This is a genomic window from Planomicrobium sp. MB-3u-38 (assembly GCF_002836425.1).
GTDB classification, from domain to species: Bacteria; Bacillota; Bacilli; order Bacillales_A; family Planococcaceae; genus Planococcus; species Planococcus okeanokoites.
In genome coordinates, this window is the sequence record NZ_PJBO01000059.1 from 115,343 (window position 1) to 156,412 (window position 41,070).

General features: G+C 45.1%; 42 protein-coding genes and 1 pseudogene. 30 read left to right on the plus strand and 13 right to left on the minus strand.

The genetic code is table 11. The features are described 5' to 3' along the window. Positions 1-39 precede the first annotated feature (39 nt). Entirely contained in the window at positions 40-798 is a 759-nt protein-coding gene (locus CXF70_RS10855) for an NRDE family protein (RefSeq protein WP_101802684.1), read from the minus strand. Between the two features lie 265 nt (positions 799-1,063). On the opposite strand from CXF70_RS10855, the gene CXF70_RS10860 reads away from it, so the two are divergent. The 17 genes from CXF70_RS10860 (at position 1,064) to CXF70_RS10940 (ending at position 20,880) form a co-directional block, all read left to right on the plus strand. Then, complete coding sequence (locus CXF70_RS10860; RefSeq protein WP_101802685.1) at positions 1,064-3,091, plus strand: EAL domain-containing protein; 2,028 nt, start codon at positions 1,064-1,066, stop codon at positions 3,089-3,091. Positions 3,092-3,202: 111 nt separating this feature from the next. After that, entirely contained in the window at positions 3,203-4,870 is a 1,668-nt protein-coding gene (locus CXF70_RS10865) for a diguanylate cyclase domain-containing protein (RefSeq protein ID WP_101802686.1), read from the plus strand. A 295-nt stretch (positions 4,871-5,165) separates the two neighbouring features. Next, positions 5,166-8,471 carry an ATP-binding protein gene (locus CXF70_RS10870; RefSeq protein WP_101802687.1) on the plus strand — a complete coding sequence of 1,102 codons (3,306 nt, stop codon included), beginning with the start codon at positions 5,166-5,168 and terminating at the stop codon, positions 8,469-8,471. 21 nt (positions 8,472-8,492) lie between these two features. Further along, the gene (locus CXF70_RS10875; protein ID WP_084244561.1) at positions 8,493-9,188 is read left to right on the plus strand and encodes a response regulator transcription factor; all 696 of its coding nucleotides are present in this window, start codon (positions 8,493-8,495) and stop codon (positions 9,186-9,188) included. A gap of 203 nt (positions 9,189-9,391) precedes the next feature. Beyond that, positions 9,392-9,814, plus strand: coding sequence for a DUF4870 domain-containing protein (locus CXF70_RS10880; protein WP_233208613.1), 423 nt, complete (start codon positions 9,392-9,394; stop codon positions 9,812-9,814). A gap of 47 nt (positions 9,815-9,861) precedes the next feature. Then, positions 9,862-10,650, plus strand: coding sequence for a YveK family protein (locus CXF70_RS10885; RefSeq protein ID WP_101802688.1), 789 nt, complete (start codon positions 9,862-9,864; stop codon positions 10,648-10,650). Beyond that, positions 10,592-11,287 carry a CpsD/CapB family tyrosine-protein kinase gene (locus CXF70_RS10890; protein WP_101802689.1) on the plus strand — a complete coding sequence of 232 codons (696 nt, stop codon included), beginning with the start codon at positions 10,592-10,594 and terminating at the stop codon, positions 11,285-11,287. The genes CXF70_RS10885 and CXF70_RS10890 overlap by 59 nt, the downstream gene beginning before the upstream one ends. Before the next feature lie 35 nt (positions 11,288-11,322). Beyond that, positions 11,323-13,185 (plus strand): polysaccharide biosynthesis protein, encoded by a 1,863-nt coding sequence (locus tag CXF70_RS10895; RefSeq protein WP_101802690.1) that lies wholly within the window; start codon positions 11,323-11,325, stop codon positions 13,183-13,185. A gap of 51 nt (positions 13,186-13,236) precedes the next feature. Beyond that, positions 13,237-14,487, plus strand: a complete 1,251-nt coding sequence (locus tag CXF70_RS10900; protein WP_101802691.1) for a phenylacetate--CoA ligase family protein — start codon at positions 13,237-13,239, stop codon at positions 14,485-14,487. Between the two features lie 123 nt (positions 14,488-14,610). After that, a complete protein-coding gene (locus tag CXF70_RS10905) occupies positions 14,611-15,810 on the plus strand; it encodes a DegT/DnrJ/EryC1/StrS family aminotransferase (protein WP_101802725.1) in 1,200 nt (399 codons plus the stop codon). A 164-nt stretch (positions 15,811-15,974) separates the two neighbouring features. Beyond that, positions 15,975-17,126: a YeiH family protein gene (locus tag CXF70_RS10910; protein WP_233208614.1), complete on the plus strand. Its 1,152-nt coding sequence runs from the start codon at positions 15,975-15,977 to the stop codon at positions 17,124-17,126. A 63-nt stretch (positions 17,127-17,189) separates the two neighbouring features. Continuing rightward, positions 17,190-17,519, plus strand: coding sequence for a hypothetical protein (locus CXF70_RS10915; protein ID WP_084244571.1), 330 nt, complete (start codon positions 17,190-17,192; stop codon positions 17,517-17,519). A gap of 138 nt (positions 17,520-17,657) precedes the next feature. After that, the gene (locus CXF70_RS10920) at positions 17,658-17,963 is read left to right on the plus strand and encodes an antibiotic biosynthesis monooxygenase family protein (RefSeq protein WP_084244573.1); all 306 of its coding nucleotides are present in this window, start codon (positions 17,658-17,660) and stop codon (positions 17,961-17,963) included. Continuing rightward, a complete protein-coding gene (locus tag CXF70_RS10925) occupies positions 17,960-18,313 on the plus strand; it encodes a hypothetical protein (protein ID WP_101802692.1) in 354 nt (117 codons plus the stop codon). Before CXF70_RS10920 ends, CXF70_RS10925 begins: the two co-directional genes overlap by 4 nt. A gap of 16 nt (positions 18,314-18,329) precedes the next feature. Continuing rightward, positions 18,330-18,986: a cobalamin B12-binding domain-containing protein gene (locus CXF70_RS10930; RefSeq protein ID WP_101802693.1), complete on the plus strand. Its 657-nt coding sequence runs from the start codon at positions 18,330-18,332 to the stop codon at positions 18,984-18,986. Next, positions 18,964-19,731, plus strand: coding sequence for an STAS domain-containing protein (locus CXF70_RS10935; RefSeq protein ID WP_101802694.1), 768 nt, complete (start codon positions 18,964-18,966; stop codon positions 19,729-19,731). Before CXF70_RS10930 ends, CXF70_RS10935 begins: the two co-directional genes overlap by 23 nt. 141 nt (positions 19,732-19,872) lie before the next feature. Beyond that, positions 19,873-20,880, plus strand: coding sequence for an LLM class flavin-dependent oxidoreductase (locus tag CXF70_RS10940; protein WP_101802695.1), 1,008 nt, complete (start codon positions 19,873-19,875; stop codon positions 20,878-20,880). An 83-nt stretch (positions 20,881-20,963) separates the two neighbouring features. On the opposite strand, the gene CXF70_RS18370 is transcribed toward CXF70_RS10940, so the two are convergent. After that, entirely contained in the window at positions 20,964-21,137 is a 174-nt protein-coding gene (locus CXF70_RS18370) for a hypothetical protein (protein WP_179135758.1), read from the minus strand. A gap of 155 nt (positions 21,138-21,292) precedes the next feature. On the opposite strand from CXF70_RS18370, the gene CXF70_RS10945 reads away from it, so the two are divergent. Further along, entirely contained in the window at positions 21,293-22,099 is an 807-nt protein-coding gene (locus CXF70_RS10945; RefSeq protein WP_101802696.1) for a serine hydrolase, read from the plus strand. A 17-nt stretch (positions 22,100-22,116) separates the two neighbouring features. Here CXF70_RS10945 and CXF70_RS10950 read toward each other — a convergent pair whose 3' ends face one another. The 4 genes from CXF70_RS10950 to CXF70_RS10965 all read right to left on the minus strand — a co-directional run bounded on the left by CXF70_RS10950 (position 22,117) and on the right by CXF70_RS10965 (position 25,389). Next, positions 22,117-23,001 carry a hypothetical protein gene (locus CXF70_RS10950; RefSeq protein WP_199172820.1) on the minus strand — a complete coding sequence of 295 codons (885 nt, stop codon included), beginning with the start codon at positions 22,999-23,001 and terminating at the stop codon, positions 22,117-22,119. A gap of 162 nt (positions 23,002-23,163) precedes the next feature. Beyond that, positions 23,164-23,886, minus strand: coding sequence for an amino acid ABC transporter ATP-binding protein (locus CXF70_RS10955; RefSeq protein ID WP_101802697.1), 723 nt, complete (start codon positions 23,884-23,886; stop codon positions 23,164-23,166). Then, positions 23,879-24,538, minus strand: a complete 660-nt coding sequence (locus tag CXF70_RS10960) for an amino acid ABC transporter permease (protein ID WP_101802698.1) — start codon at positions 24,536-24,538, stop codon at positions 23,879-23,881. Before CXF70_RS10960 ends, CXF70_RS10955 begins: the two co-directional genes overlap by 8 nt. 80 nt (positions 24,539-24,618) lie before the next feature. Then, a complete protein-coding gene (locus CXF70_RS10965) occupies positions 24,619-25,389 on the minus strand; it encodes an ABC transporter substrate-binding protein (protein WP_101802699.1) in 771 nt (256 codons plus the stop codon). Between the two features lie 167 nt (positions 25,390-25,556). Here CXF70_RS10965 and CXF70_RS10970 point away from each other — a divergent pair, with 167 nt between their 5' ends. Next, positions 25,557-26,204, plus strand: a complete 648-nt coding sequence (locus CXF70_RS10970; protein WP_101802700.1) for a pyroglutamyl-peptidase I — start codon at positions 25,557-25,559, stop codon at positions 26,202-26,204. 25 nt (positions 26,205-26,229) lie between these two features. Beyond that, the gene (locus tag CXF70_RS10975; RefSeq protein ID WP_101802701.1) at positions 26,230-26,439 is read left to right on the plus strand and encodes a hypothetical protein; all 210 of its coding nucleotides are present in this window, start codon (positions 26,230-26,232) and stop codon (positions 26,437-26,439) included. Between the two features lie 44 nt (positions 26,440-26,483). Here CXF70_RS10975 and CXF70_RS10980 read toward each other — a convergent pair whose 3' ends face one another. After that, complete coding sequence (locus tag CXF70_RS10980) at positions 26,484-27,146, minus strand: HAD family hydrolase (protein WP_101802702.1); 663 nt, start codon at positions 27,144-27,146, stop codon at positions 26,484-26,486. A gap of 144 nt (positions 27,147-27,290) precedes the next feature. Here CXF70_RS10980 and CXF70_RS10985 point away from each other — a divergent pair, with 144 nt between their 5' ends. Together CXF70_RS10985 and CXF70_RS10990 are read left to right on the plus strand one after the other, a co-directional pair. Continuing rightward, complete coding sequence (locus CXF70_RS10985) at positions 27,291-27,581, plus strand: hypothetical protein (RefSeq protein ID WP_101802703.1); 291 nt, start codon at positions 27,291-27,293, stop codon at positions 27,579-27,581. A gap of 151 nt (positions 27,582-27,732) precedes the next feature. Then, positions 27,733-29,406 (plus strand): acyl-CoA dehydrogenase family protein, encoded by a 1,674-nt coding sequence (locus tag CXF70_RS10990; protein WP_101802704.1) that lies wholly within the window; start codon positions 27,733-27,735, stop codon positions 29,404-29,406. 560 nt (positions 29,407-29,966) lie between these two features. On the opposite strand, the gene yhfH is transcribed toward CXF70_RS10990, so the two are convergent. Genes yhfH through aceA form a run of 3 tightly spaced genes read right to left on the minus strand, consistent with a single transcriptional unit; the run spans position 29,967 to position 33,006 of the window. Further along, positions 29,967-30,098, minus strand: coding sequence for a protein YhfH (gene yhfH, locus CXF70_RS10995; RefSeq protein WP_084244603.1), 132 nt, complete (start codon positions 30,096-30,098; stop codon positions 29,967-29,969). A gap of 19 nt (positions 30,099-30,117) precedes the next feature. Next, the gene (aceB, locus tag CXF70_RS11000) at positions 30,118-31,710 is read right to left on the minus strand and encodes a malate synthase A (protein WP_101802705.1); all 1,593 of its coding nucleotides are present in this window, start codon (positions 31,708-31,710) and stop codon (positions 30,118-30,120) included. A gap of 6 nt (positions 31,711-31,716) precedes the next feature. Beyond that, the gene (gene aceA, locus CXF70_RS11005; RefSeq protein ID WP_101802706.1) at positions 31,717-33,006 is read right to left on the minus strand and encodes an isocitrate lyase; all 1,290 of its coding nucleotides are present in this window, start codon (positions 33,004-33,006) and stop codon (positions 31,717-31,719) included. Positions 33,007-33,177: 171 nt separating this feature from the next. On the opposite strand from aceA, the gene CXF70_RS11010 reads away from it, so the two are divergent. Together CXF70_RS11010 and CXF70_RS11015 are read left to right on the plus strand one after the other, a co-directional pair. Further along, on the plus strand, positions 33,178-33,828 hold the full coding sequence (locus tag CXF70_RS11010) for a LytTR family DNA-binding domain-containing protein (protein ID WP_101802707.1): 651 nt from the start codon (positions 33,178-33,180) through the stop codon (positions 33,826-33,828). Between the two features lie 70 nt (positions 33,829-33,898). After that, positions 33,899-34,393: a cupin domain-containing protein gene (locus CXF70_RS11015; RefSeq protein ID WP_101802708.1), complete on the plus strand. Its 495-nt coding sequence runs from the start codon at positions 33,899-33,901 to the stop codon at positions 34,391-34,393. A 76-nt stretch (positions 34,394-34,469) separates the two neighbouring features. On the opposite strand, the gene CXF70_RS11020 is transcribed toward CXF70_RS11015, so the two are convergent. Continuing rightward, entirely contained in the window at positions 34,470-35,894 is a 1,425-nt protein-coding gene (locus tag CXF70_RS11020) for an NAD-dependent succinate-semialdehyde dehydrogenase (RefSeq protein ID WP_101802709.1), read from the minus strand. A 242-nt stretch (positions 35,895-36,136) separates the two neighbouring features. Between CXF70_RS11020 and CXF70_RS11025 the strand changes: the two genes are divergently transcribed. The 6 genes from CXF70_RS11025 (at position 36,137) to CXF70_RS11050 (ending at position 40,253) form a co-directional block, all read left to right on the plus strand. Further along, positions 36,137-36,433 (plus strand): replication/maintenance protein RepL, encoded by a 297-nt coding sequence (locus CXF70_RS11025; protein ID WP_101802710.1) that lies wholly within the window; start codon positions 36,137-36,139, stop codon positions 36,431-36,433. Between the two features lie 389 nt (positions 36,434-36,822). Next, a complete protein-coding gene (locus tag CXF70_RS11030; RefSeq protein WP_158241192.1) occupies positions 36,823-37,488 on the plus strand; it encodes a YveK family protein in 666 nt (221 codons plus the stop codon). A gap of 27 nt (positions 37,489-37,515) precedes the next feature. Next, the gene (locus CXF70_RS11035; protein ID WP_101802712.1) at positions 37,516-38,517 is read left to right on the plus strand and encodes a GNAT family N-acetyltransferase; all 1,002 of its coding nucleotides are present in this window, start codon (positions 37,516-37,518) and stop codon (positions 38,515-38,517) included. 58 nt (positions 38,518-38,575) lie between these two features. Continuing rightward, complete coding sequence (locus tag CXF70_RS18375; protein WP_199172821.1) at positions 38,576-39,043, plus strand: hypothetical protein; 468 nt, start codon at positions 38,576-38,578, stop codon at positions 39,041-39,043. A gap of 35 nt (positions 39,044-39,078) precedes the next feature. Continuing rightward, positions 39,079-39,390 (plus strand): MGMT family protein, encoded by a 312-nt coding sequence (locus CXF70_RS11045; protein ID WP_101802713.1) that lies wholly within the window; start codon positions 39,079-39,081, stop codon positions 39,388-39,390. 128 nt (positions 39,391-39,518) lie between these two features. After that, positions 39,519-40,253 carry a gamma-glutamyl-gamma-aminobutyrate hydrolase family protein gene (locus tag CXF70_RS11050; protein ID WP_101802714.1) on the plus strand — a complete coding sequence of 245 codons (735 nt, stop codon included), beginning with the start codon at positions 39,519-39,521 and terminating at the stop codon, positions 40,251-40,253. Between the two features lie 63 nt (positions 40,254-40,316). On the opposite strand, the gene CXF70_RS11055 is transcribed toward CXF70_RS11050, so the two are convergent. Together CXF70_RS11055 and CXF70_RS18205 are read right to left on the minus strand one after the other, a co-directional pair. Continuing rightward, positions 40,317-40,640, minus strand: coding sequence for a hypothetical protein (locus CXF70_RS11055; RefSeq protein WP_101802715.1), 324 nt, complete (start codon positions 40,638-40,640; stop codon positions 40,317-40,319). A gap of 4 nt (positions 40,641-40,644) precedes the next feature. Next, positions 40,645-41,070: pseudogene (locus CXF70_RS18205) on the minus strand (helix-turn-helix domain-containing protein); the annotation flags it as partial.

Below are 41,070 nucleotides of genomic sequence, written 5' to 3' on the forward strand. Positions count from 1 at the left end.
TTATTCTTTTAACGTTCAAAAGTATCCGGTAACCAAAAGTTATACAGCGCTGAAATCAAATACCTGCTGGCTGGCGAATTCGCCTTTTTCATAGACCCGTTCAGCGAATGTGAAATTATTATCATGATCTACAAGCAGGACAGTTGCTGAACGAGTTCCATAATCAGGCGTCCGGATGAATATTGGGGACAGTATACGTTCAAATTCCAGACCGACTCCCGTTACAGGCAAATGAGGATCCGCCGCTTGTTCTGCATCCCGCAGTATTTCAAACAAATCGTCCGGGTCTGCTTCCGTTCTGCCATTCAAGTAATTTGCCAGGCGTGATTTGCCTTTCTCGACTTTTGGCCAGGGTGTATTCAGAAAATGGTTGCTCAAGCCGTGTGTTCCGGCCGTTACTTCGATTATTTGCTGTTCAAGATTATTATAATAGAACAGTTTTTCCGTATCGCCCAGAAGTACATTGAAACCGGTGTACGCATCCGGTTTCAGCGTCTTTAAAAAAGCTTGAGGTGCCAGATCGGAAGCAAGAAAATCCTTGACCAACGCTCCCCGGGAGATTTTCCCCTTTTCAGGGAGAGATGGATCACGGAAATTGGTCAAGGCGGCAAAACGTCCGGACTTTGTTACACCAAGCCAAGTCCCCATTTGCAATAGATCGCGTCCAGCCAGGATATCGGGTTGATCTTCCCAAAAATGGGCCTCTTGGGCTGGCCGCCCATAAAATTCATCGCGATTCGCGGCAACGACCAATTTGTACTTAGGATGCTGTTTATATTGAAAGTTGATCAGGCACATTGAGCCCGCCTCCTTTTTATTTACATTATATAGAAATGGTGAAAAAGATGACAGTTGGGAAACTCCCGTAGAATCATTGCTGGAAAATCATTAACCGCAATTTAATTGAATATAATAAATTATACAGATTAATAGGTAAAACTAACCGTTCATTTTATTTATTTAAGGTATATAATTACTATTCACGTTATATTTTACAGATTTATCTACTTTCAAAAATCTATCGATAATAGAATTCCTGCCAAGGATATGGGAGTGTGCAAAAGTGGAGAGCAAAACGGATGAAATCCAAGAATGGTTTGATAAAATCGATGATTTACTGGTCGTCATAGATAATAAAGGCGAAATCGTCAGAGTCAACCAGGGATGGATTGATTATTGCGCGAATAATAATTTGGATCAGAAGATAATTCAAGGTGCTGAGGATTATCTGGAATTACTGAATCAGAGCAGCAATGCCGAAGCGGCTGACACGATTAAAGAAATCCTGGAGCTGGAAATTCCTGAATACAGCACACATTTTCATTATATGGATAAAGATGGCGACAAGTTATGGTTCGAAGTGAAAATCAAGACGGTAAAGCTGGATTCAAATGAGCCTGCGGGTGCTGTAATTTTCCACACCCCCCTAAAAGGAAGCGGCATTCAATCGATCACTGTTGAAACTGTTCTGGAAAGTATGACAGATGGCTTTTACTTGTTGGACGACCAATTAAGATTCAATTATATAAATGAAGTTGCCGAAAAAATCATTGGACGAAAACGCGATGAGATTCTTGGGCTTACGGCTCATGAAGTGTTTCCGAAGTTAAAAGGAAGCAATCTGGAGCACCAATTGCTGACCGCTTTACGGACAAAGGAACATATGGAATTTGATGAGAACTTCAGCAATTACGATGGCTGGTCCCACATAAAACTCATACCGCTTAAAAACGGTGGATTGGCGATATATTTCCAGAATATTGAGCAGCAGAAAAAACTGGAAGAAAAACTGACTGAGTTTGCTTATTACGATTTTTTGACGGGTCTGCCAAACCGCAGAAAGATGACAGAAATCGCGTTTTCCTTAAAAGAAAGGAAAAAGAAGTTTTCTTTCTTCTATATCAACCTCGATAATCTGAAATTCATCAATGCCCTCTATAATTATGCATCCGGCGATAAAGTGGTGGTCAGTGTGGCAGAGAGGCTTCAATCCTTGTCAGATCACCGTTGCCACGTAGGCAGGCTGGAAGGCGACGAGTTTATTGTCATCCGCGAATCCGCTCCTGGTGAAAGACTCGAGATATTCGCGGAAAAATTAATGGACCTTTTCAAAGATCCTTTTATGCTGGCAGATTTTCAGTCGGCTTATGTTACAGCGAGTATCGGCATCGCCTGTATCCCTTTTGATACCGAACGGCTGCGTGATCTTGTGGCTTTCGCCGAAACGGCCATGTACGAAGCGAAGAAAGAAAAGGGTTCTTCGTATTCCTTCTATCGCCCGAAGATGCGGTCGCAGCGGGAGCGGAGGGTTTTGATCGAAAAAAGTCTGATGGGATGCCTCGAGGATTCGGGGTTCTATTTTACAGTGCAGCCCCAAATATCAGGCGGCGGCATCAACCTGTCCGGCATTGAAGTGCTTGCCAGATGGAAGCACCCGGTGCTTGGGGAATTATCGCCTCTCGAATTCATAGAAGTCGCTGAACAGTCGGGCACGATCGCACATTTGACTACGCATCTGCTGCACGAAGTTTTAAAAGTGATCAAAGACTGGGAGCAGCTATACGGCTGGAACATTAAAACGGCGATCAACATGACGCCTTCACTGCTCGCCAATACGGTATTTTTTGAAGAGTTTTTCAATCTCCTTGAGCATTATGGGGTATGCCCATCCCTGCTTGAAGTCGAACTGACTGAACATGCCGAAATGGCCTATTCGGAAACGACTATGAGAAACCTTGAACTGTGCAGGGAAAAAGGGATTTCCATTGCCATCGATGATTTCGGCACAGGTTTTTCGATGATTTCTTATCTGACCCAATTTCCAATCAATAAAATCAAGATTGACAGGTATTTCATCCGCCAAATCGGAGAGGACGCCAAATCAGAGGCGGTGCTGAAATCACTTATCCATTTGGCTCAAAGTATTGAATGTGAATTATTGGCAGAAGGGGTAGAAAGACCTGAGGAAGTTTTGTTCCTAAAAGAAAATTCCTGTACTGTATTTCAAGGGTATTATTACGATAAACCCTTACAGGTCAAAGATTTTGAACGAAAATACCTCTCTGACCTCTCTTTTTCTTCTCAAAAATAAATGTTTTTTTAATGGGTCTAAAGATTTATTTCATAAAGAAATCTGTTAAACTGTTAGTAGAGATAGAGACAGTGAATTTGAACACATCAGCAGGGGTATGGGGGTAGTTACATGATTCAGGATGCATCGAAGTTATCATTAGAAAAAGCCTTGATGGACGGGGTCCAGGAAATGGTTTTCATTGTCCGCATTGACGAGGGGAAAATGATTTACGAGTTTGTAAATCAGTCGGCAATGAAGAAAACCGAATTGGATGAATCTGCTGTTGGAAAAACCTTCCACGAAACACAGTCTCACGAATTGGCTGAACGCGTGTATTTACAATATAAGAATGTGCTGGAAAGCGGATGTGAAACCATCTATGAAGACAGTTACGTGGATCCGGAAGGACAATTGCGGTTTTCGAAGACCCGGCTCACTCCCATGTTCGGTGAAGATGGCGTCTGCAGCCATATTGTTAGTGTCGTCCAGGACATCACGAATGAAGTGGAAGCCAAGCAGGAAAGCGTCGAAGCATGGAAAAGCCTTGAAGAAAGCCGGTCCTACTATCATTCACTCTTTGAACATAACGCAGATGCTATCCTGACATTGGATTTGAAAGGGCATATCAAAGGAGCCAATCCGGTTGTCCAGAATCTCAGTAAGCTGCCATTGGATGAGTTGAATGGACGGCGGGTGCTGGATTTTGTCGTGCCTGAAGACCGCAGGAAAACATTAAAGAATTTCCGGAAAGCGAAAAAAGGAATTTACACGAATTTCCGGGTAACGATTAATCAAAAAGATAATAATCGTCTCGGTGCATTGGTCAAATTCATTCCCATCAAGATTCAGGAAGTGACTACCGGCTTCTATGTGATCCTGAAGGATATGCGTGAACTTGACCAGATGGTCGAGCTCTATATGGAAAGTGAAAAGAACTTCCGGATTATCGCAGAGAATGCGAACGATGTCATCATTCTCATCAACCATCGGAAAGAATATCTGTATATTTCTCCTTCCCTTGAAGATATTTTTGGATATTCTCCTGAAGAATATGAAGACAAAGAGCCGTTTCACAATGTACATCCCGAAGACCTTGAAAAATTATACGGCACTTTAAGTGCTGCGATCAGAAGCGGTGATATATGCAAAATGCGTGTCCGTGTCGGTCATAGGGATGGGCACTGGATCTGGTCTGAATTGCACGGCACGCCTGTATTTGAAAATGACGGAAATTATAGCCATATGGTGATGATTGTCCGTGATGTATCCATACAAAAGGATTATGAAACAAAATTGGAGTTTTACGCTTACCACGATCCGTTGACAGGGTTGCCGAATCGCCGCTATTTCCAGGAATCGCTTGAAAAGGCATTGGCCGACTATCACGCTGGCGGCGATAATTTCGCGGTGCTTCTACTTGATATCGACAAATTCAAAGGCATCAACGATAAATGGGGACATGAAACTGGAGATGCGGTCATACGTGAATTTGGAAACAGGCTGAAAGCAGGCATCTATAAAGATGATTTGGCTGCCCGGCTCGGCGGCGATGAGTTCATCGTCTTGTTGCCAGGCGTTGACTCTGTAAGATCCGGAGAGCTCGTCATGAATAAAATCAGGCAGGCAATGATGCGTGAATGGCAACTGGATGATACCGTTCTATCAGTTTCCACAAGCATAGGCATGACAATGCCGGATGAACATTCGACTTTATCGTCCATACTTAAAGAAGCAGATAAGGCGATGTACGAAGAAAAGAATTTAAAAAAGCAAAAAATGAACATAGACCGTCTCTAGGCATGATGCCTTGGGACGGTTTATTTTTTTGGAAAAAAATGAAAAAATAGATAGGATTAAAGTATTATTAGAATTTTCTGATTAAAAAATATTCACAATACATGAGCTTAATGGTATGATAATCATAATTATAATGCCTACTAAATTACCATAAAATGTATCTAATAATTTATAAATATTTCCGTTAAAGTATCCGAAAACCAGTAATACAGGGCATGAAAGGCACTAGATAAAATTAACTGGAAATTACTGTATTGAATTATTTGAATTTTTAGATAGTTGAGGTGTTTAGTATATGGAAAGATTTTATACAAAATATCCAATTGCGATAAAAATATTTCTGGCGATGCTGCTTTTATTGCTTTTAGCAGAGCCCGGAAAGGAAAGAGCGCAGCCCGCGACGGTGGATGGGGCAATTGTTTTGACCGATTCACTTGATAAAGTGCATATCGATCAGTCCATTTTCACTATAAAAGATCCTCAAAATGCCTACACTATAGAAGAAGTGGCTGTTCCTCCGATTCAATGGAGTTTTATGCCTAATGATAGTGGCATATTCAATAAGGGATTTACGGATTCTTCCTATTGGATTCAGTTCAATATTGTGAATCGGTTGTCCAATAGTAATTGGCTGCTCGAGTTGCCGGTTCCTATGCTGGAGCAGGCAACCCTGTATTCACCTTCAGAGGATGGCTCTTTTGCTGTCAATGAAATAGGCAGAGGGGTTCCGATGGATGAGAGGGAGTATTATCATCGGAATCTGGTTTTCAATCTGGATTTTGCGGAACAGGAGGAATCCACTTTCTTTTTGAAGGTCGTATCAGACGGGCCTTTGCAGCTTCCCCTTACAATCTGGGAAAGGGAAGCCTTCCAAGCGCAGACGCGGTCGATGACTGCATTGACAGGATTGCTGGCAGGTATGGGCATCGTGCTTTCAATCTACTATTTAAGCCAATTCGTAAGACATCGGCAGCGGGTCTATCTCTATTTTCTTCTTTTCGCTGTTTCAGTGTCGTATGGCCTTTCTGCTATGTCAGGATTGACTTTATCCTATATTTGGCCGGAACATTCCTGGCTGGATGGAGCCCTTGTCTATGCAAGCATCGGCATCACGAGTATTTTTGCATTGTTGTATACAGAGAGTTTCCTGGATACCAGACGACATTTTCCTGCATCAAGAAATCTTATCAAAATTCTGGTGTGGTTTAATGTGGCACTGATCGCACTCCTGTTCTTTTCTTTTGATGTCATTCGAATGATCTTGCCGCTGTCAGTGGTCGCCAGCGGCATACTAATGCTTGCAGTGTCGGCCGCCAGCTGGAATAAAGGGATTAAATATGCCCGTTATTATACAGCGGGTTCGATTTTGTTCCTGTTGGGGGCTGGCACAGCGATTTTCCAATTATTCGGTGTTGCCGCGCTGAATATGGAAGCGAAAAATTCGGTCTACCTATCGATAGGAGCATCTGTTTTCCTGTCGGCGCTTTCCCTGTCAGATAAAGAAGCCGCCAGAGTAAACGACAAGCTCAAAAGAGAAAAGAAAGCGATTGAACGGCAGCGTTTGGCGATGGAGTCACTGAAACACGCCAACGAGCGGAAAGATGAATTGCTGGCCATCACTTCACATGGCCTTCGGACTCCTTTATACGGCATGATCGGTATCGCTGAAACGCTCCAGGAAAATAACGCTGGAAGAATTTCGCCCGCTATGAACCATCAATTAGGAACGATTGCGGAAAATGGCAAAAAGCTTGCCCATATGATCAATTCGATTCTGGATTTCTCAAAACTGAAGCAGAATTCATTGGATATTCACGTTGAACCGGTGAAAATCCATAAACTGACTGAGAATGTATTGGAAATTTGCAGGCCGCTCGTAAAAAATGATGCCGTTCGCCTGTACGAAACTGTACCGCATAATCTGCCTGAAGCGATTGCGGATCCGGATCGATTTCAGCAGATTCTTTATAATCTTGTTGAAAATGCAATCAATTATACAGATACAGGGGAAATTGTCATTTCAGCAAAAAAATCCGGTAAACAGATATTGGTGTCTGTACGTGATACCGGAAAAGGAATCGAACAGGAAAAATTGCCGACTCTCTTTGAAGCGTTCCATAAATCAGAGGAAGAAAAGAAAGGCCACAAAAGAGGGACCGGCATTGGTTTGAATATCACGAAACGATTAGTGGAGCTTCATGGAGGCTGGCTGAAAGTCGAATCGTCTGCCGGGACAGGATCCACTTTCAGCTTTACATTGCCTGTGTATTCTCCGAAAGAAACTGAAGCCGCCTCACAGCCGGAAATACAGGCTGTGGAAGAACTGAGTGCATCGGAAATCACTGAGACTGTGACTGCCCGGCGTAAAAGGGGAAGCCAGATACGTGCGCTGGTAGTAGAGCATGAAGAAGTCAACAGGCAAATGCTGATTTATCAATTGGAACAGGAAGGTTATTCCGTTTACGGCGCCAGCGGAGGGATAGAAGCCATCCGCTTATTGGAACAGCAGCCGATTGATCTGGTGATCCTGGACTGGTCGCTCGAAGATATGAGCGGAGATGAATTATGCAGACATATAAGAAAAGATTATACATTAACAGAACTGCCGATCCTGATGCTTTCACAAAGAGAAGGATTGAGGGAAAAGACGGAAGCATTTACAGCCGGAGCCAATGATTACCTTTTGAAGCCATGTGATAAAGAAGAATTTTTACTGCGGGTGGATACGCTGGCGAATCTGCGGACGTTGACACAGGAAATCACCAGTCTGAATTATTTCCTGGAGCGGAACGTCAAAGAACGGACAATGGCACTTGAAATTACGAATATGAACCTGGTTACTGTAAACGACGAAATCCAGGAAATCGAAAAATCCCGCAATGAAATGCTGTCGACGATATCGCATGAACTGGGTACACCTATTACACTCATTCACAGTTACATCCAGGCGGTCAAAGAAAGCATCATCGATGAAAAAAATCCGAAATACCTGGATATGATACACAATAAATTATTGATGCTGGAACGGCTGACGGAAGATTTGGTGGAGCTTGCAAAATATAAGTCAGGCAACATGACATTGCGCTTTGAGAGTGTCCGCATTGAAGATTGGCTGGAGAGGCTGATCCAAGGCATGGAGGCGGATGTAACGCAAAGCGGCCGGATATTCGAATATGTCGAAACCGGAAGGGAAGAATGGCAGGAAAATTATATTTTATCGATAGACGTGAATCGGGTGGATCAGGTATTTTCTAATATTCTTTGGAATGCCGTTAAGCATACTTCATCGATTGACGGGAAAATTTCCATCAGCACCGAGATTATCAGGCGCGGAAAAGAAGGTGCTGTCCTTGAACAAGAGGACTTCGACGGTGAAGTGATCATCAAAGTATCCGATACGGGAAACGGTATACCCGAAGATGTACTGCCGCATGTTTTTGACAGATTCTTTAAAATGGATGTTCCCAATAAGCAGCAGGGAAGCGGTTTGGGTCTCGCAATCGCTAAAGAAATCATTCTTTCGCATAAAGGTGAAATATGGGCTGAAAGTGAAATGGGGAAAGGGAGCACATTCTTTATTGCATTGCCTTTGACGATTTAAAAGACTTACAGGAGGGATAACATGAGCGAAGCCACTGTATTGATAGTTGAGGACGAAGAAGGCATCCGTGAATTGATCCGCTTATTTCTGATAAAAAAAGGATATCGCATCATTGAGGCTGAAGATGGTTATGAAGCGATGGACCAATTGACGAAAGAAGATGTGGATTTGATCCTATTGGATATAGAAATGCCCGGAATGAATGGCCTGAAAACGTGTGAACAGATCCGTTTGCAGACTAAAGTGCCAATCCTGTTCGTCAGTTACCTGAAAGATCTGAACCACAAGATTCAGGGATTGGAGGCAGGAGGCGATGATTATATCACCAAACCGTTCGACTTCAATGAACTCGAAGCCCGTATTAAGGCAATTCTTCGGCGCAATGGCTGGTCCAGCGGGGAAGAGGAAAAACTGGCGGTGCTTGAATACGATGATCTGCAAATCCATCTTGATGCCAGGGAACTATATGTCGCTGGCAAGCCGGTGAAGTTATATCATAAGGAATTTCAGCTCCTGTTACTGCTGGCACAGACACCGAACAGGGTATGGACGGCTGAACAATTATATGATCACGTATGGGGCTATTATTCAGAAGGCGATATACAGACCGTCAAAGTCCACATCAGCAATCTGCGGAGAAAAGTGGAGAAGGATCCTGCCAAACCGATCTATATCCATACTGTCAGAGGGTTCGGCTATAAGTTTACAGCTCAATGAATAAATAATGGACAACTGAATACAGAATAAAAATAAGCTGAGGATGACTGATCCTCAGCTTATTTTTATTGGGTCGGCTGTTTTTTATCCGAGTTTTTCTAAGTTGTTAGAATTATTAATCTAATTTAACTTGATTTTAACCTTGCCTATTTAGTATTGGCTCTAATGAATGAGGAAAAATGTGAGATAAAGGAGGAACTATAGTGATTGAAAACAACTTTAAGCTTCCTGAAGAAAAACGGATTCAGAATTTTGAAAGCCAGACTGTATTCAAACCGTCCCAGCATGCCGACATCAGAATTCCAGCTGAAACATCACTTGGACTGTCGGAAAATATTGCAGGTTCACTCACTTATTTATTCGGCTTCGTTTCAGGGTTCATCATGCTGCTGGTGGAGCGGGAAAATCATTTTGTCCGTTATCATGCGCTGCAATCTATTTATATTTCGATTGTATTTGTCAGCGCATATCTGCTGCTTGGGATGGTGCCCATCATCGGCTGGTTCTCAAGCATGTTCCTGGCGCCCGCGGGACTCGTTCTGTGGATCATCCTGATGTTGAACGCATATAAAGGGAAGTACTCGAAAATGCTGTATATAAGTGATTTCGCAAACAAACAGCTATGACCGGGCCGCGTGATTTTTAATTCAAACTGAAACCAGAGGTGCATATGATGAAGAACCCATTGAACATTTTGGAAGTATTGAAAAGCATCAAAAAAAGGATTCCGCTGATTCTGTTATTGGTTATCACTTTTGTGGCAGCAAGCGGGGCCATCAGTTACAGCTTGATGAAGCCGGTGTACCAGGCATCCACCCAGATATTGATCAATCAGAACAACACGGCCGCCCAGGAATACACCACCCAGGACATCAATACGAATCTTCAATTGATCAGCACCTATAACATCATCATCAAAAGCAAAACGATTTTGAATCAAGTCATTGCAGAACTTGATCTGGATGAAAATTACCAGTCTCTGAGCGATAAGATTACGGTCAGCAATATCGAAGGCACCCAGATCCTGACCATTGATGTCGTTGATGCGAGTATGGCTGATGCGGTCCTGATTGCAAATGCCACAGCATATAAATTTCAGGAAGCCATCCCCAATCTGATGAATGTGGACAACGTCAGTATACTTGACGAAGCGGTTGCTATGCCGGCACCTGTGCCTGTCAGACCTGATCCTGTGATGAACATGGCGATTGCTGCAGTCCTTGGCCTCCTTTTCGGAGCAGGGTTGTCAATCCTGATCGATCAGCTCAACACTACTGTCCGCACAGAGGAAGACATCGAAGAAATCCCGGGTCTGCAAGTCCTCGGCATCGTCAGCAGGGTGACTGACGCAAAAAGCAGTAAGAAATCGGAAGAAAGTTATATAGGAAGGGAGATGGAACCGTATGTCGAACAAGAAAAAATCCAGCCGGCTAACAGCGCGAAAATTGGTGGTACGTACTAATCCGCATTCAATCTCAACTGAGCAGTATCGCACCATCCGGACGAATATCCTTTTTTCCATGCCGGCGGATGATATGAAAACTATTCTTTTCACATCTCCATCAAAGGAGGAAGGCAAATCGACGACTTGCTCGAATATGGCGGTCGTCTTCGCAGAATCAGGAAAAAGAGTGTTGATGATCGACGCGGATATGCGCCGCCCGACTTTGCACCATACTTTCCACATGAGCAATAAATCAGGCCTTTCGAATCTGCTGCTGGGCAAAGGCCGCCTGTCGGATACGATTAAAATGAGCGGGGTTAAAAATTTGGATTTATTATTATGTGGGCAAATTCCAGGTAATCCGGCTGAACTGCTGCAGTCTGCTGAAATGGATATCCTGCTCAAAGACCTTAGAGAAATGTATGATCTTATACTTATTGATTCACCGCCGCTTCTGGCGGTGGCTGATTCGAAAATACTGGCCAATAAATGTGATGGTTCAGTGCTTGTCGTCAATACCGGCAAAACGGAAAAAGCCAGTGTTGTGAAGGCGAGGGATGCCTTGGTTACAGCAAAAGCCTTTGTGCTCGGAGTCGTTTTGAATAATTTCGATTTAGCGAAAAACCATTTATATTACCAGAACTACGGCAGTTAGTCCGTAAAAATGAAAGACGAGATGAGGTAATGATATTGACGATTAAAAAAAGGTATCTTTTATTATTCACAATTGATTCACTGATCCTTCTTTCATCCATATTTCTTTGCTTCCTGTTCCTATACCCTTACGAAAATGTCTTCAGTAATGAAATTTTACTGATAAGCATGACGACGCTGTTCATCGGCTATCATTCATTCGCCTGGCATTATGGCCTCTATAAAAAGATGTGGATCTATGCATCCATTGAAGAACTGAAATCAGTAGTAAAAGCTGTTTCATTCACTTTGTTTGCAACAATGATCATGCAATTGATCTATTCAGGCCATCTGTATACACGTACATTGATGCTGACATGGATGCTGCTGATCCTGCTTTTGGGAGCTTCAAGGATGTCGCTGCGTATCTACAATGATTGGATCACCAACCGGGAAACGACAGATAAAAGCCGGACAATGGTAGTAGGAGCGGGTCAAGCGGGGAGAATGATTGTAAGGCAGATGCAGCAGAATCCCGAATGGGGCAGAAATCCTGTAGTGTTTGTTGATGATGACCCGCGGAAATGGGGGCTTGAAGTATATGGCCTTCCCGTTGTGGGCCGGCTGAAAGATATTCCGGAAGTTGTCAGCCCTTATCACATCGACCAGATCGTCATAGCCATCCCGTCACTGTCACGCAACGAAATGTCCGACCTGACCAAGCTCTGCATCAATTCCGGTGTCAAAACGCAGACCATACCCAGAATTGAAGATCTGATGCTGGGCAAAGTCACGGTCAATGATATCCGGGATGTGAAAATTGAAGATATTCTGGGCAGGGAAGAAGTCAAACTCGATATGGATGCAATAAAAGAGAAATTGAAAGGCAAAACGATCATGGTTACCGGGGCGGGCGGATCCATCGGTTCTGAAATCTGCAGACAAATAAGCAATTTCAAGCCATCGAGCATTTTGCTGCTGGGCCATGGTGAAAATTCGATATATACAATCGACAGAGAACTGCGGGCGAAAATTCCGAAGAATATCAAATTGGTCCCGATCATCGCAGATGTACAGGACCGACAGAGAATCTTCGATATTATCGAAAGCTATAAGCCGGATGTCATTTACCATGCTGCAGCCCATAAACATGTCCCTTTGATGGAAGGCAATCCTTTCGAAGCCGTAAAAAATAATATCTGGGGAACGAAAAACGTAGCCGAGGCAGCTGATGCATTCGGTGTGGGTAAATTTGTTCTGATTTCAACCGACAAAGCAGTGAATCCACCGAACATCATGGGAGCTACCAAGCGGTTTGCTGAAATGGTCGTGCAGAATCTGGCTATTAAAAGCGATACTACGTTCGCGGCTGTCCGCTTCGGAAATGTCCTCGGATCGAGAGGCAGTGTGGTTCCTTTATTCCGTGAACAAATCGCCAATGGCGGTCCGGTCACGATTACTGATCCTGAAATGACACGTTATTTCATGACAATTCCGGAAGCTTCAAGATTGGTGATCCAGGCAGGGCTGCTCGCTTCCGGAGGTGAAGTTTTTGTTCTTGATATGGGGAAACCGGTGAAAATTGTGGATTTGGCCCGCAATATGATACGCCTTTCCGGCTACGAAGAAAACGAGATCAAAATTCAATTTACAGGGATGCGCCCCGGAGAAAAACTTTATGAGGAATTGCTTGACGCCAGTGAAATCCAATCTGAAAAAGTATATCCGAAAATCTACATCGGAAAAGCTACTCCTGTCAGTGAAATCGAATTGAATGCCATTTTGGGGCAGCTGCCTGAAATGACTGAACAGGAAGTGAAGGATAAACTTCTCAGCCTTGCTAACCGCAAAGCGCAAAATGCTGAAGAAAATTTGGATGCCGCGGAGGAGCAGTGGAACCCCAAAGAGGAGTTTGCTTAAAGATGGATTATCAGGATGACCGTATTCAAATCAGTTTAGGAGGAAATGCGGATGCGTAACCTGCAAAGTCAACTATACGAAAATACACCGATCTTCATCCAAAACGTTTTGACCAGCTGGAACGGTTACCGTAAGACGCGCAGCCGCTACGGCAACCTGTACTATTCCTTTCTGATCGAGTTGGAGAAACGGCAATACTTAAATGAACATCATGCAAAAAAATACCAGGAGGAGGAATTGCAGCGACTTCTGCGCCATGCAATCGAGAAGAGCGCCTTCTACAAAGAACTCTACAGGAACATCGATATTGGGGAAATCAGGACTGTGGCAGATCTTAAAGAACTGCCGGTTCTCGATAAGGAGATGCTGCTTCACAATATTCAGGATATCTATACTGTTTCAGAAAGTGCTGCGGCGGAGAGTGAAATCAGTTATGAAAAAGGAAACATCATCAAGCTGCTTTATACAAAAGATGACGTACAGAAGAGGAAAGCATTTCTCGACTTCTTCAAAAAGCAGCATGGCGCAGTAAATCTGGAGATGAAACGGGCGTCTTTCAGTTCAAGGCGGATCATTCCGGACAATCAGCATCATAAAGTTTTTTGGAGAGATAATTATTTTGTCAGGCAGCGGATATATTCAAGTTATTACTGCAATCAGGAAAATGCGGCAGTTTATATCGAGGATCTGGAAAAATATAAACCGGACTTCATCGATGGCCTGCCTTCTGCCATTTTCGAATTGGCGAAGTACATCAATCGCAATAAATTCATCCTTTCATTCAAGCCGGTGGCGATTTTCTCTGTAGGGGAAGCAGTTCGGCCAGAATGCCGCCGGGAAATTGAAGAAGCTTTCGATTGCCCGCTCAGGGACCGTTACAGCTCTTCAGAAGCTGCCCCTTTCGTAATGGAATGCGTGAAAGGAAGAATGCATTATAACCTGTATTCCGGAGTGATTGAAACGACTGAAGAAGGAAACATGATCGTCACCAGTTTCAATAATTACGGCACCCCCTTGATCCGCTATGATATCGGAGACAGAGTTGAGTTGCCTGAGATGAATGAGCGTTGCGAATGTGGCTCCGTACATCCTGTTTTTGAAAAAATTTACACGCGGCCATTGCAGCAGCCAAGTTCCGTCAGCAGGGGAGATTTATCAGCTGGCTTCTATCCGGACAAAGTACAGCAAGTACCAGGCACATTAAATAAATTTCATTTATTCAGAAGTGGATTTTTCCCTTTTAAACATCGGAATGACCGATCATTTTTTTCTGCCATTTCGAATAGAGGCGCAATCGATTAACGCCTGGTGTCAGGAAGCTCGTGGAGGGCTATAATTATTGAAATGAGGTGCTTTGATGAAATCACGACAAAATCGTCCAAATGCCATCCCGATATGCCAAAGCAGAAGCTGCGGGGATGCAATATGAAAATTTTGCCTTCAGCTGAAAGTGCATTTACAGCGCCATCTCCCGTGCCGGTGAAAGAGGAAGCGAAAATATTTCTCTCATCTCCTCATATGACAGGAAATGAAATGAAATATATTGAAGAAGCTTTCCGTTCGAACTGGATTGCGCCAATGGGTCCGAATGTGGACAGATTCGAAAAAGAGCTGGCCAATTACACCGGCGCCAAATCTGCTGCCGCCCTCAGTTCAGGCACAGCAGCCATTCATCTGGCGTTGAATCTGATCGGTATAAAGCAAGGGGATACTGTGTTTTGTGCTTCGCTCACTTTCATCGCCAGCGCAAATCCGATTTTATACTTAGGGGCGGAACCTGTATTTATCGATTCGGAGGAAGAAACGTGGAATATGTCGCCGCGTGCGCTCCGCCGGGCCTTTGACGACGCATTGGCGGAGAGGAAGCTGCCGAAGGCAGTCATCATCGTCAATTTGTATGGCCAAAGCGCTAAAATGGATGAACTTATGGCGATCTGCAATGAGTACCGGGTACCGGTGATTGAAGACGCAGCGGAATCATTGGGGTCGACATATAAAGGCAAAGCCAGTGGCTCTATTGGGAAATTTGGCATCTTCTCATTCAATGGCAATAAAATCATCTCCGCTTCCGGCGGAGGGATGCTGATTTCCAATAATGAACACGCGATACAGAAAGCACGCTTCCTCTCTTCACAGGCAAAAGACGATGCGCCGTTCTATAAACACAGCGAAGTCGGCTATAATTATCGTATGAGCAATGTACTTGCTGGCATAGGCCGGGCACAGCTTGAAGCGATTGATGACCGGGTAGCGGCAAGGCGCGCTGTTTACGAACGGTATGAAAAGGAATTGGCAGATTTGCCTGCAGTAAGTTTTCAGCCGGAAATTACAGGCAGCTATTCGAATCGCTGGTTGACAGTGATGCTTTTAGATCCTGCGGAAACACATGTGACACCTCATCGGCTCAAACGGGCATTGGAATCCGACAATATCGAAGCCCGATACGTCTGGAAACCACTGCATACCCAAAAACTTTTTGAATCGGCAAAATTTTATCCGCATGAAGACAGGATGCCTGTCAGCGAGAAACTCTTTAAATATGGTCTTTGTCTGCCTTCTGGCTCAAATATGACATTTGACGAACAGACGCGTGTCATTGAAAGCATCAGAAAAATGCTTGTTTAAGTTTATGATATCCAAACTGATTTGATGAAGAATAGGCAATATATGTTCAACCAGGTGATTGCTGCCTGGTTTTTACTATGGCCAATTTCAATTGATATCCATCCGCCCTCCCTTTGATGATAATATGTAGAGTATAAGATTGAATGGAACAGGGAGACGATTTAATGGTGAGCAATAGAAATAAAATAAACAGAATGGCTGGCGCTTTGCCCGGCCTGCTCTTGAGTGCAGCAGTCATGCTGGCAGGAATTTACGCAGCGAAGTTGATCGGATTGCTGCTGACAAGCGCAGAAATTTTGCCGCAAGGAAGCGCCAGCCCGATTTCAGGCATCTTTACGGCAATTTTGATCGGAATCCTGATACGCAATCTGATCGGGCTGCCCCTGTTTTTTGAGGCCGGCATCGACTTTGCACTTAAATACGCTTTGCGCGCCGGCATCATACTTCTCGGCTTGCGCCTTAGTCTGATTGAAGCTTTGAAACTTGGCGCATGGGGCGTGCCGCTGATTATCGCCTGCATCTCAACGGGCCTCTTCGTAACACTCTACTTCACCCGTAAACTCAATCAGTCGAACAGGCTCGGCACCCTGATTGCCACCGGAACAGGTATATGCGGAGTTACAGCCATTATGGCAACTGCGCCAGTCATTAAAGCAAGAGAAAATGAAATTTCGTACGCAGTGGCGAATATAACGATTTTCGGCTTGGTCGGAATGCTGTTCTATCCTTATCTCGCGCATTTCTTTTTTGCTGATGACCCGGTAAAAGCCGGCTTGTTTCTTGGTACGGCGATTCACGACACAGCCCAAGTCGCAGGAGCGGCATTGATTTATGCCCAGGTTTTTAATGCGAATGAAGTAATTGATGTCGCAACGATTACAAAATTGACCCGCAATGTTTTCATCATTGCGGTCATTCCGCTCGTCTCTTACTTGTTTTTCCGCAACGGAAGGAAAAATGAAGGTGGAGCCGCAGCTGAATTGCCGAAATGGTATAAGCTTTTTCCACTGTTCATTCTGGGCTTCCTGCTGCTGTCTTTGCTGCGCTCAATCGGAGATGCGACGGCCTCAGGCAGCGGGGAGGCATTCGGATTGCTCTCACCACCGAACTGGCAGGAGTTCTATAATTTCTGGAGCTCATTCGGTTCCACTTATATGCTTGGAATTGCAATGGCGGCAGTTGGATTGTCGACAAATCTGAAGGCGTTCAAAGGAATGGGGATAACACCCTTTTACATCGGCCTGATTGCGGCTGTCTCGGTCGGTTCCATCAGTCTGCTTCTTATTTCCTTGTTCGGTGACCTGGTTGCGGTTTGAAGTGAAGGCGTTTTTTGAAAGTCTTTCCAGGGTATAACGGTAGTAGACAAGGAGGAGATTTTCATGGATATTCAACCAGAAAGGGATATGCTCAAAGACGATTACGGAAATTATTACGTTGTTTCGAACGCTTCAGGCGATTCCTTGACAATTATCAACGCCGCCTTATATTATGCATTCAACCAGATGATCGATGAAGAGTTTGTTGCCAAGGCGCGTGAACTCTATCCAAATGAGGTTGCATGCGGCAAGTTTTTCGCGGATCAGGTCATGGGGCATATCGAGGAACTTGAGAAACCGGAATCAGCCGGCAGTATTTATCCGATCGACGAAGTGAAGAAGCATTATGATCTCCATGTAAAACCGATATATGAAGATTCTTTCCATATGTAAAGAGGGGGCCTTTGCTGAAGCGGAGGCTTTTTTTAGGTGTCTTCAGATAATGGATTCAAATACGGCTGCTTTCTTTTAATTCGAAAGGCGTAATGTTATACTTTTATAATCGAAATTATAAAGGGGGAGGCCCAGAAAATGTATATTGTTACATCAACAGTAGTGGTTTCTCCGGAAAAGACGGATGAAGTGATCGGCATTTACAGGAAGCGCTCGAGGCGCGTTGATGAAAATAAAGGCTTTTTATCATTCAAGCTGATTCAGAATACAAAAAAGAAGAATGAACTCACTGTCCATATGGAATGGGAATCGAAAGAAGCGTATATGGCCTGGGTCAAGAGCCAGGAGTTCAAAGAGATTCATGATATGGAGAAGAATTATCCGGATCAGGAACTCGCCGGAATCATCCCGACAGTACGCCAATACGAGGTGGTTGCCGAATGAATATTGAAACAAAGCAAATGATAGCCGCAGAGACGGCTAAAAGCATATATGTAGCATATCCTGATTTATGGGACCGTTTCGGGGAAAAAGGTTTTATCCACACTGAAAAGGATAATCACCACCATCTGGATCATCTGGAAACAGCTTATTCAATGGAAGATGAAGCGATATTCCTGGATTATACCAAGTGGCTGGAAACGGTTCTTACGAGCCGTGGAGTTGAAACTGGTTTGATCATAGATAATTTTGACCGGCTGATAGCGATTTTGCCCGGCAAGGTATCTGACACTGAAGAAGCGTTTATGCTTGGCTGTTTAAAAAGCGCGAATGAACTTTTAAGACAGGCATGAGCAAAAGGAGGTTGGCATGATAATACAAGCCCGGGAACTGGCTGAACTGTTTTTGGCTGGTGAAGATGAAAAAGCGATGGACGCTGTTCTGGAATATTTGGAAAGCCATTCACATAATGAGCTTTACCATGATCTATTGACACCGGCGATGTATCTGATCGGTGATTGGTGGCAGGAAAATATCATTTCTGTAGCTGATGAACATCTGGCAACGGCAATCTGCGATTTTGTGGTGTCGGCGGCAGAACTGAAACGTAAGCCTGCACATGGAATACAGCGCAAAGTGATGGTGCTTGGTCCGGAAGGTGAAGACCACTATATCGGTTTGAAAATGGTATCTTCCCTGTTCAAGGAACACGGCTGGCAGGTCCAGTATTTGGGTCCGAATCTGCCGCTCGATGCGGCACTTGATTCCGCAAGGCGATGGCAGCCGGATGTCATTGCCATGTCTGCCGCTCTCGCGTATCGCCTGCCCGCACTCAAAGTCTATTCGGAAGCGTTTCAAGAGCTGGATTTCAATCCGTCGATCATTATCGGCGGGCGCGCTGTCGCAAGTGCGGATATCTCGAAAATACGGACTGAAGGAACGCTCGTTGTTAAGGATTTGCCCCAATTAAAAACATGGCTTCAAACCGGAAAGGAAAAGGAAGATGACCTCGATATCTCAATTTGACAGCTGGCCGCTGCCAGCTTATCAACTGAACAGGAAACTTGAGATCGTTGAACACTCGGAAAAGGCTCAATCCTTGTTTGGGGAATCAGCGTTGTTTTTGAATCTTCTCGATGAAGGAAGTGTTTCAAAAGCCTCGAATTTCCTGCTGTCAAACCGTTTTTCCGAGCCGATTGAGTTGAACTTCAAAACAGCGGCTGGTGAATTGAAGCTGTGTGATCTTCATTGCAAATGGGACAGTGAATTTCTGCTTAATGTCATTGTCGTGCCAAAGGATAATCAGGTAGCCAAGATATCGGCCCAGCTTTCAAGTCTCAGGCATCGGTTGAATGAAACGAACTATGATCTGTTGCTTGAAAAGGAACGGACGGATAAACTGCTTCAACGGGTAAGGGAATTATCTGCACCAACTATCGAATTAGGCATTGGTTTACTGTTGATTCCGTTTTTTGGAGATCTTGACGCCGGCAAAATAGAGTCGATAAAGAGCCAAATCCTTGATGATGTTTACGAAAAGCATGCTGAAACAGTCATCTTGGATCTTACCGCGATGGATGAAATCAATGTCGAAGGTATGGATTATTTAAACTCACTGCTGCAAACTTTCAAGATCATGGGGATTGCCGCCATTGTCACCGGGGTTAAACCGGAACATGCCAAACAATTGCATGCTCTAAGAACAACCGTGGATATGCATTTTGAAGCGTCGCTGGCCACAGTGCTGGCTGAAAGGCGCTTGGTTATTTAATAAATGGAAATCGGTGCAGACGCGCCGGTTTTTATTTTTTTAGAAAAACATTTTATTGAAAAAATTGTTGTTCATGAGCTGAAAAGATGTCTGTATCTGACTAATTCGCTACAATGAGTTTCAGAAGGAGTGAAATGTATTATGGCAATAAAGAAATTTAATCATATACCTTTATCTGTCCTGGACTTGGCGCCGATTAACGAAGGCGACGAAACAGCACAGGCTTATAAGAATAGCGTAGATCTTGCACAGCATGTCGAGAAATTCGGTTTCAACCGTTTCTGGCTGGCTGAACATCACAATATGCCGGGAATCGGCAGTTCAGCGACATCGGTATTGATCGGACATATAGCCGGCCATACAGAATCGATCCGGGTCGGTTCAGGTGGCGTCATGCTTCCAAACCATGCGCCTCTCGTGATTGCTGAGCAATTCGGCACACTCGAAACCATTTATCCTGGACGCATCGATTTAGGGTTGGGGCGCGCGCCTGGCAGTGATCAAGGAACAGCATATGCTCTGCGCCGGACTTTAGGCACAACTGGGGACGAATTCCCTCAGCTGGTGGCTGAACTGGAGAATTACTTTTCGCCGAATCCGGTTGGCCGCGTGAAAGCTTATCCGGGGATTGACTTGAATATTCCGATTTGGCTCCTTGGATCGAGCGGTTTCAGCGCCCAATTGGCGGCGCAGAAAGGCTTGCCGTTTTCATTTGCCAGCCATTTTGCACCGGATTATATGATGCAGGCGCTGCAATTGTACCATCAGAACTTTAAGCCATCGAAAGCGTTGGATAAACCGTACGCAATGCTTGGCGTCAATATCATTGCCGCTGACACGCAGGAGCGCGCTGAATGGCTGGCGACTTCGCAGCAGCAGCAGATGTTCAGCCTGATGCGCGGGGAACCGACAACTTTCCGTGCGCCAATCGACCATATCGAAGAAGTATGGTCACCGCGTGAAATCGCCATTTACCGCGAGAAGATGAATTCCGAGTCGACAATTGTCGGAACACCGGATGTAATCCGTGAAAAACTGACAGCATTCATCAATAAAACAAGAGCTGACGAAATCATCGTCAACTCTCAGATTTTCCATCATGAAGACCGTCTGCGCTCTTATGAGATCGTTGCAGAAATGATGGAGTAACAGATAAAACCCCGCTGACCAGCGGGGTTTTCTTTTTTGGAAATTTTCAGTCCCATGTATAGTGGATTCCTGGCTGAAACTCATTAGTGCAGGTCCTGCGCCTTGTCATCACTGCGCTTCAGTTCAGCAGGAGCATCATCTTCTTCATTAAACGGCGCATAATCAGGGGCTCCTTCACCGATCATATTCAACGCAGCATAGAAATCCTCATCCATTCGACGTTCCATTTCCTTCAAATCAGAAAACTTGCGTTCCATAATTATCAGCCTCCTTCTGAGTTAAAATACAGCACCGGCGGAAGAAGAGCGTCCCTTCACTCTGATTATACTGATTTTTCAGTCTATTTAAAAGGGGATTGTCTCACTTAATTTTTCTTGTTAACCCTTTATAATTAAGGGAGGGAGGTGGCCGTATGAAAAAAGAACGTAAGCTCGAAGCTCAAGTGGAAAATGCTCTGGAACGGTTCCTGGGCCAAGCATCTGTGGTGATTGAAACTGGTGATGACCGGATTGACTTCAACGGACACGCACAGATGAAATCGGCGAGTACGATAAAGCTGGCTGTCTTGTTGGAGGCTTACCGGCAAGTGGATCAGAATTTAATGAAAACCTATGATCTGATCTCACTGAAACCGGAAGATTTTACAGAAGGTTCAGGTGTGTTGTTTTATTTGGACTCCGTAAAAGAGCTTTCATTCGAAGATCTGCTGACATTGATGATAATCGTTTCCGATAATACCGCTTCCAATATAGCGATACAAATTGTTGGAATCGACAACATCAACCAACTGTTGCAAAGACTAGGATGCGCAGAAACTGTACTTGAACGAAAATTCATGGATTTCCATTCCGCCCTCGAAGGATTAGATAACTATACATCAGCGGCGGATTTGGTGATTTTGCTGAAAGCGGTGGATTCAGGGGGATTGCTGTCGGAAGACAGTCGCAGACGCGTGCTGCACATCCTGAAGAAGCAGCAGCTTCTTGCGGGTCTCCATGGCCGGATTGAAGAAGAAGATGAAGTAACGGTCGCTTCAAAATCGGGCAGTTTGCCGGGAGTGGTGAACGACGCTGGGATTTTTGAATACCGCAGCAATAAAGTCTATACAGCTGTGCTGACTGCTGATTCTCCCGATCACCACAGCGGCCAGGAGCTGATTGCGGAGATCGGCGGTTATATTTACGACTGGCTGAAAGCAAAAGAAAGCCCTGCCAATTAAAATCAGCAGGGCTTATATTAGTTTTGGGATGCTTCGGCATTCAGCAGCATGGTCTCGAAATACAGGGAAGGGGATGTTTCATTCCATTCCTGTGATGCCGGATCAGCTGTCCGTTCCTCAATATAGCCGTATGACAGCTGTGTGCGCGGGTCATCGGTAATCGGCAGTTTGACCAATGGACCGTCAGGCGTCAGCCAATTCAGTTGCTGGTAACGGTTGTCGAGGGCGAACTCGATCCATTCATCTTCTGTTTCCTTATCTTCAAAGAAAGGTTCATCTGCAATCATCAACCAGGTATGGAGATAATGTTTTGGCGGCAGCCAAAAACTTTTTTCCATGACACCTTCTTCAATAGTGAAATTCGGATTTTCTGTCCGCAGTTCATGGGCCTCGCCGTCTTCACCTTGCGGAATTATACGGGAAACATACAAATTGCCCTGCAGGAAATGCTTTCCGCCGGCTGCAATTGTGCCAAATGGATTGCTGGTGGGATCTTCGCCGAATATATCATCGGTCTCATTGCTTGCTGGCCGGGGATTCCATGAATTGATTTGGGGATTTTCAAGCCCTTTATGGATTAAAGTCACAGCAAAAGGCAGCCAGCCGGAATTATGCAGCTCATCGAAAATGATAGTCACGCCATTATTCAATGTCCGCTCCGTCATCGTATATGTGCCAACATCCAAGCCGACAAATGTCATTTCCCGGACTGCAATTTTATCCGTATCCTGCTCTGAAATTTCCGGTTCACTCAGTGTGATGAACGTCGGTTTCTTGATGGCAAGCGTTGCGCCGTCTTCGTCATATATCGTTTCTTCGTTTGTCAGGAACATGACCGCAGTAAAGATGATCATGGCCATGAAAAATAAAACGAATAGTAAAATCATCAGTTTTCTGAACAAAATTTCCACCTCTTAATTCGTTTGGACGCATTGCTTTGATTATATCATGGCAATGAACCGAGTGCCGTGGACAGATTTGAGCAATAGATGAACGTTGAGGAAACGGAACGAAAAAACCAGTGGAAGAAAGTCATCCACTGGTTTCTTGTTTTTTTGCTGTCATTACAGCACTTTTTCCAAAAACGCCCTGGCGCGGTCCGTTTGCGGATTGTCGAAGAAAGCGGCAGGCGCTCCTTCTTCGACAAGGCTGCCATGGTCAAGGAAAATGACACGGTCCGCCACTTCACGGGCAAAGCCCATTTCGTGGGTGACGACGACCATCGTCATGCCGGATTTCGCAAGGTCTTTCATGACATCGAGCACTTCTTTGACCATTTCAGGGTCAAGAGCGGAAGTCGGTTCGTCGAATAACAATAGTGCAGGTTCCATTGCCAGTGCGCGGGCGATGGCCACGCGCTGTTTCTGTCCGCCTGAAAGACTTGATGGATAAGCGGCTGCTTTATCGGATAACCCGACCTTGGCAAGCAGAAGACGCGCTTTGTCATTGGCATCATTGCGTTTCAGGCCTTTGACTTTGATCGGGGCATACGTCAGGTTTTCAAGCACCGTCAAATGCGGAAACAGATGGAAATGCTGGAACACCATGCCTATCTGCTGGCGGCTTTTATGGAGATCCGCCCCTTTAGCGGTCAAATTCGTGCCATTGATCAGAATCGTTCCGGAAGTCGGTGTCTCCAGCAGATTCAGGCAGCGAAGGAACGTCGATTTGCCGGAACCTGAAGGGCCGATGATTGAAACGACTTCGCCTTGTTTGATTGTCGCAGATATATCATTCAGCACCAGGTTGGAACCGAATTTCTTATAGAGGTTTTGTACGTTAATCACTTAATTTCAGCCTCCGTTCAAACATTCTGCCCATTACTGTGAGTCCCATGACCATGCACCAGTAAATGAGCCCGACAAATAACAGCGGCTCGAAATTCCGGAACAGGTCCGATCCCACGACTTGTGCGCGGCGCATCAGATCGAGATAGCCGATGGTGGAGACGATGGCGGATTCCTTGGTCAGGGTGATGAATTCATTCATCAGCGCCGGCAGTATATTTTTCAATGCCTGTGGCAGGATGATGTCTTTCATCATGGCCCGGTAAGGGATGCCAAGAGCCTGTGCCGCTTCCATCTGCCCTTTGTCGACCGCCTGGATGCCGGCACGGATGATCTCTGAAATATAGGCGGATGAATTCAAGCCAAACGCAAGAACTGCCGATGTAAATGCGTTGATGTCGTAGCCGGTCAATTGAGGAACCGAATAATAGATGATCATCAGTTGCAGGATCAAAGGCGTTCCGCGGAAAATCGATGTGTAGGCGTCAGCAAACCAGCGGAGGGGCTTAACGGTGCCAATTTTGAATAAGGCAAGCACCGTACCCAATATGGAACCTACTATAATGGAGACGATGACAAATTGGATGGTTGTCCAGATCCCTTTCAGCATAAATGGAATGTAGGGAACAATTTGCGAGAAGTCGAGATTCATAGATGGCCAGCTCATTTCCGGTTAAAGATTTTTGATAAAGGAAGAACCAGAGGAAAGGCTTCCTCTGATTCGGGTGCATCTTATTTTTCTTCGCTCAGCCATTTGTCCTGCAACTCTTTAAGAAAGCCGCTTTCTTCAGCTTCTGCCAGAACTTCATTGACTTCGTCCACCAGGTCGCTGCCTTTCGGGAAGGCTGCAGCCATGCCAGGTGAGCTTGTTGTGGGATCGTCAAAAGCTTCCAGATCCTGTTGTTCCAGGTAGCCGAGCGCCACTTCCTTATCCATATATGCAGCATCGATGCGGCCGGAAAGGATTTCCTGGATTAAAGCACCGGAATCATCCAATGCTTTCAATTCGAAGTTGACATTTTCCTCTTCAAGAATTTTGTTCGCGCCTTCTTCCTGGATAGTGCCAAGCTGAACACCGACCGTCAGGCCTTCGAGATCTTCAAGGCTCTTAACATCAGAACCGGCTGGTGTGACGAACATTTCGCCGGAATGATTATATTCGGTAGAGAAATCCACATTTTCACGGCGTGAATCCGTTGCGGACATACCGGCAATAACCATGTCCACACGGTCATTTTGCAAAGCACCGATCAATCCGTCGAATTTCATATCCGTAATTTTGAGTTCGTAGCCCAGTTCATCCGCTATGTAATTGGCTAGGTCAATGTCAAAGCCGACAAAGTCCCCTTCAGCATTGATGGATTCAAAAGGAGGGAATTCAGCTGACGTCCCCATCTCAAGCACTTTCTTTTCTTCCGTGTCTGCTGATGTATCATCCCCGCACGCACCCAACAATAAAGCAGCTGTTGTCAATAAACCGAAAAATATTGATTTCTTTTTCATAAATGATTCCTCCAAAAGTTTATTTTTATTCGTTAATATGTATATTAAGGGGTGAAATATGCAATGTAAAGAGTAATTATGCTTTTTGATGAATAATTATGTATTTAGATTATTCTGCAATTTTGACTTTTTTGCTGTATTATTAAAAATAGAGGGGAGGCTGGGCAATGAAAATATTGCTGTTGACGGGCTTTGAACCGTTTTTGGATTTCTCCGTAAATCCAACGATGAAAGTAGTGGAAGAATTGGACGGAGCTGTTATAGGCGAGTACCAAGTGATAAGCAAGGTGCTGCCTGTCGACTTTGCGAAAGCGGGAGGACAGATTATAGGACTCATTGAGGAAATCGGACCGGATGCAGTGGTCTCATTGGGACTTGCTGCCGGCCGATTCAAAATGACTCCGGAACGGATCGCCATCAATTTTAAAGATGGCCCTGTGGATAACGAAGGCAACCAGCCGGTCGATGAACCGATCAAACAGAATGGACCAGCCGGGTACCTGTCCACACTGCCCATCCGAAACATGATCAGCAGGCTGGTCGAGGAAGGGTTGCCTGCAGACATATCGAATTCAGCTGGTGCATATTTATGCAATAATGTTATGTATGAAGCACTCCATTACATGGATATACATAAGAAAGATGTGCCTTCCGGTTTTATTCATATGCCGGCTTCCCACGAATTGGCGATTGAGCATGGCAATGTGCCGAGCTGGCCGCATCGTGATCTGGTGAAAGGAGTACGTATTTGTTTGGAGGTTTTGGCGGCGGAAACGGCTGTAATAGAAACCGGGAAGATTACAATGAATCAATAAATGGGAGCTTGCGGGGAGGGATAATGTGGACAAAGTTAAAATTCATTCTTTAACACTTACAGCACTGCTTTTCAGCTCTATTTCCATGGCGCTTTACGCCGGTCGGAATTTTAGCGCCGGTGAAACTGGTTATGGAATGGTGTTCGTCCTTTTATGCATGTTCAGGCTGGGGCTGGTCCTCTACGGTTTTGTTAGGAACCGGAGGTTAGGCGATGGCGGCACCGAGGGAAGCTGACAACAAAAAACTGTCTTCAGGTGGAATTCCTGAAGACAGTTTTTCTATTGGATAATTTCCCATTCCCGGTTCTCGGCAATCTTGCGGAGGCGCGGTTCGGGATGGACTGCGACCGGGTTGCCCACAAGTTCAAGCACAGGCAAGTCAGAAAAACTGTCGCCATATGCAAAGCTGTTCGTCCAATCGATCTGCCGGCCTTGGAGGGCTTCCTGGATTTTATCCGTTTTTAATGACCCTTGGATATGTGTAACCGGGGTGCGGTGATCGAGAATTTCATCTTTATAATGAATCTCCGTGCCAATGATTTTCTCGATTGGCAGTTTTTCGGTGACTGCATGGAGCAGCGGCATGAAGGCGCCTGAAACAAGCATCACATACACATTATCCGCCACGTGCCGGCGCAGCCGTTCCATCACCTTGCTGTTCATATCGTCGTGCATCTTATCTGCGATTTCCTTGAAAAACTGTTCGAGTTCTGTCCGGCTGAACGTTTCAAGCGCCATAAGGTAAGCTTGCACGGAACGGGCGCGCATTTTCGCTTCGGGATAGATTTTCATTTTATGGCCTAAATAAGGAGGCATGATTGCGCGGTAAAACCGGCGATAGCGCAAATTGTGTTCAGGATGATTCTTCAGATGCGACATCATCAATTGGAAAGTCTCTTTCGAATAAAGTGTTCCATCGAAATCAAATATGGCTACTCGCACTTTTATCACTCCGCTTCCATTAAATCTCTTTTTTCCATCATAACGGAAACCGCCGGCTGCTTCCAGCTTCCAGAAGATGTTTATTGGATTTCGGGGGCAGGGTATAGGACTAGAAAGAAGTTATTAGAGACAGGAGGAACAGAAATGCAGAAGCAGCGAATTACAGTAGGATATGTGGAATTGACCGATGAAGAATCAGAGCGGCTTTTCGAAAAGGTGCGCAAAGATAAAGGGATTGAAGGCTACGCGGAACTCCAGGGATTGATGGACGATTACGACTCACAAGTCATCGAGCCCCAGGAAGAGCCATTAAAAGATATGCTTGGCGATGAAGCGCCGCCAGAAGAAAGTGATAAAGGCATGCGTTACATCGAAGTCTTCAACAAACTTGAAGAAGATTCGCGTTATCGCATCAAAGCATCCAAACAGCATTAATATTCCACGAGCCGGGCATAAGGAGAATGTCCGGTTTTTTTACGGAAATTTTTAAGATGCAGGGCCGCCCATTTGTAAAACACCCCATTACGAAAGCATCAGCCAAATGGTAAACTAAAAAACAAAAAATTGAAAAAAAGGGGTGTGGAGAATGAGTGTGTTGAAGGGGGAAGCACCGGCGGGTGAACGCAATTTCTACAATAAAGACGAGACGTTGAAAAAGATCTTGGGTGAATTATTGCCGGCAGATTTCCTGGCATATGCAGATAGCGAGTTATCTGCTTTTGGCAGGCTGGCCGCCAATGAAATCGATGAGCGCGCCCGCCATACAGACCGTGAAGGCGCACCGAAACTGGAGAAATACGACCGTCTCGGTGAAGACATTTCGCATGTGTGGGTCAATGAAGGCTATAAGAAGACAGTCTCCGAAACATATGCGACAGGCATTGTCGGCTATGTTCATAAAGAGATACCGGAACTACGGCGAAAAGGGAATTATGTTTACAGCTTCGCGCAAGGGTATTTGCTGTCACAGTCGGAACCCGGATTTTATTGTCCGGTAACATTGACGATGGCGACGGCTTACTTGCTGGACCACTTCGCGGACGATGAATTGAGAGCCCGGTTTTTGCCGCATGTCTGTGCCACAGGGGACATGGATTTGTTCGAAGGCGCGACTTTTCTGACGGAGCGGCAAGGAGGATCGGATGTCGGGGCGAATGAAGTGAAGGCGGTGAAAACCGATTCGGGTTACCGTTTATATGGCGAAAAGTATTTCGCCTCCAATGCCGGCATGGCAGGTGTGGCGATGGTGCTTGCAAGAATGGAAGGAGCGCAGGAAGGTTCGAGGGGTCTGACTTTATTCGCGGTGCCATGGCGTGTTGAGGGGGAATTGAATGGCATCAGGATCCGGCGCTTGAAAGATAAATTAGGTGTGCGGGCAGTGCCGTCGGGCGAGGTGGAGTTCGACGGAGCGGAAGCGTTTGTGGTCGGAGATCCGGCGCAAGGGCTGAAGTATATGATGGAGGCTTTGAACTTGTCGCGGATCTGCAACGCGGTGGCGTCCATCGGGATCATGAAACGAGCGCTCGACGAAGCGACGGAATATGCGGATCGCCGCAATGCGTTTGGCCGAAAGCTCACGGAATTTCCGATGGTTCAGGACGGTTTGATGAAGCTGCGCGCCAAACAGGAATTCGAAACGGTGGCGATTTTCGACTTGATCTCGCTTTACGACCGGGTGGTTGCAGGTGACGCATCAGCAGAAGAGCAGGTGTTGAACCGGCTGCTGATCGCCATACTGAAAAAAGAGTCGGCCGAGCAGGCCATCCATTTTTCGCATGAAGCGATCGAAATGCACGGCGGCAATGGCTACATCGAGGATTTCGTAACGCCGCGTCTGCTGCGTGATGCCCAGGTGCTGACGGTGTGGGAAGGAACAGCCAATATCCTTGGCCTTGAACTGATCCGTCTCGTCAATAAATTCAGTGCGCATGAAGTGTTTGTACGGCATTTGAAAGGTCGTTTGAATAAGCAGGCGGCAACACCTGAAGTCGAAGTGGTGCGTGGCAAGCTGGTTGAGCTGCAAGGTGAATTAAATGCGTTCGCCGGCTTTGACGCTGACTTGCAGACATTTGAAGCAAAAGGTCTGATGCAGAAAATGGCGCGGCTGTTTGAAAATGTGGTCGCGCTGGAATGGGCGGAGAAGCATGGCGGCATTTATGTGCCGCTTGCTGAAATTTTTACGGAAATGACCTGGAATACACGCGAATTGGGCGCTGAAATGAAAACTGTGAAGCATTTTGAGTTTGTAATGGGTGGATGAATAGTGGCCGGCGGCAGATTGGTGATCTGCGGCCGGTTTTTGATGTGGGTGGAAGAGGGGGTTTCCAGTTATTTGGATATACTGTCCGTTTTGGATGAAATACTGTCCATTAGAGACCAAATACTGTCCGTTAGAACTCGAATACTGTCCAATACGTTATTGGCAAGGAATATAGCAGGAGTTTTCCCGCAATTTTTATTAATTTTGATTGAAAATAAACGAAATCATCAGCCATTGTGAAAAAGAAATTCCAGTATTTGGCGTTACTTACCAATATGGCTTAAATACTTTCCAAATTGGCTTAAATACTTTCCAATTGAACCAAAATACTTTCCAAAAAGGGTCGAATACTTTCCAATTTAATTTTGGAAAATATTTTGCATAAAGATGGTAAATAAATCAACAGCCAATTCCCATTAATTTGGATATACTGTCCGGAATCGCTCAAATACTGTCCGCAGACGAAAAATACTGTCCGCAAATCAAAAATACTGTCCGGACCCAATTTTCCCCATAAAAAAGTCGGTCCGCACTCAGCGGATCGACTTCACAACCAACTTCTATTCTTCCCCATGCCCCATGCAGCGTTCGCATTCGTAGACGATCGACTCACGCTGCTCTTGGATTTCTGCTCCACATTCACGGCATTCTTTCTTAGTGCGTGTCCCGTACGTAGTTGTCATGTTTTTCATAATGATCTCCTCCAATAAATTAGTTTAGTTTGTCATACCCCGGCAGTGTCAGAAACTCAGCAAAATCACTTTCCAATGTCAGTTTTGCAAATAATTCTCGGGCAGCGGCATAGTTGCCGGAAACATAAACTTCTTCACCTACAGCTTGCTTGATCTTATCGGTTTCTTCATCAAGAAAATCATGGAATAAACTCACATTGATTTTACGGCCACCTGCAAGGATTCCTTGTGGATGGCGGATCCACTGCCATACCTGGGAGCGGGAAATTTCAGCAGTCGCGGCGTCTTCCATCAGGTTATTGATGGGAGCGGCACCGTTGCCGGACAGCCAGGACGCGATGTACTGGATCCCGACAGAGATATTGGAGCGCAAGCCCTCTTCTGTAATCGTACCCCGTGGTACTTCAACAAGTTCCGCAGCAGAAACATGAACATCGTCCCGCTGCCGCTCGATTTGATTCGCCTCAGGCATGTGTTCTTCAAACTGTTCCATCGCAACTGCAACCATTCCCGGATGGGCTACCCATGTTCCATCGTGGCCGTCCGTCACTTCGCGGCGTTTGTCTTCCGCGACTTTCGCGAAAGCGGCGCTGTTGGCAGCCTCGTCACTTTTGACGGGGATCTGGGCAGCCATACCGCCCATTGCCGGTGCACCTCTGCGATGACAGGTTTTGATGCAGAGTAACGTATAAGCTCTCATAAACGGAACTGTCATCGTCACCTGGGAGCGGTCCGGAAAAATATAATCCGGATTGTTCCGCATCCGTTTGATGACAGAGAAGATATAATCCCAGCGGCCGCAGTTAAGGCCGGCGGAATGGTCGCGCAATTCATACAGGATTTCATCCATTTCGAACGCTGCAAGAATTGTTTCAATCAGCACCGTTGCACGGATGGAACCTTGCGGAATACCCAGTTCCTGCTGAGCAAAAATGAAAACATCATTCCATAACCGCGCTTCGAGATGGCTTTCAAGTTTCGGCAAATAGAAGTAAGGACCGGAACCGCGGGCAATCAATTCTTTCGCGTTGTGGAAGAAGTACAATCCGAAATCGACTAAGCTGCCGGAAGCGGCGCGGCCGCCAATTTCAATATTCTTCTCCGGCAGATGCCAGCCGCGGGGCCGTACCATCAAGACAGCTGTCTTTTCATTCAATGCATATTTTTTACCGGTTTCAGGAACTTCAAAATCGATTTGACGGCGAACCGCATCGTACAGATTCACTTGGCCGTCGATCACGTTGAACCAGTTCGGAGCAGTGGCGTCTTCGAGGTCCGCCATGAACATCTTCGCACCGGAATTCAACGCATTGATGAGCATTTTGCGGTTGGTCGGGCCAGTGATTTCAACACGCCGGTCTTTCATATCCTCCGGCAGGGGAGCGACCTTCCAGTCGCCATCCCGGATGTGCTGCGTTTCCGGCAGGAAATCGAGTTTCTTGCCGGCATTCAATTCTTTCTGCCGCACTTGGCGCCGGTCCAGCAACTCGCGGCGGCGCTGGTCGAACTTCACATGGAGCTTCTCGACGAATTCAAGCGCTTCCGGCGTCAGGATCTTTTCCATATCAGGTGTAATATCGGCAGTGATTTTAATATCCGATTTTGTAATCAAACTGGATCACCCTTTCACCGTCTGGAATTGATCTGTTTCAGTTGAACCTTTCATAGCGGTAGTGGAACTTGTTCCACCCGAAATGACTTGAGCAACTTCATCGAAATAGCCTGTGCCGACTTCACGCTGGTGGCGGGTAGCCGTATAGCCTTTTTCTTCGCTGGCGAATTCAGCCTGCTGCAATTTCGAGTAAGCGGCCATGCCGTGGTCTTTATAATCATGCGCAAGTTCGAACATGCTGTGGTTGAGCGCATGGAAGCCGGCCAATGTAACGAATTGGAATTTATAACCCATCTTGCCAAGCTCGACCTGGTACTTCGCGATTGTCTCTTCATCCAATTTCGCTTTCCAGTTGAATGAAGGAGAACAGTTATAAGCAAGAAGCTTACCAGGGTATTCAGCATGGATCGCATCCGCGAATGCTTGAGCTTCTTCAAGATTCGGATGCGAAGTTTCACACCATACTAAATCTGCATAAGGAGCGTAAGCGAGTCCGCGTGCAATAGCCTGGTCGATGCCAGGGTTCGTACGGTAGAAGCCTTCCGGTGTGCGTTCGCCTGTAATGAAACGGTGGTCTGCCGGATCGATGTCGCTGGTGATCAAGTCTGCAGCATCGGCATCTGTTCTGGCGATCAGCAATGTCGGAACACCCAACACATCTGCCGCTAGGCGAGCAGATACTAAATTGCGTACTGCGTTTTGTGTCGGCTGCAAAACTTTGCCGCCGAGATGGCCGCATTTTTTCTCTGAAGCCAATTGGTCTTCGAAATGGACGCCGGCTGCACCAGCTTCGATCATCGCTTTCATCAATTCGAAAACATTCAGCGGACCGCCGAATCCAGCTTCCGCATCAGCGACGATCGGTGCAAACCAGTCGATGCCTTCTGTGCCTTCGACATTATCGATCTGATCGGCGCGCTGCAATGCCTGATTGATTTTCTTAACAACATTAGGAACTGAATCGACCGGATATAAACTTTGGTCCGGATACATCTGTCCTGCTGAGTTCGCATCTGCCGCCACTTGCCAGCCGCTCAGGTAAATCGCCTGAAGGCCTGCCTTGACCTGCTGGACTGCCTGGTTACCAGTCAATGCTCCCAGCGCGTTGACGAAATCCATTTCATGGATGGAACGGAAAAGACGTTCGGCACCGCGTTTTGCGAGTGTGTATTCAATTTGGACAGAACCCCGAAGTTTCACAACATCTTCTGCCGAATAAGGGCGCGTAATGCCGTTCCATCTGCTATCCTGTTCCCAACTTCTTTTCAATTCCTCGATTTGCTGCTTGCTGACCATCCAACCATTCCCTTCGAATAAAAAATTTAAGTTAACTGTATTAATACAGTTTGTGTTGATGTATATTAATATATAACAGATAATTCTGATTGTCCTGCTTTTTGGATGAATGGTTTTATTCGCTGACAAAATGGATTATAAGCGGACAAATGACGGGAAGGGGCGGATAGCGTGGAAAAAGGATTAGTAGAACAGATCAGCCGGATCATGGGGGACTGGCTCCCGAAAGAGGCTTCGATCGCTGTAGCAATAGAGAATTTCTATGTATACTTCAAAGCGGGGGAGCTCGACTTACGGATACAGGAAGGCGATCCGGTTCCAGCGGGCAGTGTGGCGGAAATGACTTTCAAAAAGAAAGGGAAAGTCGAAAGACTGGTGGAAAACTCACTGCTCGGCTTTCCTTATTACGGCATCGGCTATCCTATGGAGTATGCGGGGCAAGCGGCGGCATTGGTGGTCATGCTGCCACCGAACCACATATTGGCCAAGAAGCCGCAGCTCCGCTTTCTGACCGGCAAGCTGGAAGAAAACTGGCGGCCTGTGCCCCTCGAGCGTGTGACCCATATCGAAAGCAGCCAGAAAAAAACATGGTTCTATTCCGAAGAAGAAGCTTACAGCACAATTTATACATTGAAGGAACTGAGGCATCAATTGCCTGATTATTTTCTTCCTGTGCACAGGTCTTTTATTGTCAACATCAATTATATAGAAGGTATTGCGCGCGACTTATCTTCAAATTACGTTCTGACCATGAAAGACGGATCGCTGCTGCCGATCAGCCAGAACTATGCCGGGTCGATCCGTGAACTTCTCGGATTTTGACACAGTAAATATTGATTAACATCCTGACAGCCGGGTAAAGTCCTGTAAAAAGCTTTGGAGTGATGGACCGATGGAAAAAACGAAATTCATTCATTTTGAAGATGACGGCATGATACCGAATAACGAATCGTTGGGAGTGGCCATTTATCCGGGAGCTTTTAAAGACAATCCGGAAAAGATAGAAGATGTGTTCAATAAGAATGGCTGGACGAACAGCTGGACAAACGGAGTATTCGATTATCACCATTACCACAGCAACACGCACGAGGCACTGGGCGTGCGCTCAGGTTCGGCTGTTATACTGCTTGGCGGTGATGATGGACAGGAAGTGGAAGTTAAAACAGGCGACGTTGCAGTTTTGCCTGCCGGCACAGGACACAAGAAAATTTCGTCCACTGATGATTTTCAGATAGTCGGCGCGTACCCGGGCGGCGTCAGCCCGAACAAGAAAGTCGGGAATCTTGATGAACGGCCCTATGTGCTGGAAGATATCCAGAACACGCCTTTGCCGCATAAAGATCCGGTCTATGGCGATAAAGGGCCTCTTTTAAAAGAATGGTCATAAGAAATGCGTCACCATTTTGATTTAGACAAAAAATATCCATTGCCCTCAATAATTGTGGGCAATGGATATTTCTCTTTTATAACTGAATAGATATATATTTTGTTTCCAAGAATGCTTCCAGACCTTCCATACCGCCTTCACGGCCGATGCCGCTTTCTTTCATTCCGCCGAAAGGCGCCTGGGCAGCGGATGGCAATCCGTCGTTCCAGCCCACAATGCCATAATCGAGATTTTCAGCGATATAGGTTCCGCGTGTCATGCTGTCTGTGAAGAAATAGGCAGCCAAGCCGAAACGTGTATCATTGGCCAATTTTACTGCTTCTTCATCTGTCTTGAACGTCATGATCGGCGCAACGGGACCGAATGTCTCTTCATTCATGACGAGCATATCGGAATTTGCGTTCAATAAGACGGTCGGATCATAGAAATAAGCATCATTTTCCGTTTTGCCGTCACCGCCGACAAGCACTTTCGCCCCTTTGTCGACCGCATCTTTCACGTGTTCCGCCACTTTCTCGTAACCATCCTTATCAACAAGAGGACCGATTTGCACACCTTCATCCAGTCCGTTGCCGACTTTCAGATCCGAAGCGGCTTTCTGCAGCTTGCGGGAAAATTCATCCACAATTCCTTCCTGGACATAAATGCGGTTGCCGCAGACACAAGTCTGCCCGGCATTACGGAATTTGGACGCCATTACGCCTTTGACAGCTTCTTCGATATTCGCGTCATCCAGGACGATGATCGGTGCGTGGCCGCCAAGTTCAAGCGACAGGTTCAGCATCGTTTCTGAACTTTGCTTCATCAATTCTTTGCCGATTTCGGTTGAGCCAGTGAATGTCAGTTTCCGGACTGACGGATGGCTGGTGAAGACTTTACCGATTTTACCGGCGCTGCCGGTCACCATGTTGATGACGCCTTTCGGGAATCCGGCTTCCTCAGCCAATTCATACATCCTGACGGCTGTCAGCGGCGTCAATTTTGCCGGTTTTGCGACAAATGTGCAGCCGGCTGCAAGCGCAGGCGCCATTTTCCGCGCCATCATGGCAGCTGGGAAATTCCATGGCGTAATCGATACCACGACACCGACTGGCTGCTTGATCACTTGGATGCGCTTGCCGTCTTTACTCGCAGGGACTGTCCGGCCGTAAACACGCTTGCCTTCTTCTGCAAACCAGGAGATGAAGGCCGCCGAATATTCGATTTCACCGATTGATTCAGCGAGTGGCTTGCCCATTTCCTTTGTCATGATTTCAGCAACTTCCTGTTTATTTTCCATTAAAAGGTCATGCCATTTCATCAATAACTCCGACCGTTGATAAGCGGTCGTCTTTGACCATTCCGGAAAAGCGGCTGCGGCAGCATCGATTGCTTGCGTCGCTTCATCCTCACCGCCATTAGGGACTGTCCCGACCTGCTCGCCGGTAGCCGGATTCATGACATTGATGACACCGTCTCCAGCGGTTGACCATTCTCCGTTAATATAATGTTTGCCTTCCATTGCGTATAACCTCCTTGAATATTGTTTCTACTCCAATGGTATACCCTGTTGGCTGAAATTTTAATTGTGCAGAATGGATATTGGGGGAAGATTTGTCCATGTTTTTACAATCTGAAATCGGCCGTGAATGTAAATGACGCAAAATTGTACTTTTTTGCGTATATATGTCTAATTGAAAACAGACGGGGTATAAGTAGTAAAGAATGGAAATAATCAAGTCTGTGAGCAGGAGGGTGAGATTGATGAAGGTCAGCGAAAGCCGCAAAACAGCTTACGATCCATTAACTGAGCGCAAGGTGGAAGAGATCTGCAATGATTGTTTCGCGTCGGAATCAGAACGCATTGCTGAGATCGGTAAGAAGTTTGTCCATTACTTTGCAGATAATGCATCTTCGGATGGTGTCTTATTTAAAACAATAAAAGAAATTACCGGCGATATAAATATTCCACATCAGTCTTTATCGAAAGTGCTGAAAGTTCTTGAAGATAAAAAAGTGATTTACAGGCGAAATGGGATTATAGGTTTATGGAAAAATTAAATACAGGATAATTATTTAAATGATTTTTTTTTAATATTTTAATATAAATATGAATGACTATCGTTTCTTAATATTACAGAACTCTATTCCTCCTTTCATTTATGAAGGCCAGCAAGTCCATAAGAAAGCTCTATTCCTTATAAGGATAGAGCTTTCTTTATTTTTTTATTTAAAAATACTATAAGTACTTATACCTACTAGTGTAATTTTTGTAATATTTGTAATTATTCTAAGAGACTTTATGCTCATCATTCGTTAATTTTATTTCATTTTTATTAATTTAATAGTAGAAGTACTCATGGTTATGTGATATAAAGGTACTATAATAATCTGAATTTTTAGATATAAAAGAGCATATGACGATTTCTTTTTTAGAAGGAGGAAAATTTATGGCGGAAAAAGTCATGGTTTTTAATATCCTGAAGAGTCTAAAGAATCATGTAAAGTTGATAGCGGGGATTTCGATAGTCTCCATGGGCGCAATATGGGCACTTCTCACATTTATACTCGCACCGAACTACCAGGCGACCAGCCAGCTTTACATAGAGCAGCCGACAGCGGGGCTCCCGGAAGCGGGGCAAGTGGAAAAGTCAGCTGATCCGCAGGTAGTCGAAGCTTACAGTGTAATGATTAAAAGCAGGGAAGTACTGGCGTCAGCCATTGAAGAGACGGACGTAGCACTGACTCCGGCTGAACTGTTTGAGAAAGTTACAGTTTCCAATGTACCGGCATCACAGGTATTGAATATTACGGTGGAAGATAAAGATAGAAGACTTGCTGGTGAACTTGCTAACTCATTGGCGAACTTTGCGGTAGCGGAAGGCTGGAAGCTGATGAAGGCGGATAACCTGGAGATCATCGCTAAGGCTTCCGTAGAAGAAGTGCCTTCTGTACTTGAGGAAAATGTCCTTTACGTTCTGGCCATTGGCGGTATATTCGGGGCGATTGTCGGAATTTTAATGGCATTTATCGCTGAACTGTTCAATATGCTGTTCAGTACGGGTGTACTGCAAAGAAAAAGAAAACAGTCAAATCTGCAGACAGTGTTCAAGTAATCCGGATACTCGAATGGGGGAACTGAAATGTATGAGCTGGTCTCTGCCAGCCAAACAAATCGCTGGCAGCAAATTCTTGATCTTTTCAATATTACAGACATTTATTACACGTGTGAATATCTTGTAAGCGCACTTAAGCTGGATCCTGGCCAAGCGGTCCTCTTCTATTTTTTGGACGACAGCGGAGAAGGGGAAGTCGCGTATCCGTTTATCAAACGGGAGATTAAAGAGGACGGGATCCTATTTTACGATATTACAACCCCTTTCGGTTATGGCGGTCCATTGCTTAATGTAAAAGGGGATGGTTATAAGCTGGCAGCCAATTTCCTGACAGTATTTACGAAGTATTGCCATGCTGAAAAGATCGCAGCTGAATTTATACGCTTTCATCCGCTGCTGAACAATGCGGAGTTCTTCAAAGATCATCTGGATCTGATTTCCGTTCATAACACCTACACTCTCCCTCTGAAAAGTGCAATATTTCATAATCAGACAGATGAGCATGGGAACTCGGTGGAATATACCGTAAAAAAACTTGGCACCGTCAAGCACATGTTCGATTTTCTGGTGCTGTATTATTCGACGATTCGTATGAATGAAGACACGGACAGCTATTATTTTTTCACAAATGATTATTTTGAATCCCTGGTCAGTGCGCTTGGACCGAACCTTCATCTTTTCGGTGCATATAAAGAAAATAAACTTCTTGCCGCCTGTTATTTACTGGCCAAAGGTGAAGTCATCTATCATCATCTCAGTGGAACTGCCGAGGGCCAGGGAGTTCCTGAAGCTGAAAGTGAGCTGAGAAGAAAAATCGCTGTGTGGGGAGCAGAAAATAATTATCTTTATTACCATCTTGGCGGAAAAACGCTTGATGGCCTTGAAAAGAGCCTCGCATCCATAACCAGCAAAATATCAATCGACACATCCACATACTTCATCAGCCGCCTTGTCCATGACAAGGAAATATATAAAACATTTCATCCATTAGAGCAAACGGAACTGATAAAAAGATACGGCAATGTCTAAATCGGTGTTCATGAACGAATGAATAAATGATTGAAACGATTATCAGGGAGGGATCTAATTGAGATATCTTCAATATAAAGGGGTAGTTGAACGGGAATATAAAATGTCATTGAGGAAAGTGATGCATCAATTATGTGTGAACGAAAATTTAAATGCCGTAGATGGGGCAAAAAAATTAGGCATCGCCAAGGAGATTTTCGTATATTGGAGAAATTACTTTCGTCTGGAAGAAAGGCAATTACTGTTCGATCAGACAGTAGTTGATTTGATGCATCTGCAGGACCGTTACACGGAGGCGGCTGACAGGGATTATTCGGATTATGGCACAGCAATCCCGCCATCCAATACGATAGACGAATTGGAGGATGTAGTGGATAACTTAATCGGTTATTATAAACATATCCATTATTCCAGTGAAGGCTTTTCGTTGAAAACTGCGAAATTGCCGTTATATGAATTCAGCAAATCTCTGATTACAGATTATCGAAATGGAGAGTTGGCCCGAGAAATACAAAGTGGACGCTGAGACAATGGAAATTCGAATAAAAAGGAACAATTTTTATGGAAGCTTTCACTTTAAGAGTCATTCAAACAATACAAAATATACCGGCAGGAAAAGTAATGACGTATGGGCAGATTGCCGCTCAAGCTGGCAGCCCAAGAGCCGCCAGGCAAGTGGCACGGCTGCTGCACAGCATGAGTGCAAAACATGATCTTCCTTGGCACAGGGTAATTAATGCCGCAGGCCGGATATCTTTTCAAGACGAGAATCATCGTCAGACACAGAAAGAGCTTTTGCTTGGAGAAGGTGTAGTATTCACAGGGATGAATGTTGACTTAATTCGTTTCCGCTTCGACCCGGGAGAGGACTAAAAGGGTGGTAAGAGGTTTGGCTCTTTCAGAGCCGGAGGAGACCGAATAATCGAATATGTTTTGTGTGAAGAGTATCAGGGGTATATAAGCAGAGTAGAATTCTGCTTATAGGAAAGAGGTACTCAATTATGTCGAATAGAAAAAAACCGGTCATCGGTATTACAGCACGAGTAGAAAAAGATCAAACTTATACATTAGATCCAGTTTATGCGAAAGCGATATTGCAATCCGGCGGTCTGCCGTTGATTGTTCCCATCGTAGATGAAGAGGATATTCCATTATTGTGTGAAAGGCTTGATGGGCTGATCGTAACTGGTGGCGGGGACATTAACCCTACACTTTACGGTGAAGAGCCACATCCAAGTTTAGGCGCTGTATATCCAGGAAGTGACGAATACGAAAAAGAACTTATCACTGAATTCTTAAAAATGGATAAGCCGTTCATCGGTATGTGCCGAGGACTGCAAATGTTGAATATCACTCTTGGTGGCACTAACTATCAAGACTTGGAAGCGGAATTTGAAGGCAAACTTTACCAGCACCTTCAATTGGCTATGCGGACGCACCGTACGCATTCTGTCGAATTGGAAGAAGACAGCCGCCTGTATGACATCATGGGTGTTAAGAAATTCCGTGTCAATTCATTCCACCACCAGGGTGTGCGCGATGTCTCTGATAAATTGAGAGTAGCCGCTCGTGCAGCTGATGGATTAGTTGAGGCCTTGGAAAGTGACCATCACCAATTCGTGATGGGCATCCAGTGGCACCCGGAAGAATTCGCCTTACAGGACGATCAGCCTTCCATTAATATTTTTGAAAGATTTGTTGACGAGTGCTTGAAAGATAAATACCAAAATCAATAATAATTAAATAGAAGAAATAGAAAAAGCTGCTCAAGTGAGCAGCTTTTTTGCGTGCATTATAAATTATGCTTTATCTTTTACAGACCAAGGTTCAGGAAGTCTTTCGGCGACTTCAACAGAATTCGCCCAAGGTTCAGGAAGTCTCTCAGAAACTTCAATAGGATTAGACCAAGGTTCAGGCAGTCTTTCAGCAAGTTTAACTGACCAAGGTTCAGGAAGTCGTTCAGTAAGCTTAATTGACCAAGGTTCAGGAAGTCGCTCAACAAATTTAATTGACCAAGGTTCAGGAAGTCGTTCAGTTAAGTCTTCTTTTGCATTAATATTAACTCCCGCAATACTAGTGATAGTAACGGCTGCAACAAATGTTAATGTTAGTAATTTTTTCATATTTTCACTCCTCTTTAATGGCCATCATTTCTTTATAAGCTTTTTTTGCTTTTATTAGAGAATATGCAGATTTTTCAAATTCTCCTTTTCTTAAATAACTATTTCCTAAATGTCCATAATAAAAACCTATTTCGAAATGTTTATTGTGGCTTTTTAAAATAGGTATCAAGTTCTCTTCTAAAATTTCAACAAATTTGTTAAATTCATCTGTAACAAAATACTTTAAGCACATAAATTCAGTGTAAACCTCTTTAAACTGATTATTTGAAGGAGAATCAACACTAATATTTCTGTCTCTTATAATACTTTCCCCCTTTTGAAGGATACTTTTAGCAGAGTCAGCGTCTCCTAGTTCAATGTGGCACTTTATTAAAACACAATAATCTAAGATCAAGTCCGAAGTATACTCTTCTGGTACAAATTTCAATGC

What these genes read in the sequence shown, in the direction of transcription:
- CXF70_RS11045 (WP_101802713.1), top strand. Translation starts at nt 39,079, where the DNA reads ATGGAAGCTTTCACTTTAAGAGTCATTCAAACAATACAAAATATACCG.
- CXF70_RS10965 (WP_101802699.1), bottom strand. Translation starts at nt 25,389, where the DNA reads ATGAAAAAGAAATCAATATTTTTCGGTTTATTGACAACAGCTGCTTTA.
- CXF70_RS10900 (WP_101802691.1), top strand. Translation starts at nt 13,237, where the DNA reads ATGCGTAACCTGCAAAGTCAACTATACGAAAATACACCGATCTTCATC.
- CXF70_RS10855 (WP_101802684.1), bottom strand. Translation starts at nt 798, where the DNA reads ATGTGCCTGATCAACTTTCAATATAAACAGCATCCTAAGTACAAATTG.
- CXF70_RS11020 (WP_101802709.1), bottom strand. Translation starts at nt 35,894, where the DNA reads ATGGAAGGCAAACATTATATTAACGGAGAATGGTCAACCGCTGGAGAC.
- CXF70_RS18370 (WP_179135758.1), bottom strand. Translation starts at nt 21,137, where the DNA reads ATGGAACGCAAGTTTTCTGATTTGAAGGAAATGGAACGTCGAATGGAT.
- yhfH (WP_084244603.1), bottom strand. Translation starts at nt 30,098, where the DNA reads ATGAAAAACATGACAACTACGTACGGGACACGCACTAAGAAAGAATGC.
- CXF70_RS10875 (WP_084244561.1), top strand. Translation starts at nt 8,493, where the DNA reads ATGAGCGAAGCCACTGTATTGATAGTTGAGGACGAAGAAGGCATCCGT.
- CXF70_RS10910 (WP_233208614.1), top strand. Translation starts at nt 15,975, where the DNA reads ATGGTGAGCAATAGAAATAAAATAAACAGAATGGCTGGCGCTTTGCCC.
- CXF70_RS11030 (WP_158241192.1), top strand. Translation starts at nt 36,823, where the DNA reads ATGGCGGAAAAAGTCATGGTTTTTAATATCCTGAAGAGTCTAAAGAAT.
- CXF70_RS10905 (WP_101802725.1), top strand. Translation starts at nt 14,611, where the DNA reads ATGAAAATTTTGCCTTCAGCTGAAAGTGCATTTACAGCGCCATCTCCC.
- CXF70_RS10985 (WP_101802703.1), top strand. Translation starts at nt 27,291, where the DNA reads ATGCAGAAGCAGCGAATTACAGTAGGATATGTGGAATTGACCGATGAA.
- CXF70_RS11055 (WP_101802715.1), bottom strand. Translation starts at nt 40,640, where the DNA reads ATGAAAAAATTACTAACATTAACATTTGTTGCAGCCGTTACTATCACT.
- CXF70_RS10925 (WP_101802692.1), top strand. Translation starts at nt 17,960, where the DNA reads ATGAATATTGAAACAAAGCAAATGATAGCCGCAGAGACGGCTAAAAGC.
- CXF70_RS10945 (WP_101802696.1), top strand. Translation starts at nt 21,293, where the DNA reads ATGAAAAAAGAACGTAAGCTCGAAGCTCAAGTGGAAAATGCTCTGGAA.
- CXF70_RS11025 (WP_101802710.1), top strand. Translation starts at nt 36,137, where the DNA reads ATGAAGGTCAGCGAAAGCCGCAAAACAGCTTACGATCCATTAACTGAG.
- CXF70_RS10970 (WP_101802700.1), top strand. Translation starts at nt 25,557, where the DNA reads ATGAAAATATTGCTGTTGACGGGCTTTGAACCGTTTTTGGATTTCTCC.
- CXF70_RS10915 (WP_084244571.1), top strand. Translation starts at nt 17,190, where the DNA reads ATGGATATTCAACCAGAAAGGGATATGCTCAAAGACGATTACGGAAAT.
- CXF70_RS10930 (WP_101802693.1), top strand. Translation starts at nt 18,330, where the DNA reads ATGATAATACAAGCCCGGGAACTGGCTGAACTGTTTTTGGCTGGTGAA.
- CXF70_RS10890 (WP_101802689.1), top strand. Translation starts at nt 10,592, where the DNA reads ATGTCGAACAAGAAAAAATCCAGCCGGCTAACAGCGCGAAAATTGGTG.
- CXF70_RS10960 (WP_101802698.1), bottom strand. Translation starts at nt 24,538, where the DNA reads ATGAATCTCGACTTCTCGCAAATTGTTCCCTACATTCCATTTATGCTG.
- CXF70_RS11035 (WP_101802712.1), top strand. Translation starts at nt 37,516, where the DNA reads ATGTATGAGCTGGTCTCTGCCAGCCAAACAAATCGCTGGCAGCAAATT.
- CXF70_RS10920 (WP_084244573.1), top strand. Translation starts at nt 17,658, where the DNA reads ATGTATATTGTTACATCAACAGTAGTGGTTTCTCCGGAAAAGACGGAT.
- CXF70_RS10940 (WP_101802695.1), top strand. Translation starts at nt 19,873, where the DNA reads ATGGCAATAAAGAAATTTAATCATATACCTTTATCTGTCCTGGACTTG.
- CXF70_RS11050 (WP_101802714.1), top strand. Translation starts at nt 39,519, where the DNA reads ATGTCGAATAGAAAAAAACCGGTCATCGGTATTACAGCACGAGTAGAA.
- aceA (WP_101802706.1), bottom strand. Translation starts at nt 33,006, where the DNA reads ATGGTCAGCAAGCAGCAAATCGAGGAATTGAAAAGAAGTTGGGAACAG.
- CXF70_RS10865 (WP_101802686.1), top strand. Translation starts at nt 3,203, where the DNA reads ATGATTCAGGATGCATCGAAGTTATCATTAGAAAAAGCCTTGATGGAC.
- CXF70_RS11015 (WP_101802708.1), top strand. Translation starts at nt 33,899, where the DNA reads ATGGAAAAAACGAAATTCATTCATTTTGAAGATGACGGCATGATACCG.
- CXF70_RS10935 (WP_101802694.1), top strand. Translation starts at nt 18,964, where the DNA reads ATGACCTCGATATCTCAATTTGACAGCTGGCCGCTGCCAGCTTATCAA.
- CXF70_RS10885 (WP_101802688.1), top strand. Translation starts at nt 9,862, where the DNA reads ATGAAGAACCCATTGAACATTTTGGAAGTATTGAAAAGCATCAAAAAA.
- CXF70_RS10990 (WP_101802704.1), top strand. Translation starts at nt 27,733, where the DNA reads ATGAGTGTGTTGAAGGGGGAAGCACCGGCGGGTGAACGCAATTTCTAC.
- CXF70_RS10870 (WP_101802687.1), top strand. Translation starts at nt 5,166, where the DNA reads ATGGAAAGATTTTATACAAAATATCCAATTGCGATAAAAATATTTCTG.